This window comes from Kitasatospora sp. NPDC050543 (genome assembly GCF_044457565.1).
GTDB lineage: Bacteria > Actinomycetota > Actinomycetes > Streptomycetales > Streptomycetaceae > Kitasatospora.
In genome coordinates, this window is the sequence record NZ_JBITGZ010000016.1 from 64,590 (window position 1) to 122,260 (window position 57,671).

Genomic DNA, 57,671 nt, shown 5'->3' on the forward strand with positions numbered 1-57,671 from the left:
TCGGCGCCGACAGACCCGTCCGCAGCGCCAGTTCGGTCGTCGAAGCCGGCGACTCCAACTCCGCCAGCAGCAACGCCCGCCCCCGCCCCAGCACCCCCGCCAACGCCCGCGGCACCACCGCACCGCCCTCCCACAACGTCGCCACCCCACGCGGCGCGTACACCAGCCCAGGCTGCGCCACGCCGTCCGTCTGCAACACCGCCCCCGGCCACACGAACACCGACGGCACCAGCACCAGCCCCCGCCCGCCCACCAGCCGCTGCGCACTGTCGTAGCGCCGCTGCGCCAGCGTCATCCGCCCCTCGGACCAGCTCACCTTCGGATGCAGCCCCTCGAACAGCGCGGCCGGCCCGCCCACCGCCATCTTCCGCGCCCGGTACAGGATCTCGCCCTCCGCCAGCCGCTCGATCCGCGCCCAGAACGGCTCGACGGCCGCCTCCCAGTACGCGCCCACCTCAGCCGTCAGCCGGGCCAGCCCCGCCACCGGATCCGCCCGCAGCCGCTCCACCAGCGGCGGCAGCGGCCGCGCCAGCGGTTCGAGGTCCGCCACCACACTCCGCGGCGCGGTTGCGGCCAGCGCCGCCAGCTCCGCCGCCATCCCGTCGGCGGTGGCCGCCGGGACCGGCGTCAGGAAGTCCGGCAGGTGCCAGGCCGGCATCGGGACCAGCTGCGACAGCAGCTCGTAGCGCACCCCGCCGGCCGCCAGCCGCTCCCTGGCCTGCCGGACCCACGGCAGATGCACCGCCCGCGACCCCGGGTCCTTGAGCACCTGAACGCTCGTCACCACCTCCAGCAGCCGCGAGCGGGCGAACCGCGTCGCCGCCACGTCCTGCGCCGAGAAGTCCAGCGTGAGCACTACGTCCTCCCTCAAGAGCCGACGGTGAAACCCGGCGCCGCGGCCCGCCGGCGAACCACCGACCCCCGACCGCCAGGGCGCCGACGATTCCAGCAGGACGAAATCCCTGGGCGAGGACGATCATCGCCGGAAGGCTCGTCCCATGACCAGCGCGACGCTCACCCCCGTCCGGGACCGCCTCGGCCTGCCGGACACCACCGGCCGCCGCAACCTCGTCGGCGCCCACCTGATCGACAGCCTCGGCACCGGCCTGCTGCTCGCCTTCACCGTCGTCTACTTCGCCCGCACCACCACCCTCACCATCGCCGCCATCGGCGCCGCCATCACCCTGGCCCGGCTGCTCGCCCTGCCGACCGCGATCGTCACCGGCCCGCTGATCGACCGCTACGGCCCGCGCGCCGTCTCCGCCGTCGGCAACGGCCTCTCCGTCCTCGCGTACGGCGGCTTCCTGCTCGCCCAACAGGCCTGGCAGATCGTCCTGGTGGCCTGGCTCGCCCAGGTCGGCGCCGTCGCCTACTGGACCTCCAGCACCGGGCTGGTCGTGCTCGCCGCCGAGGGCGGCGAACGCACCCGCTGGTTCGCCCTCGTCCAGACCCTGCGCAACGCCGGACTCGGCATCGGCGGCGCACTCGGCTCCCTGCTCGTCGCCACCGCAGGCACCACCGGACTGCGCGCCCTGGTCGCGCTCAACGCCCTCAGCTACCTCGCCGCCACCGCCCTGCTCACCACCTGGCGGCCACGGCCGGCACAGCGGGCCGAGCCCGCACGGGCCGCACGGCCGGCCGAGGCGGCACCGGACGAGGCGCCGGGCGGCGGCAGCTACGGCACCGTCCTGCGCGACGGCCGATACCTGCTGCTGGTCGCCATCAACCTCTGCTCGGTCTTCGGCTCGATGATCCTCAGCATGCTGCTGGCCGTCTACCTCACCGAGGGCCTGCACCAGCAGGCCTGGGTGGCCGGCTCACTCCTGGTGCTCAACGGCGTGCAGGTGGTGCTGACCCAGAGCGTGGTCGCCCGCCGCCTGGAGCGCCACCGGACCACCCGGATCCTGGCCGCCGCCTCGCTCGTCAACGCCCTGGCCTTCGGCCTCTTCGCCGCACTCGCCGCCGCCCCCGGCTGGGCCGTCCTGGCCGGCCTCTACGCCGCGATGTTCCTGTTCAACGTCGCCGAGACGATGGCGACCCCGTACGCCGAGGACCTCAGCGTCGCCCTCGCCCGCCCCGGGATGCGCGGCCGCTACCTGGCCGTCTACCAGCTCTCCTGGAACACCGGGCAGGCCCTCGCACCCGCCCTGCTCACCCTGCTGCTCGCCCGCGGCGCGGCCCTGCCCTGGGCCTTCCTCGCCCTGCTGGCGGTGGCCGCCGTCCCCGCGCTGCTCCTGCTCGAACGCCTCGCCGGCACCGCCGCCGACCGCCCGGCCGCCGCGCGTACCGGCGCCCCCGCCGACGCCCCGGCCGGCACCCTGGCGCCGGCCGGGGCACCCTGACCTCCGCACACCGCGCGGGGTCCGGGCGGAGCACTCCCCGCCCGGACCCCGCACCGGCCCGGTCAGTCCTGGAACACCGGCACCCCGGCCCGCACCAGACGCCAGGAGCCACCCGCGAAGTCCGCCGGGTCGATGACACCCTTCGCCTTCACCCAGGCGATCATCGTGTTGCGGATCTCGTCCGAGTTCGCCCACACCTTGGTCGCCGCCGCGACATGCGGGAAGTTACCGCCGCCGTTCGCCCGGTAGTTGTTCACCGCCAGCACGAACTGCGCCGCCGGGTCGACCGGCTTGCCCTCGAAGGACAGGTTGACGATCCGCGAACCGACCGGCTGCGCGATGTCGATGTCGTACGACACCCCGTACACCGAGTCGAAGTTGTAGTCCGGCGTGCTCTGCTGGTTGGTCAGCGTCGCCCGGTCGACCGGCGCACCCGGGGCGAGCTGCGCGAAGTACTTCGCCGAGAACTCCAGATAGTCCTTGATCTGGGCACCCGTCAGGACCCGGGCCTCCAGGGTGTTCTCGTAGATGTACAGCCCCGCCGCGTCCCGCAGCTTCACCTGCCCCGCCGGAATCAGCGCCGTACGGTTGAACGGAGCCGCCTGCGCCAGCACCGGCAGGTTCGCGTACGTCGTCGACGCCAGCGCGGCCTTCACCGCGTCCGCCTGCACCCGCCCGATCAGGTCGATGATCGGCGTGTCCCGGAACCGGGACTCCGCGATCGACAGCTCCGCCTTACAGGTGCCGATCACCTGGTTGACGTACTCCACGACCTTCTTGTGCTGGTCCGCCAGCGCGTTCACGATCTCCCGGTCCTCCGGCACCGTGTTGGAGTTCAGCACCCGGGAGGAGAGCGAGACCAGCTTCCAGACACCCTGGTCGAACTCCACCTCGAAGTCGAAGCAGGTCAGCCGCTGGCCCCAGCACAGCGGCTCGGAGAGCACCACGTTCCGGCCGGTCTCCCGGTTCACGATCAGCCGCTGCGCGACCTCCTTGTGGGTGTGGCCCACCAGCACCGCGTCGATGCCCGGCACGCCGGCCGCCATCTCACCCGACGCGTCCTCCGGCCACGGCAGCTGGTCGCCGTACGTGGTCGGCTCGTCGATGCCCGAGTGCGCCGACACCACCACGATGTCCGCGCCGGCCGCCTTCATCCGCGGCACGTACTTCTTCGCCATCTCCACGATGCCGGGGAAGACCATCTTGCCGGCGACGTTCGCCTTGTCCCAGATCGCGATGCCCGGGTTGGTCAGCCCCAGGATGCCCACCTTCAGCGGACGGCCGCCGCCCAGGTGCAGCTCCTTGATCACGTACGGGGTGAACGCCGGCTTCTCGTTCTTGGCGTGCAGCGCGTTGGCGCCCAGCAGCGGGAAGTCCAGCTGCTCCTCGAACGCCCGCAGCGTCTCGATGCCGTAGTTGAACTCGTGGTTGCCGAGTGCCGCCGCGTCGTAGCCCATCAGGTTCATCGCGAGCGCCATCGGGTGCTCGGGGGCCTCGTCGGCGTCCGTCGCGATCGGGTCCACCCGCGCGTAGTAGTACGTCAGCTGGGTGCCCTGGATGATGTCGCCGGCGTCGATCAGCAGGGTACGGTCCCAGCCCTTCTCCTCGCGGACCTGGTTGGCCAGCGTCGAGATCTTGGCGAGGCCGACGTCGTTGTGCGCCTGGTCGGCGTAGACCTTGTCGGTGAAGTAGTCCCAGTTGAGCACCCGGCCGTGCAGGTCGGTGGTGCCCATCACGGTGAAGGCCTGCTTCTTGGGGCCCTTCCTGGCGGGCTTCGCCTCCTGGCCGGCGGCCGCCGCAGGGGTCGCGGCGAGGCCGCCGGCCAGGGCGGCACCGGCCGCCGTCGCGGCGGAGCGGCTGACGAAGTCACGGCGGTTCAGGGGCATGGGACGACTCCAGGTGGGGACTGCGGACGGACGCAGACGGACCGTCAACGGTATCGACGCGCGTAGCGGAACGCGCGTAGAAGTCTGCCCCGACAAGGCCCGGCCCCGATACCCCCCGAGCGTTTCCAACAGGTGAGATCTTGGCGACTCCCCGGTGCCGGCCCTGAGCCGCGATCAGTCCAGCGCCCCCGCCATCCGCGCCACCTCCCGGCCCAGCAGCACCGACGGATCCTCCCCGCCCGGCGCCCAGCGCTGCCAGGTACGGGCCCGCAGATAGCCCGCCACGGCCAGCGGCAGCTCCTCCCGCACCACCCGCCCGGCCACCCGCAGCGCCTCCCCGCACTCCTCGCCCTGCCTGCCCTGCTCGCCCGCCGCCTCCGGCGCGCGGCACGCCAGGCCCGCCACCCGCTCCAGCAACTCCGCCACCCCGGCCGCACCGGGCAGCGCCAAGCCCTCCAGATACCGCGTCAGCTCCTCCAGGCCCGCCCGCAGCTCCCCGCCGGCCGGCTCACCGCCCACAGGCCGCGCGGCGACGGGCGCGCCCGTAACAGGCTCAGCGCCTACGGGCTCAGCGGAGACCGGCGCACCCGCCACCGGCAGCCCCGCGCCCCCCGCCCCGCCGGCCCCCGGCCCCGGCACCAACAGCGCACCCACGCCGTACAGACCCGCCACCACCCCCGGCCACCAGGACCCCGCCACCCCCGTGAAATGCAGCACCAGCCCGACCGCGCCCCCCACACAGCCCGCCAGATTGCGCCCCGACTCCAAGTACCCCAACACCCGGCTACTGATAGCCACGGATCTCCTCGAACGCACCGTCCAGCGACCCCGTCCCGTCGAACAGCTTCCCGCCCGTCACCTCCGCGATCCCCTGCAACTGCCCCTTCGCCGCATCCCCGAACAAGATCGGGAACACCGGCACCGCCCGCTGCGAAGCCGGCAACCCCTGATAGAACGCCTTGAAGTCGGCATCCGACGCGCCCTCGTTGCTCTCCCCGTCCGTCATCAGCACGATCGAGGTGAACCGGTCATCCTTCGCCGCCGACTCCTGACGCTCCACCACCCGATACGCCTCCTCCAACGAGCTGTACACCGCCGTACCGCCATCCGCCGCCAACCCCCGCACATCCGCGTCGATCGCCGCCAACTCCGCCCGCGAACCCCCCGCCGGCACCACATGCGTCCGCGTCGACTTCACCACCGAAGCGAAGGAGATCAGCGTCACCTCCTCCCGATCCCGGAACCGGCGCACCCCCCGGGTGTCGTCCACCCCCGTCAACCGGCCCATCGCCCCCTTCAGCGACGCCAACCGGTCACCCCTCATCGAACCCGAGGTGTCCAGCACATACACCGTCCGCGACGGCCGCCGCAGCTCGTTCTGGTACGACGCGAGCAACCCGTCCGCCACCGCCCGACTCCCCGGGAACGGCAACTCCCGCCGCCGATCCGCCGGCAACCCCGCCGCCGCGGCCACCCCCGCCCCCACCGGCCGCCGCAGCGTCGACTCCGAGATCCGCCGCTGCACATCCTCCCGCAACAGATACGACGTCAACCGCTCGAACGAATCCCGCTCCCGCTGACCCGACGACGCCAACAACGCCAACGGATAGTCCGCCGACACCACCCCGTCCGCCGGCCGCACCACCGTCAACTGCGCATCCGCCGGCAACGTCCGGTTCAACGACAACAACACCGACTCGTAGTTCACCAGCGCTCCCACCCGCCCCGGCTCCGCCCGCGCATACGCCTGCGCCAACCACCCCGACGAACCCGAAGTGAGCTTCTGACCCGCGAAGAACCGCTTCAACGACGGCTGCGCCCTCTGCACATCCGCATCCGTCAACGCCGAATTCGCCCCCGAGAACGCCGACGCCACCGCCACCAACGTCGAGAAGCCCGAGTTCGACCGCGACGGATCCGCCATCCCGTACGCCAGCCGGCCCGTCGAAGCCGCATCCGCGACCTGCGCCCACGTCACCTTCGAACCATCGCCCCAGCCCAGATCCGCCAGCACCGAGGAACGCACCCCCACCGCCACCGGCGACACCATCACCGGAGTCTCCGAGAGCAGCTTCGCCTTCCCGCCCTCATCAAGGCGCAGATAGTGATCGGACGGGAACCACACCGCGTCGTACCGGCCGTCCGCCCGCCCCGCCGCCACCGCGTCCGCACCGTCCAGCGAACCCGTCCACTCGAACTGGACGGTGATCCCCGTCGCCTTCCTCGCCTCCTCCAACACCGGTGCCATGTCCTGAAGTTCACTACCGGCCAACACCCGCAGCACCCCCGGCTGCGCCGTCGTCGACACCACGCCCGTGGGCCTGGGCACCGGCGCGGGGGAGGAGGTGCACCCCGCCACCAGCAACGCCAGCCCCGCGACCAGCACCCGCCCACCCGTACCCGAGAGCCGTCCCATCACAGCCACCCCCTCACCGGCCCTTGGCCGCATCGATCAGCCTGGTCAGCACCGCGACCGCAGGCACCGGTGCCTGCTGCAGACCCGCCGCTGACAGGTCCGGCGCGAACCGCGGCCCCGGCTTCTCCGTCAGCCCCGCACCGAACGCCGCCGGGTCACCCTGCGGGCGGAAGCCGTACCGGACCTCCAGCGAACGCAGCCTCGGACTGTCACGCAGCAACTCCGCCAGCCGGCGGCCGCCGTCCGTCAGCCCGACCATCGTGTGATCACTCGACACGGTCGTGTCCGGGTACAGCACCACCAGATCACCCGTCGAACGCCCCTGCGCCGCCAGCGCCGCCACCTGCGACTCGTACACCAGCACCAGCGGATTGCCCACCCCCGACAGGAAGTCCTTGAACGGCCCGTCGCTGCTGGTCTTCTGGTCACCCTGGAGCGCCGTCAACTGCCGCAGCGCGTCCTTCACCCTCGCCACCCCGGCGTCGTCCGCCACCACCCTGCGGTCGTTCAGCAGGTAGGACACCGCCGCCAGATGCAGCGCCCCCGACGAAGACGTCTCCGGATCGGTGGTCGTCAGGTACAGCGAACCCGCCAACTCGGCATGGGCATCGGCCCCCTTCAGGCTCTGCCAGGTCCGATCCGCCCGCACGGCCGCCAGGTACTGCTCCATCCGCAGCGTCCACACCCCGGAGGACGACTTCTCCGCCAGGCCGTTGTCCTTCAGCACGCCCGCGATCCCCGCGTGGGCGACCACCACCAGCGGCGAGTAGAACGGGCGCACCGGCTCGCTCTTGATGCCGAGCTGCGAACGGATCTCCTCGGCCGGCGACAGGCTCGCCGGGAACGCGAAGTCGTAGCCGTCCAGCTTGGTACCGGCCATCAACCACGAACCGGTGGTCACCGCGTCCACCCTCAGGCCCTGCGCCCCGAGCTCGGCGACCACCTCCGGATCGGCGAAGAACTCCCGCTTCTCGGAGCCGATCACGCCCTTGACCACCGTGAGCTCCGGCGGATCACCGACCTGCCCGCGCACCACCGCGAACACCACCCCGCCCAGCAGCACCAGCGCGCCGAGCACCCCTAACAGCCGTCTCACCGACGCCCCCTTCCCCCACCACGCCCGGGGGATTCCCCCGGACCCAGAGCGTCCCGCCGACCCCGGAGCGGGGGCGTACGGGAGGGTGAACCGGGGGTGAACAGGCCTTCACGGAATGGCATCGAACACTCGTTGCAGCGCCACGCCTGCACCCGCCCGATGGGCGTGATCAGGCCAATCCGGACGTCGTGAAGATCTTGAGGTGGTCTTCCTGGGAATCAATCAAGCCAAGCTGTGAAGTTGCTGATTGACAGATCATCAGAAGTGAAGAAAGAGTGCACGTGATCATGGGTGGCGCCCTTCATGCCATCCGGGGGGAATGAGATGGGGGCTTCCACAGTCATGTCTGCGTCCGGTCGTGGCACCTCACCGGTATCCGGTACAACAGCCTCGGGCCGCCCGGCCCCGCCCGGCCCGCGCAACGCGCGACAGCGCCTGCCGCGAGTCGTCGGCACGCTCGGGATAGCACTGGCCCTGCTCCTGCCGGCAGCCCAGAGCAGCCAGCCCGCCCGGGCCGCCGCACCCAAGGCCGGCCACATCGACACGGCCCCTGACGCACTCACCGCCACCACGGCGGCCCGCTCCCAGCAGAGCCGCGTCGAGGTCGCAGACGCCCACACCGCGACCACACAGACCTTTGCCAACCCTGACGGCACCTTCACCGCCGAATCCTCCGGCCGGCCCCGGTGGACCAGGCGAGCCGGCGTGTGGACCCCGCTCGACGCCACCCTGCGCCGCACCTCCGACGGGACGTACGCGCCGGTGGCCACCTCCTCCGCCGTCGAGTTCTCCGGCGGTGGTTCGGGCCCTCTCGCGACACTGAACGTGGAGGGCGGCCAGCAGCTCCAGCTCCTCTGGCCGGACAAGCTCCCGACGCCGACCGCCACCGGCGCGAGCCTGACCTACCCCGACGTCCTCCCCAGCGGTGTCGACCTTAGGGTCACCGCCACGACGACCGGCGGAGTCGACGAGGTCCTCATCGTCAAGAACGCCCGGGCGGCAGCCGATCCAGGGCTCTCGGCCCTCAGGCTGGTCACCCGTACCAGTGCCGGGCTGACCCTCAAGGCGGAGGACGGCGACGGCCTCGCCGTCAAGGACTCCCAGGGCCGTGCCGTGTTCAGTTCGCCGCCTGCCCGGATGTGGGACTCCTCCGCTCCCGTGCCCGCAGTGGCGAAGAGCCCCAGGGCCGGCTCCGCCGAACAGCAGGGCGCGGACATCGAGGCGCGGCAGCCCCCCAGGTCGGGCCCCGACGGCCCGGGAATCGGGGCCCGCGAGGCCAAGGTCACCACCAGCGTGCAGGACGGTGCGATCGGCATAGGCCCCGACCAGGAGCTGCTGAAGTCGCCGGACATCACCTACCCGTTGTACATCGACCCGTCCTGGGCCTCCGGCAGCACCGGCGCGTTCACCGAGGTCAAGCAGGAGTACCCGAACGTGAGGTACTTCAACGCCGCCCCCGGCACCGGCCTGGGCGTCGGCTTCCAGGGCTGGAGCCAGCCGTCCGGAATCCACCGCTCGTTCTTCCGGATCACCGTCCCGCCCGGCCTGGTCGGCAAGCACGTCCTCGGTGCCGGACTGACCGCCACCGAGACCTTCGCGGCGGCATGCGGGCCCAACACCGTCCTGGCCCGCGAGTCCCAGTCGATCGCCGCGACGACCAGCTGGAACTCTCAGCCGGCCCTGGCTCAGGAAGGCGCCTCCGCAAGCTTCAACGGGCCCTGTAGCACGAGCGGCAGCGGCCCGTCGACCGCCGAGTTCGACGTAGCCAAGCCGATCGCCCGGGCCGTCGCCGACAACCGGCCGGACGTCACCTTCGCCCTGCTGGCGAACAACGAGTCCAACAGGCTCAACTTCGTCCGCTTCGCCTCCGACCCGGTGCTGTCGGTGTCCTACGAGGACGCCGCACAGGCACCGGCCACCCCCCTGGTGGCCTCCGCCGAGTACCCCGCCGACGACCAGCCGCACGGTGGCGTCGGCAAGGCCGGCACCTTCACCCTCAAGCCCGGTGGCACCGAGCAGATCGCCAAGTACAGCTACCAACTGGACACCGACGCAAAGCCGACCGAGGTGGCGGCGGCCGGCCAGACGAGCGTCACTCTCACGCCGACCTCGGCCGGCCGCCGCACCCTGACCGTCCGCGCCGTCGACACCGCCGGCAACGCCTCCACCCCGGCCGTGTACAGCTTCGTCGTCGACGCCTTCGCCTCCGGAGACCCGCACGACCTCTTCTACGACGCCGCCGGCCAGCTGATCGGCGTCTCACAGCCGAACGGCGAGAGCGCCCGCTACGAATACGACGCGGCCGGCAACACGCTGTCCACCAGGAACTACCCGTCCTCGGCGCTGTCCGTCCTCGCCACCGTGCCCAACCAGGCCCCGGCCGGAGCCAAGGTCGAAATCAGCGGCACGGCCTTCGCCACCGACCCCGCCGCGAACAAGGTGACCTTCACCGGCACCGCCACCCCCGCGCAGGTCGTCACCGCCGACCGCAACCGGCTGACCGTCGTCGTCCCGGACGGTGCCGCCGACGGCCCCGTCACCGTCACGGTCGGCAGCGACAGCGCCACCACCACCGAGAAGTTCAGGATCGGCGCCGCCCGCCCCGCACCCGTGCTGAGCGGCTTCAGCCCGGCCGTCGGCGCGTCCGACACCACCGTCACCATCACGGGCACCGGATTCGACCCCGACCCGGCGCGAAACTCCGTGTGGTTCCACCGCACCCTCGCCAGGGTCGTCACGGCGACGCCCACCAGCCTCACCGTCGTCGTCCCGGGCGCCGTCTCCTCCGGCCGGATCACCGTCCGCACCCCCGGCGGCACCGCCGCCGGGGCCACCGACTTCGTCGTCCCGCCGACCGGCATCACAGCGGCGGACCTCCTCGACGGCGGTGTGCTCCCCGTCGACGGCAACCCCGTCACCTCGACCGTCGCGCCCGGCAAGGCCCTGGTGCTGCGCTTCGAGGGCAAGGCCGGTGACAAGCTCGGCCTCGGCCTGTCCGCCAACACCATCAGCACCAAGTCCGCCCTGCGGATCCTCGACCCGTTCGGCCGGCCCTTCGCCGCCGAGATGTACGACGCCGCGTCGACCCTCGACGCCAGGGCCGGACTCAACCTCCCGCTGCCGGCGCTCACCACCAGCGGCGTCCACCAACTGCTCATCGACCCCGACGGCACCGGCAGCGGAGCGATCACCGCGGCCCTCTCCAAGAACGTCACCGGTAGCACCGGGACGACCGAACCCGGCTTCCAGTTCAACCTGGCCAAGCCCGGCCAGTTCATGGAGCTCACCTTCGAGGGCGAGAAGGAGAGCTGGTACAACCTGGGATTCACCGACCCGACCTCCGCAGTGCAGTACAAGTCGGTCTCGGTGACCCTGTACGAGCCCGGCGGCGCCAAGTTCGGCACCTGGCGCAGCTTCAGCCTGAACAGCTACGCCAGGGTCAAGACCTTCACCCCCGGCACCTACCGCCTGGTGGTGGGCTTCACCGACGCCAGCGTCGGCGGCGCCAAACTGTGGCTCTCCAAGGAACTCGACGCCGGGGCCGTCTCCCCTGACGGCGCGAGCGCCAAGGTCACCCTGACGCGGCCGGGCCAGCAGGCCCGGCTCGGCCTCGACGCCACCGAGGGCCAGCAGCTCGGACTCGGCTACACCGACCTCGACCTCAAGGCCGGCGGCCGGCTGTACCTTCCCGGCGTCTCCCTCATACGGCCCGACCGCACCCAGAACAACCTGTTCGGCACCGGCGAGGGCGCCGACCTGCCGAAGATCGCGGTCACCGGCCACCACGACCTGATCGTCGGCGGCGGCTCCGCCACCGGCTCGGTCACCCTCTGGCTCTCCACCGATGTCTCCGCTGGCGCTCTGGCGGTCGGCGAGGACAAGCCGGTCACCATCACCCGCGCGTCCCAGAACGCCCGCCTGACGTTCCAGGGCACCGCCGGTCAGCGGCTCAGCATCGGCCGCCAGGCCAAGAGCTACACCGGCGCCGTCTCCTTCACCGTCTACGGCCCCGACGGCAGGCAGCTCGCGAGCGGCTCCAGCGGCAATCTCGATCTGCCGGCCCTTGCGACCACCGGCGGCTACGAGATCGTCGCCAGCCCGAACAGCTCCGCCCTGGGGGACTACACCGTCCAGCTGTCCCAGGTGGTCGACGCCGGTACGGTGGCAGCCGACGGCCCGGCCGTCACCGTCACCGTCCCGCGGGCGGCGCAGAACGCGAGCGTGCGCTTCGCCGGGACTGCCGGACAGCGGCTCAGCCTCGGCTTCACCGGCGCCACCACCGGCTTCCGCTCGCACGTCGTACGCGTCTACAAGCCCGACGGCGGCCGGCTCGGTGAGGTCTTCTTCCCGAACGCCAACGACAGCATCGCCCTTCCGCCGCTCCCCGTCGACGGCACCTACGAGGTTGCGGTCGACCCGGACGCCGGGTCGACCGGCTCGGTCACCCTCACACTGTCCACGACGGCCGACGCCGGCACCGTCGCCATCGGCGGCCCCGGCGCCACCGTCGCGATCGGCCGGGCCGGCCAGGACGGCATGGTCTCCTTCACCGGAGCCGTCGGGGACGCCCTGCAGATCAATCTCACCGGTACCACCTTCGTCAGCACCGGCTTCAAGCTCAGCGTCATCAAGCCGGACGGCAGCGCCCTGGCGGACGGGGTCTCGCGCTTCGACGAGAGCCCTTACAAGCTCGCCACCACCCTGCCCGCGGCCGGTACCTACCGGGTGATCGTCGACCCCAGGGCCGCGGCCACCGGCTCCACCACCGTCGCCGTCAACCGGGTCGGCCCCCCGCCGGCCGCCAAGGCGGCTGCCGACCCGTCGGCCGTCGAGAACACGGCCGCCCCGGCCGCCGCACCGCGAACCACGGCCGACACCACCGCGGCCCAGTGCGGCCCCGAAACCAGCACAGCGGCCGAGCAGACCGCAACCGCCCGCCCCGTGATCGCGACCAGCCGCAAGAAGGCCCCCGCTCCCGGCGAGCCCGCGCCGGGCTGGGCCGCCTGCGGATTCCCACGCGAGGCCCCCGGCCAGGCGGCTAAGCCCGCCGAAACCGTCTGGAAGCCGAACGCCGACAACCTCGCCGGCAAGGGCTGGTACACCGACTACGGCACCGCACCCGACCCCTCCTACGGCCCTGACGCACCGAAGGGCACCACGGCCGTCTCCGGCCAGATCCTGACGGTGGCGGGCGCCCCGCTGGCCAACGTCACGGTGGCCGTCGGCAAGGCCACCGCCAGGACCGACGGCCAGGGCCGCTTCCTGGTCTCCGGCACCGACGCCGGCCACCGGGTCCTGCGCGTCGACGGCCGAACCGCCGGCACCGGCGACCGCACCTACGGGGTCTTCGACATCGGAGTGGACGTTCCGGCGGGCCGGACCCTCCGGGTGCCCAACACGGTGTTCCTGCCCCAGACCGACACCTCCACCACCGTCCACCTCGCCTCCCCGACCACCGAGCCGACCGTCCTGAGGACCCCGGCCATCCCGGGGCTCGAACTGCGCATCCCGGCCGGCGCGGTGGTCCGCGACAGCGACGGCAAGCTCGCCACCGACCTGTCCATCACCCCGATCCCGATCGACCGCACGCCGTTCCCGCTGCCGCCCACCCAGGTGCCGATCTACTTCACCGTCCAGCCCGGCAGCGGCTACCTCTTCCCCGACGGCGCGCAGATCGTCTACCCGAACTACACCCGCGAGGCCCCCGGCACGCGGATGATCTTCTGGAACTACGACCCCGACGGCCAGGGCTGGCACATCTACGGCAAGGGCACCGTCACACCCGACGGCTCCCAGGTCGTGCCCGACGCCGACGTCAAGGTCTACCGCTTCACCGGCGCCATGACCGCGGTCCCCGGCTACAACCCGCCGCCTGTCGCGCCCCGCCCGGGCCCGCGCGTCGGCGACCCGGTCGACCCGGCCACCGGCCTGCTCGTGGACGAGAACACCGACCTCGCCCTCGACGACGTCACGCCGCTGCAGTTGAAGCGCACCTACCAGCAGGGCGACCAGGACTCCCGCGCCTTCGGCGTCGGGATGAGCTTCAACTTCGGCCAGTTCCCGTGGTCCACCGGCAACATCGGCGGCTACCGCTACCTTGAGGTCGACGTCGTCCAGCCGGACGGCAGCCGGATCCACTTCCGGCGCATCACCCCCGGCGAGAAGACGTACGAGGACGCGTTGTTCCTCGCCGACCCGACGCCCACCGAGTTCTCCGGCGCCACCATGGGCTGGAACGGCAACGGCTGGGACGTCAAACTCCGCAACGGCACCACCTACGTGCTCGGCACCGAGGCCCCGCTGCAGGCGATCCGCGACAAGTTCGGCAACACCACCACCATCACCCGCGCCCCGGCCCCGCCCGACTCGGACGGCCACGTCCGCGCCCGCGGCCCGGTCACCCAGGTGACCTCGCCCAACGGCAAGTGGATCAAGTTCAGCTACGACAACGCCAAGCCGCCGCGGATCGTCAAGGCCGAGGACAACCTCGGACGGACCGTCGGCTACACCTACACCGCCGACGGCCACCTGGAGACGGTCACCAACCCGGCGGGCGGCGTCACCAAGTACACATACGAGTCCGGCCGGATGAAGACCATCACGGACCCGCGCGGCACCACCTACCTCACCAACGGCTACGACGGCCTCGGCCGGGTCGCCCAGCAGACCGCCGCGGACGGCGGAATCACCAAGTTCGACTACGTCACCGGCACCGACGGCAAGATCGTCGAAACCCGGATGACCGACCCGCGCGGCAACGTCCAGCGCTTCACCTTCAACGCCCAGGGCATGACCACCGCTCACACCAGCGCCCTCGGCACGGACGTCGAGCGGACCACCCGCACCGAGTACGACCAGAGCGGCGGCCGCCCCGCAGTCACCATCGACGCCCTGGGCCGCCGCACCGAGCTGGAGTACGACGACCGCGGCCAGGTCATCCGCACCACCGTGCTGGCCGGCACACCCGACGCCCGCACCGTGCGGGTCGAGCGGGGCGGCCCGTACGGCGAGGTCACCGCCCGCACCAACGCGTACGGCAAGGTCTCCAAGGCCGAGTACGACACCCGCGGCGCGATCCTGACCAGCACCGACGAGCTGGGCAAGAAGACCTCGTACACCACCGACGACACCGGCCAGGTCACCACCGTGACCGACCCGACCGGCCGCAAGACCACCTACGGCTACGAGTTCGGCGACCCGGTCACCGTCACCGACCCGCTCGGCCGGGTCCGGCGCAGCCTCTTCGACACCGCAGGGCGCCAGGTCGAATCCATCGACCCGCTCGGCAGCTCCAGCACCACCCGCTACGACGTCCTCGGCCAGGCCGGCGCCGTCACCGACCCGCTCGGCCGGACCAGCACCTTCGAGTACGACCCCAACGGCAACACCACCAAGGTCATCGACCCGCGCGGCGGCAACACCGTCTTCGGCTTCGACGCCATGGACCACGCCACCACCGTCACCGACCCGCTCGGCCGAATCGCCAAGCAGGACTACGACCGCAACGGCAACCCGATCCGGACCACCGCCCGCAGCGGCCAGGTCACCACCGTCGACTACGACGCCCTCGACCGCCCGGTCAAGACCCGCTACGGCGTCTCGGGCGCCGCCGACCAGGGCAGCGTCACCCTCACCTACGACGCCGGCGACCGGCTCGTACACACCGACGACTCCGTCAACGGCGGGACCACCGCCAAGTTCGACCCGTTGGACCGCCTCACCGAGGAGACCAGCGCCCAGGGCACCATCGGCTACGCCTACGGCACCGCCGTACGCTCGCGCCAGACCCTGGTCGGCGGACAGCCCGTCGTCGAGTACCTCGCCGACGACACCGGCACCCTCGTCTCCGTCAAGAAGAGCGGCACCGAGGCCGCCACCGTCGTCCACGACGACGCCGGACGGACCACCCGCGCCGGCGCACCCGGCGACGGCGTCCACCAGGACTACGACTACGACGCCGCAGGTCAACTCGCCTCCGTCAGCTACCGCAAGGGCGCCACCGACCTCGGCAACCTCACCTACAGCTACAACGCCGACGGCATGCCGATCCGGATCGGCGGCAGCTACGCCCGCACGGCGATCCCCGGCAGCTCGGCACCGTCCGGCTACGACGCCGCCAACCAGCTGAAGTCCGTCGGCGCCAACACCGTCAGCTACGACCCGGACGGCCACCTCACCAACGACGGCACCCAGAGCTACACCTGGAACGCCCGCGGCCAGCTCGCCTCGGTGAGCGGCCCGGGCACCTCGGCGACCTTCAGCTACGACGCCCAGGGCCGGCGCACCGCACGCACCGTCGGCGGTGTCACCACCAGCTACCTCAACGACGGCGCCAACCCGCTCCAGGAGAAGGTCAACGGCACCGTCACCACCACCGTGGACGCCGGCGTCGACAGCCTCCTGCTGCGCGAGAGCGGCGGCGTCACCACCCGCTACCTCACCGACCCGCAGGGCAGCACCGTCGCCCTCGCCGACGAGGCCGGCAACGTCACCGCCCGCTACCTGTACGACCCGTACGGGAAGACCGCCGTCAGCGGCGACGACAAGGGCAACACGCGCCGCTACGCCGGCCGCGAGGACGACGGCACCGGCCTCTACTACAACCGCGCCCGCTACTACAGCCCCGGCCTCCAACGCTTCATCAGCGAGGACCCGACCGGCTTCAACGGCGGCATCAACCTCCACGCCTACGCCCGTAACAGCCCCACCACCCTGACCGACCCGAGCGGCAACAAGCCCGCGTCGGCAGAGCACGCCGGCGAGGACGAAGGCAACGTCTGGACGGCGGACCTGTCCGTTCTGACGGGCAAGACCGCCGCGGCGCGCAACCGAGCCATCGACGCCGTGATCAGCGAGGATCTGGCGGATCTCAGGTTCACCCACCAGCCTCGATACAGCCCCTGGGTCAACACGGGAATGGCGATGCCCAACGAGGGGACCCAGATCGGGGTGAAGCGCTTCTCGAGCAGGAATGACCTTCGTAATACCCTGGTGCACGAAGAGCTCCACCACCGGTGGTTCGCGCGGAACGTCGAGGGCAAGCACCACCCGCGTGACGGCTCGGGCCACTCGGCCAAGTTCTACGGGACCGTGGACCGCTACATGCGAATGCGAGGCTGGTTGTGACCGCCCAGTCCGTGGAGTTCCCCCTGGTGTGCCAGGTCTGTGGCACACCAGGGGTGGCCTGGAAGGGCCAGACGCTGCGACGAGGGGAACTCCGATGGGAGGTTGACTTCCAGTGCGAGAACTGCGGTCTCACCAGCTGTGACTGGGACACCGGTGAGGCCCCGACGCACATCCGCGAGGCCCTGCTCTCGGCGTACGGTCCCGCCTGGCTCCGGGTGGAGGAGGCAAGGGACAGGGTCAAGGCCCTTCAGGTACTGCGCCGCACCTTCGGATGGTCCCTGGAACACGCCCGACAGGCGCTCGCAGGCCTGGCCTCGCCCGGATACGAGTGCACCGATGTCGAGGCGGAGTTCCTCCGGCTGGAGCTGAAGGAACTCGGCGTCCTCGCGGCCGTCGTGAAGTAACCCTGAGACCGGGTGCGCGGGAGGCTCTGCCGACCGCCACCCGGACCCGGCGGTACGAGGTGCGAAGCGTGCCCTCCCGCCGGAAGCTGCGACGGGGCGAGAATCGGTCGTCGGGGCCCGGGGACAGTCGCCGACATGCCGAGTAGGACGAGCCAACTGAGACGGGGCAGGTGCAGATGAACACGCGCAGGCTACGAGTTCCCCGGCGGCCGGTACTTGTAGGTCTTCTCGGCGCCGTAGCAGCGGCCTGCGGACCGGAGCAGGCACCCACGACGCCGACGCGTGATCCGCAGCCGGCACCGCCCGGTGCTGTGCCCGCCGTCGTCCACCAGCCCGGTGTTGTCACCGCGCCGCCGGCGGCGAGTGAGGTCACGGCCTACCGCGTCACCGCTGAGCACCGGGCGGGGCTGGCGGAGCTGCTGCGGCGGCTGGGCGCCGTGGCCGCTGCGGCGGAGGCGGCCGACAGCGTCACCGTGTCGGTCGGGGCGTCGCTGTTCGACGAGCGGTTCGGCCTGGCCGGACAGCGGCCACGCGGGCTCACAGCCATGCCCGCGTTCCCCAGCGACGTACTGGACCCGGCCTGGTGTCACGGCGACCTGACCGTACAGGTCTGCGCGGCCACCCCCGAGCGGACGGCCGACCTCAGCGGACGGGTGGCCCAGACGCCTGGGCTGGAGCCCCTCTGGCGCATGCCCGGATTCAGGGAGGGCAACGAGCTGGGCCGGGGCGGGCGGGCCTTCGCGACCAACCTGTTCGGCTTCCGCGAGGGCGCCGGCAACCTGGAGGCCGAGGACACCGCGCTGATGGACCGCCAGGTCTGGGTGCAGCCCGGCGCCGAAGAGCCCGCCTGGACGGCCGGGGGCAGCTACCAGGTGATCCGCCTGATCAGGTTCGCGATGCCGCTCTGGGACGCCGACGCCGTACCGAAGCAGGAGGCGGTGTTCGGCCGGCACAAGGACAGCTCCGCGCCGCTCGGCCACAGCCGGGAGACCGACACCCCCGACTACGCGGGCGACCCGACCGGGCAGATCATCTCCCTCGACTCTCACATCCGCCGGGCCAACCCCCGCACCGGCGAGTCGGATGCCAACCGCATCCTGCGGCGCAGCTACTCCTACCGGCTGGAGCGCGACGCCGGCGGCCGGGAGAACGCAGGACTGCTCTTCATGTGCTTCCAGCGCGACATCGAGCGCGGGTTCGACACCGTGCAGCGCAGGCTCCAGGGCGAGGCACTGGAGAAGTACGTCCTGCCGTTCGGCGGCGGCTACTACTTCACGCTCCCCGGCGTGGCCGCCGGTGGCGGGGACCACCTCGGACGCGGGCTGCTGGAGGCGTAGGGCGGCCCGCCGGCCGCCGGTTCACCTGAACGAAGGACACCGGTGGCCGTCTCGTCGAACTATCCGCAAGCCAGGGCCGGTTGCTCTACGGCCCGAGTGACCGGCTCGTTGGCGACCCGTGTGTCAGATTGTTCAACGAAGCTTCCGGCAACGGTCATACGGCTGTCTGATGGAACGTCGTTGTTACGCCCCGGTAATGCCTACGCTCGGAGATATGCGCCGAGCAAAAATCGTCTGTACTCTCGGGCCCGCCACCGACACGTACGACCAGATCAAGACCCTGGTCGACGCCGGCATGGACATCGCCCGACTCAACCTGAGCCACGGCTCCCACATCGAGCACGAAGAGCGCTACCGCCGGGTACGCAAGGCCGCCGACGAGACCGGCCGCAGCGTCGGCGTCCTGGTCGACCTTCAAGGCCCGAAGATCCGCCTGGACACCTTCGCCGAAGGCCCTGTATTCCTCGAACGCGGCGACGAGTTCACCATCACCGTCGAGGACGTCCCCGGCGACCGCGACATCTGCGGCACCACCTACAAGGGCCTCGCCGCCGACGTCTCACGCGGCGAACGGATCCTCGTCGACGACGGCCGGGTCTGCCTGGAGGTCACCCACGTCGACGGCCCCCGCGTCCACTGCATCGTCATCGAAGGCGGCCTGGTCTCCGACCACAAGGGCCTCAACCTCCCCGGCGTCGCCGTCTCCGTGCCCGCACTCAGCGACAAGGACGTCGCCGACCTGCGCTGGGCCCTGCAGACCGGCGCCGACCTCATCGCGCTCTCCTTCGTCCGCAGCGGCCGCGACATCGAGGACGTCCACCGGATCATGGCCGAGGAGGGCCGGGTCCTCCCCGTCATCGCCAAGATCGAGAAGCCGCAGGCCGTCGACAACCTCGAATCGATCGTCGACGCCTTCGACGGCATCATGGTCGCCCGCGGAGACCTGGGCGTGGAGATGCCCCTCGAACAGGTCCCGCTCGTCCAGAAGCGCGCCATCAAACTGGCCAAGCGCAACGCCAAGCCGGTCATCGTCGCCACCCAGATGCTCGACTCGATGATCAACGCCTCCCGCCCCACCCGCGCCGAGGCCTCCGACGTCGCCAACGCCGTCCTCGACGGCACCGACGCCGTCATGCTCTCCGGCGAAACCTCCGTCGGCAAATACCCCATCGAGACCGTCAAGACCATGGGACGGATCATCGAAGCCGCCGAAGAGGACATCCTCGCCACCGGACTCCCGCCGCTCACCCCGCGCAACAAGCCCCGCACCCAGGGCGGCGCCGTCGCCCGCGCGGCCGCCGAAATCGGCGACTTCCTGGGCGCCAAGTACCTCGTCGCCTTCACCCAGAGCGGCGACACCGCCCGCCGCCTCACCCGCTACCGCTCGCCCATCCCCGTGCTCGCCTTCACCTACGAGCCCGCCGTCCGCAGCCAACTCGCCCTCACCTGGGGCGTCGAGACCTTCCTCGGCCCCTTCGCCGGCACCACCGACGAGATGGTCGAACAGGTCGACGCCGCACTCGTCGGCCTCGGCCGCTGCAAGAAGGGCGACATCGTCGTCATCACCGCCGGCTCACCCCCGGGCCTCGCCGGCTCCACCAACCTCGTCCGGGTCCACCACGTCGGCGAACTCGACACCTGACCCGGCGCCACCACCGCGACGGCGCGCCCCCACGGGCCAGGGGACGCGCCGTCCTCCGGTCTCCCGCCCCGCGTTCCGCCCCGCCCTCATCACCGCCCCGCACCGATCACGGCCATTCCATTCGCGTTCCTCGTACGCCGCACCCGCACCCGGGCGGGCCGGAATGCCACGAGGTGGCACGATGCCCACCATCGCGGTCCTGGAGCGACCGGCGCTTGCCCTTCGCATGCGGCCCACGGTGGATCTGGAGCCGCTGGAAGAAGCCTGCTGAGCCGACCGCGCCGCCGGTCAGTACTTCGGGCCGATGTGGGCGTCCATGAGGGCCACCGAATCCTTGCGGGCGATCGAGACGTTCACGGCGCCGCTGGAGCGGGTGACGGCCTTCCACTGCACCCCGACGGCGTCGAGGGTGGCGGTGAAGATGCCGATGATGTCGGCCGAGGTGTTGGTGAAGAAGTACCGCGGGTACTCGCGCCGCTGTACGACACCGTCCACCGTCCGACTGGCCCAGTTGATGATCCGGCACCCGTCGGAGTGGATCAGCCCCCGCAGCAGCCCCCAGGGGTGCGCGTCGACGATCTCCTGTTGCCATTCGATGAGGGAGATCGCGCGCTCGTGCTTTCTCCCGGGTCCGTGTTGGGGGAAGATACACGGAAGGTGCTTTGAGTAGACCTTGACGTAGTGGCAGCCGGCGCTCTGGACCCGACACACGGAGTTCTCCGGCAGTACCGTTCGCATGGCTTGTGCGGCCGCATCCATGAGACCGGGCCACGCGTCTCCGCACGCAATGGACAGACTGGGAACGCTCTTCCGGGCCGACTGGACGATGTGTCCGTCACCCAGGTACAGGCCCAGAAGGTACGCGTATGTGCTCCCGTCGACAGGGGCTGCGTCGCACCGAAAGCATGAAGATCGATGAGGCCGGGACTGCTCGCCGCGGCGTATGCGGTCGTGGTGCTTCCAACTGCTGATGGTGCCGACGGGGATCCCGCAAAGCCGAGCGACCTCGGCGTTGGGCTTGCCGTCGCGAAGGAGCGAGATCGCGCGCTGACGGACAACGAGGCTGTGCATGCGACAAGGCTGGTCGAGCACGTAGTCTCGATGGGTGAGATTTCGGGGATCTTCACCCGACGTGATGAAGATCCCAGGAAAGCAATGCGACCTTCGAATCGAAGGTATTGTGCCCCGAGTGGGACTCGAACCCACACTGTATGGTGTTTGAGACCATTGCCTGCTGCCAATTGGGCTATCGGGGCCTATGTTTCGAAGGCGGATAGCCGCCCTCTGTGAGACCAACATACCGTGTCTGGGTAGGCTCGTGCATGCAGTACCCCGCCGGAACGAGGAGCCCCGTGAGCACCGCCGACGAGCAGCCTGAGCCGCTTGAGACCGAGTTGCCCCAGATCACCCGAATTGTCATTGCCGAGGACGAGGCGCTGATCCGTCTCGACCTGAAGGAGATGCTCGAAGAGGAGGGTTACACCGTCGTCGGCGAGGCCGGGGATGGTGAGACGGCGGTGAAGCTCGTCCAGGAGCTGCGCCCCGACCTGGCGATCCTGGATGTGAAGATGCCCGTGCTGGACGGGCTCTCCGCCGCCGAGCAGATCCACGAGGCGCACCTGGCCCCGGTGCTGATGCTGACGGCGTTCTCGCAGCGCGAGCTGGTGGACCGGGCGCGGGACGCGGGTGCGATGGCGTACATCGTGAAGCCGTTCAGCAAGAGTGACCTGGTGCCGGCGATCGAGATGGCCGTCTCGCGGTACACCGAGATGCGCACGCTGGAGGAGGAGATCGCCGATCTCACCCAGCGGCTGGAGACCCGCAAGCTGGTGGACCGCGCGAAGAGCGTGCTGCAGACGAAGTTCGGGTTGAACGAGCCGGCTGCGTTCCGCTGGATCCAGAAGACGTCGATGGACCGTCGGATGACCATGGCCGCCGTGGCGGAGGCCGTGATCGAGGAGGGCGTCGCCCAGGACAAGAAGAAGGCCGACGAGGCCCCGTCCGAGGGCTGATCGGGAGCATCCGAGGGAAGTCCCGAAGGACCACCCGAGGGAAGTCCCGGACGAGGACACGAAGAGGGGCCCGGCAGCCGAAGCTGCCGGGCCCCTCTCGGTGTGTGGCTCAGTCCTCGCCGAGGTACGCCTTTCGGACGGACTCGTCGTGGAGCAGGTCGGCGCCGGTGCCGGTGAGCACGATCCGGCCGGTCTCCATCACGTAGCCCTGGTCGGAGAGCGAGAGCGCCGCCTGGGCGTTCTGCTCGACGAGCAGGATGGTGGTGCCGGAGGCGCGCAGTTCGACGATGGTCGCCATGATCTTCTGCATCATCAGCGGGGACAGGCCCATCGAGGGCTCGTCGAGCATGAGCAGCTTGGGCTGGGACATCAGCGCGCGGCCCATGGCGAGCATCTGCTGCTCGCCGCCGGAGAGCGTGCCGGCGGCCTGCTTGCGGCGCTCGCCGAGGATCGGGAAGAGCGTGTAGGCGCGTTCGACGTCGGCGGTGATGCCGGCGGTGTCCTTGCGCAGGAAGGCGCCGAGGAGGAGGTTCTCCTCGATGGTCATCCGGGGGAAGATGTGCCGGCCTTCGGGGGAGTGGGCCAGGCCCAGCGCGACGATCTTGTGCGCGGGGACGGAGGTGAGCGGGGCCCCCTCGAAGGTGATCTTTCCGGAGGTCGGTCGGAGCAGGCCGGACAGGGTGCGCAGGGTGGTGGTCTTGCCGGCGCCGTTGGTGCCGATGAGGGTGGTGACCTCGCCCTGGTTGACGCTGAAGCTGATGCCCTTGACGGCTTCGATCTTGCCGTAGGAGACGCGGAGGTCCTCGACCTCGAGAAGCGCGGTCACTGGTCTGCCTCCGTGCTGGCGGTGCTGCCGGTGGTGCTGCCGCCGCCGGCGTTGCTGTCGGTTCCTTCGAGCGGGGCGCCGAGGTAGGCGGTGATGACGCGCTCGTCGTTCTGGACGGTTTCGCGGTCGCCCTCGACGATCTTCTGGCCCTGGACGAGGACGGCGGTGCGGTCGCAGAGGTTGAAGATGAACCGCATGTCGTGCTCGATGACCAGGATCGCGATGCCCTTGTCGCGGATGGCGAAGACGAGCTCCTCTGCGGCGCGGGTCTCCTGGGGGTTCATGCCGGCGGTGGGCTCGTCGAGCAGGAGCAGGCCGGGGTCGCTGGCGAGGGCGCGGGCGATTTCGAGCTTGCGCTGTTCGCCGTAGGGGAGGTTGCGCGAGAGGTGCTCGGCCTTGTGGTCGAGGCCGATGAAGGCGAGCAGGTCCATGGCGCGCTCGCGGCTCTCGGCCTCGGCCTTGCGGTAGCCGGGGCCGCGCAGGATGGCGGAGAAGAGGCCTTCCTTGGTGCGGGTGTGGCGGCCGACGAGGACGTTCTCCAGGACGGTCATGTTGGCGAAGAGCCGGATGTTCTGGAAGGTGCGGGCGATGCCGGCCTGGGTGACGAGGTGGGGCTTGGGCGGCAGGACGGTGCCCTTGTAGCTGACGGTGCCCTCGGTGGGCACGTACAGGCCGGTGAGGCAGTTGAAGAAGGTCGTCTTGCCGGCGCCGTTGGGGCCGATGAGGCCGACGATCTCGCCGCTGTTGACGGTGAGGTCGACGTTGTTGACGGCGGTGAGGCCGCCGAAGCGCATCACCACGCCGCGGGCGTCGAGGACGGGGGTGGCCGCGTCGCCGATGGCGTCGCGCGGGGCGGGGACGGTACTGGTGGTCATGGTGCTGGTCACGCCCCTGCCTTGGTGAGTTCGGGCTCGCCGCCCGCGAGGGGTGCGGCGGTGGTGGCGAGGTCGGCGTCCTCGTGGAATTCGAGCTGGGCCCGGCGGTTGGCGATCATGCCTTCCGGGCGGACGCGCATGAGCAGCACGAGGGCGACGCCGAAGAAGAGCAGCTGGTAGTTCTTGAGGAAGATCAGCTTCTCGGGGATGAGGTAGAGCAGGGTGGCGCCGAGCAGGGGTCCGCTGATGGTGCCCATGCCGCCGAGGACGACGGCTGCGACCAGGAAGGCGCTGTTGGGGGGTACGGAGGCGGCGAACTGGTAGGGGTCGGGCACGACGCTGTAGCTGACGTGGGCCATGACGGTGCCGGCGAGGCCGGCGAGGGAGGCGCCGAGGGCGAAGGCGAGCAGCTTGAGCTTGAAGCCGTTGATGCCCATGGCCTGTGCGGCGGTCTCGTCCTCGCGGATGGCGACCCAGGCACGGCCGATCCGGGAGTCGTTGGCCCGGCTGAAGATGATCACCACGAAGGCGGTGACGAGCAGCATCAGCAGGAAGTAGTTGGCGAACCGGCCGAGGACGAAGGATCCGAAGACGTGTTCCGCGCCGAAGTTGAATCCGAGGATGTCGAGGTCGGGGATGTTGCGGATGCCGTTGGGGCCGTTGGTGACCTTGGGGCCGGAGATGCCGTCGAGGCTGTTGACGGCGATGCGGAAGATCTCTCCGAAGCCGAGGGTGACGATGGCGAGGTAGTCGCCGCGCAGTCGCAGGGTCGGTGCGCCGATGACGACGCCGAAGACCAGGGCGGCTGCCATGCCGGTGAGGGCGGCGGCCCAGAACGGGAAGTGCAGGCCGGTGGGGGAGGAGCTGGAGCCGGAGACCAGGGCGGCGGCGTAGGCGCCGACGCCGAGGAAGGCGACGTAGCCGAGGTCGAGGAGGCCGGCGAGGCCGACGACGACGTTGAGGCCGAGGGCGACGGTGGCGAAGATCAGGATGTTGACGCCGACGGACGCGAAGTGGTCGTCGCTCTGGGTGAAGGGGAAGGCTGCTGCGGCGGCGAAGGCCGCGGCGGTGGCGGTGCCGCGGTGGCGGGCGGTGAGGGCGGTGAGGCGCCCGAGCAGGCCGCCGCGGGCCAGGGCCCAGGCGCTGAAGCCGGTGAGGAGGGCGAAGCCGCAGAACTGCTCGCCGCCCTCGGTGGTGATGCCGTAGGTGAAGGCGGTGAGGCCGATGGCCGCTGCGGCGATGATCAGCAGGACTTCGGTCCAGCGGTTCAGGGCCTTGGCGGGGGCGATGTCGGGGCGGGGGCCGACCAGGCGGACGAAGCCGCCGAGGTGGTGGCGCAGGAGGGCGCCGGCGCCGTTGGGCTTGCTGGCCTGGGCGGAGCGCTGGGGCAGTCCGAGGGCGCCGAGCAGGGGCAGCAGCGAGGCGAGGGCCGCGATGTAGCCGCCGGGTTCGAGGTTGGCGACGCCGCCGAGTTCGACGCTGATGGCGATGACGGTGTACCAGGTGACGGCGAAGCCGGCGGTGGCGATCAGCAGGGCGGCGGCTTCGCGGCCGGCGGGGGAGAGCCAGCGGGTGCCCTTGACGTCGTACAGGGGCAGGGCGAAGAGGGTGGTGAGGACTCCGGCGACGAGGGTGAGGACCTGGAGGCCGCCGGGGTAGCCGTCGACGGTGAGGTCACCGGGGAACTCGCTGGTCCAGGTCCAGTGGATGAAGGTGCTGGCCGCGGTGGCGAGGCCGCCGGCCGCGACGAGGGCCTTGGCGGCTGCGGGGGGCATCGGGATCGCGCGGCGGGTGGTGCCGGGCATGGCGTGTCGGCTCATGGTGTGTGGTCTCCCGCTTCCTCAGGCCCGGTCCGCGACGCGTTCTCCGAGTAGGCCTTGTGGCCTGACCAGGAGGACGACGATCAGCAGCACGAAGGCCCAGACGTTGGCCCAGGAGCCGCCGCCGAGCTGGTTCATGCCGGGGATGTCCTGGATGTAGGCGGTGGCCATGGCCTCCGCGACGCCGAGGACGAGTCCGCCGAGCATGGCGCCGTAGATGTTGCCGATGCCGCCGAGGACGGCCGCGGTGAAGGCCTTGAGGCCGGCGAGGAAGCCCATGGTGGGGCTGACCTGGCCGTAGCGCAGGCCCCAGCCGATGGCGGCGACGGCGGCGAAGGCGGCACCGAGGGCGAACGCGATCACGATGATGCGGTCGGTGTTGATGCCCATGAGCTTGGCGGTGTCGGGGTCCTGCGCGGTGGCCTGCATGCCGCGGCCGGTGCGGGTCTTGCCGACGAAGGCGGCGAGTGCGCCCATGCAGAGCGGGGCGGCGAAGAAGAGGAAGAAGTCGGCGGACTGGAAGGTGACGGAGCCGACGTGGTACGGGCCGCCGGGCAGCTGGGGGAAGCTGCGGCCGGACTTGGCGCCGGGGTAGAGCTGCTCGACGAGCTGCTGGAGCGCGATCGAGAGGCCGATCGCGGTGATCAGCGGGGCCAGCTTGGGGGCTCCGCGCAGCGGCCGGTAGGCGAAGCGCTCGGCGGCTACGGCGATCAGCACGGAGGTGAGCACGCCACCGACGAGCATGAGCGGAAGCGCCAGCCACAGACTGGTCCCGGAGGGGAGGACGAGGTAGGTGGTGAGTGCACCGAACCCGCCTGTCATGAAGATCTCGCCGTGGGCGAAGTTGATGAGCTGGACAATGCCGTAGACCATTGTGTAGCCGATCGCGATCAGCCCGTAAAGGCTGCCGAGGATCAGGCCGTTGGCCAGCTGCTGCGGCAGATCGTGCACCGCTGGGCCTCCGAGGGGGTTCGGTGGGTGGGGTTCGCTGCGTGGGGCTGCTCGAACCGGTGGTGTGCGGCGGGGGCGCTGGTCGCAGCGCCCCCGCCGGGTGGTGCGGTGTTGTGCTGCTGGTGCCGGGCGGGGCCGTGGTGGGGCCCTGGTGGCGGGGGCTGGGTCAGCCCTTGTAGGTGCCCGACTTGGCGACGGTCCAGGCGCCGTCCTTGACGACGTAGACGGTCAGCTGCTTGTTGATGGCGTCGCCGTACTCGTCGAAGCCGACGGTGCCGGTGACGCCGCTGAACTCGACCTTGCCGACGGCCTCGACGACCTTGGCGCGGGCGTCGGTGGGCAGCTTGCCGGCGTTGGCGCTGGTGACGGCCTTGACGCCCTGGATGATGGCCCAGGCGGCGTCGTAGGAGTAGCCGCCGTACGCGGCGTACGGGTCGGCGAACTTGGCGGCGGTGTAGTCGGCGACGAACTTCTTGGCGGAGTCGAGGGACTCGACCGGGGCGCCGACGGAGGTGGCGAGGTCGCCGTTGGCGTTCTTGTTGGCCTTGTTGATGTACTCGGGGTCGTACATGCCGTCGCCGCCGAAGACCGGGATGGTGACGCCGGCCTTCTTGAGCTGGTCGGTCAGCGGGCCGGACTGCGGGTACTCACCGCCGTAGTAGATGATGTCGGCGCCGGCCGACTTGGCCTTGGTGACCACGGCGGAGAAGTCGAGGTTGTTCTCGTCGATGTGGTCGGAGCCGGCGATGGCGCCGCCGAGCTTGGTGAACTCCTTCTGGAACGCTCCGACGAGGCCGACGCCGTAGGTCTTCTTGTCGTCGATCAGGTAGGCCTTCTTCTTGCCGAGGTCGGTGAAGGCGTACTGGGCGGCGAACGGGCCCTGGATGGCGTCGGTGGTGGCGGTGCGGAAGTAGGTCTTGAACGGGCGCTTCTTCTCGGTGTCGAACTTCTCGCCCTGGGTCAGCGTGGGGCTGGTGTTGGCGGGGGAGATCTCGACCAGGTTGGCGGCCTCGAAGACCTGCTGCATGGACTGGGCGACGCCCGAGTTCAGCGGGCCGACCACGCCGAGGACGCTCTTGTCGGCGACCAGGGCGGTGGCGTTCTGCTGGCCTTCCTGGGGCGACTTCTTGTCGTCGAGGGCCTTGACCTTGAAGGTGACGCCCGGAACTTCCTTGTTGTCGTTGGCGACCTTGGCCGCGAGCTCGACGGAGTGCTGGATGCCCAGGCCCAGGGCGGAGAGCGGGCCGGTGAGCGGCGCGTCGACGCCGATGGTGACGGTGGTGCCGGCGGCGTCGTCCCCGGCCTTCTTCTCGCCGCGGGAGCCACAGGCGGAGAGGCTGAGAGCTCCGACGACGGCGATGCTCACGACAAGCGCTGAACGAGAACGCACGATGGTCCCCTTCTGGTTAGGAAGGCGCCGCGCCTGATTTGGCGGGTGCCGGGTCGCGCGCTTGGGGCCAGGCCCAATCCGTTGGCGCGGTGACTGGCCGTGACTCTAGATGGCCTCGGGCGGCTCGTGGAGGGGTGCGGGCAGGCTGTGATTCTCTTGTTATGAGCACACGTAGGACTTGTCTCAGCATGTGGGCGTTCGGACTTGATACATCCGGTGGTGCTACGGGGCGTCCTGGACCCTGGCATGCTGTAAGACCCAGAAATGCAGGTGGCTACTGGTGTGTCCGGTTACCGGACGGTGCTGTTCGGTGCGCTGGAATCGGGCGTACGCGTCCGAATATCGGACGATGAGCAGGTTGCATGCAGGTTCCTGGAGAGTTCGAGGGTGTAATCGGGGCCCAGGATCTGACTAAGTGTCTGGATTGCGCGTGTATTACGTAGCGTTACATCCAGGAAGGGCAGCCCGGCGTCCGCCGGTGCCCTGGTGCAGTCGGTCACCAGATAGCGGACGTCGATGACCACCTGCTGACCGGGCGTCACCGTCCTCGGCAGCGTGCCGATGACCTCGGTGGTGATCCCCGGGTACCCCTGGTGGACGCCGAGGATGTCGTACGGATGTCCGGCGGTGGCCCGCGCCACCAGCCGCAGGATGAAGCCGTCCCCGGGCGCGAGGGCCGCGCCGACGGACCCCGTGTACCGGATATCGGACTCCTGTGCCGGGTACTGCGGTGGGGAGTTGGGGGCGGGTGGGCGCTGGGCGCCGGTCGGCCCGCGGGCCGTCGTGAGGGTCGCCGCGGCGAGCAGCAGGGCGGCCGAGGCGTAGAGCTGACGTCGCGTCAACTGCCGTCTGTGGCGCGGCATACGGGGGGCCGGCGGCCGGTGTTCGGCGCCGGGGCCCGCCTCGACGGGCCCGAGGCTCCCGTGCGGCCGCTCGCCGCCTTCGCGCGCTGTGCCGGACATGCCGCGCCCCCTATGCCTGGACCAAGGGCCTGCCCAGGTCGGGCGGTGGTCAAACAAGGGATTCGAACAAGGGGGCGGGCCCGGGCGGGCGGGTGGCCGGGCGGGTGGCGCGGCGGGCTGCCGGGGTGCTGCGCGACCCGGGCCGGGGACCGGGTCCGGGCCGGGTCGCGCAGCGGTCGCGCCGGTGCGGTCGGGTCGGCGCGGTTGTGCGGGCGCGGTTGCGCCGGGTGGGGCTAGAGGTCGCGCAGCATGCAGGTGAGGCGGCAGCTGGTGATCCGCCGGCCGGTGTCGTCGGTGATCGCGATCTCGTACGTGGCGGCGGTGCGGCCCTTGAAGACGGCCGTGGCCACGCCGGTGACCAGCCCGGAGGTGGCCGAGCGGTGGTGGGTGGCGTTGAGGTCCACGCCGACGGCGTAGCGGCCGGGACCGGCGTGCAGCATCGCGCCGATCGAGCCGAGCGTCTCGGCCAGCGCCGCCGACGCGCCGCCGTGCAGCAGTCCGTACGGCTGCTGGTTGCCCTCGACCGGCATGGTGCCCACCACGCGGTCGCCGGAGGCCTCCACGATCCGGATGCCCAGCCGGTCGCCGAGGTGGCCGCCGGAGAAGGTGGAGGGGTCCACCCCGAGCTTGGCGAAGTGGTCGAGCACGTCCTGCGGGACGTCCAGGAAGGGGGCCGCGCCTGTGGGGGCCGGGTCGGTCATGGTGGCTCCTGCCGCTCAGTGTCACGTCATCGTGCTGCCTGTGATCGTACGACCGGCCCTACCCGGCGGTAGCGTCCGTGGCCCCCTGCGTCGTCCGCGCCCGGGTTGTCGGTGGCGGGCCATAGGATCGGTCACCGGTAGTGGAATCGGCAGGAACGGGACGTTGACGTGGCTACGCAGAGTACGGGTAAGGGTGCGACGGGCGGCACCGGGGCCGGTCCGCGGCCCCGGCTGATGCTGCTCGACGGGCATTCGATGGCCTACCGGGCGTTCTACGCGCTGCCGGTGGAGAACTTCAACACCTCGACCGGGCAGCCCACCAACGCGGTGTACGGCTTCGCCTCGATGCTCGCCAACACCGTGCGGGACGAGCGGCCCACCCACCTCGCGGTGGCCTTCGACCTGTCCCGGCAGACGTTCCGCTCGGCCGAGTTCCCCGACTACAAGGCGAACCGCGCCAAGACGCCGGACGAGTTCCGCAGCCAGATCGGCCTGATCGGCGAGCTGCTGGACGCGATGCGGATCCCCCGGATGACGGTCGAGAACTTCGAGGCCGACGACATCATCGCCACCCTCGCCACCGCCGCCACCGCCGAGGGCTTCGACGTCGACATCGTCACCGGTGACCGCGACTCGCTCCAGCTGGTCAGCGAGCGTGTCACCGTGCTCTACCCCACCAAGGGCGTCTCCGAGCTCACCCGCTACACCCCGGAGAAGGTCACCGAGAAGTACGGCGTCACCCCCAGCCAGTACCCGGATCTCGCGGCCCTGCGGGGGGACCCGTCGGACAACTTGCCCGGCATCCCCGGCGTCGGCGAGAAGACGGCCGCGAAGTGGGTCAACCAGTTCGGTTCCTTCGACGAGCTGATGGCCCGCGCGGACGAGGTCAAGGGCAAGATCGGTGAGAAGCTGCGCGAGCACCTCGACTCGGTCAAGCGCAACCGCGTCCTCACCGAGCTGGTCCGTGACGTCCAACTCCCGCTCGGCGTGGCCGACCTGGGCCGCACCGCGTTCGACCGCGAGGCCGTCGGCCAGCTGATGGAGTCGCTGGAGTTCCGCAACACCAACTTCCGGGAGCGGATCTTCGGCATCGACCCGGGCGCCGAGCAGGGCCCGGCCGAGGCCGAGGTCGCCCCCGGCATCGAGGTCGAGGGGGACTTGCTGACCGAGCCGGGCGGGCTCGCCGCCTGGCTGGCCGAGCACGCCGCCACCGACGCGCCGGTGGCGCTCGCCGCCGTCTACGAGTGGGCGCTGGGCACCGGCCGGGTCCAGGAGATCGCCCTCGCCGCGGGCGAGGCCGCCGCCTGGTTCGACCCGGCCCAGCTCGCCGAGGCCGACGAGCGCGCCTTCGCCGGCTGGCTCGCCGACCCGGCCCGGCCCAAGGCCCTGCACATCGCCAAGCAGGTGATGCGCGCCTTCGCCGAGCAGGGCTGGACGATCGAGGGCGTCACCGCCGACACGGCGCTCGCCGCCTACCTGGAGAAGCCCGGCCGGCGCACCTTCACGTTGGAGGTCCTGGCCGAGGAGTACCTCTCCCGTTCGCTCACCCCGGCCGCCGCCGCCGAGAGCGGCCAGCTCTCCTTCGACGCGCCGGAGGAGGACGCCACCGCCGGCGCCCGCGCCCTGATGGTCCAGGCCCGTACGGTGCTGGATCTCGCCGCCCTGTTCGAGCCCCGGCTCGCGGCCGCCGGCGCCACCGAGCTGCTGCGCGACATGGAGCTGCCGATCGCCGCCCTGCTCGCCCGGATGGAGCGCACCGGCATCGCCGCCGACCGCCCGTGGCTGACGGGCCTGGAGTCCCAGTTCGCCGCCGAGATCCAGCGCGTGGTGGAGGAGGCGCACGCCGCCGCCGGGCACGAGTTCAACCTCGGCTCGCCCAAGCAGCTCCAGGAGATCCTCTTCGGCGAGCTCGCCCTGCCCAAGACCAAGAAGATCAAGACCGGCTACACCACCGACGCCGACGCGCTGACCTGGCTGGCCGCGCAGACCGACAACGAGCTGCCGGTCATCCTGCTGCGCCACCGGGACCAGGCCAAGCTGCGCACCACGGTGGAGGGCCTGCTCAAGACGGTCTCCGAGCAGGGGCGGATCCACACCACCTTCAACCAGATGGTCGCCGCGACCGGCCGGCTCTCCTCGCAGGACCCGAACCTGCAGAACATCCCCGTCCGCACCGCGGAGGGCCGGGCCATCCGCCGCGCCTTCGTCGTCGGCGAGGGCTACGAGTCGCTGCTGACGGCCGACTACTCGCAGATCGAGCTGCGCATCATGGCGCACCTGTCCGAGGACGAGGCGCTGCTGGAGGCCTTCGCCAGCGGCGAGGACCTGCACACCACCGTCGCCTCGCAGGTCTTCTCGGTGGAGCCGGGCGCGGTCGACGCCGAGATGCGGCGCAAGATCAAGGCGATGTCGTACGGCCTGGCGTACGGCCTCTCCGCGTACGGGCTCTCCCAGCAGCTGGGCATCAAGCCCGCCGAGGCGCAGGGCCTGATGGACACCTACTTCGAGCGGTTCGGCGGTGTGCGGGACTACCTGCGCCGGGTCGTCGACGAGGCTCGCGCCACCGGGTACACGCAGACCCTGCTCGGCCGCCGCCGCCACCTGCCGGACCTCAACAGCGACAACCGCCAGCGTCGTGAGATGGCCGAGCGGATGGCGCTGAACGCGCCGATCCAGGGTTCGGCCGCCGACATCGTCAAGATCGCGATGCTGCGGGTGGACGACGCGCTGCGCGCGGCCGGGCTCTCCTCCCGGATGCTGCTCCAGGTGCACGACGAAATCGTGCTGGAGCTGGCGCCGGGTGAGCGCGAGCGGGTGGAGGAGATCGTCCGCGAGCAGATGGCCGGTGCCTACCCGCTGCGCGCGCCGCTGGACGTCTCGGTCGGCGTGGGCCCCAACTGGGAGAGTGCCGCGCACTGACGCGTCGCGGGGCGGCGGGCCGCTCGCCGCCCCGCAGACCGGTTCGGGCGTTCGCCGGCCCGGGGCGGGTCCGGCCGTCGGCCGTCCCCGGGGGGATGCACTCCTCCGCGGGCGCTGGCCGCTCTCCTCGCAATGCAAGAGCTTGCAGCAAGTTTCTGAATCTCCTTGCCATCACCATTGACCCGCCGGTCACCGGCGCGGCAGAGTCTCGGTCACCACCCCTCGTACGGAAGGTGCCACCCCATGCCCGGACTCGCCCCGCCGGTCGCCGACGAGCGCACCGCTCTGCTCGCCTTTCTCGCCCAGCAGCGGCAGTTGCTGCGCGTCCCCGCGTACGGCCTGACCGAGGAGCAGGCGTGGGCGACCCCGTCCGCCAGTGAACTGAGCATCGCCGGCCTGCTCAAGCACGCCGCGCGCTGCGAGCGCGGGTGGATGGACCTCGTCCTGCGGCGCTCCACAGCGCCGCAACGCAAGGCGGACGAGTCGGACGCCCCCGAGTTCCTGCCCGAGCCGGGCGAGACTCTGGCCGGCCTGCTCGACGACTACGAGCGGGCCTGCGCGGAGACCGATGCGGCCATCGCCGGGATCGCCGACCTGGGCCAGGGTGTCCCCGTCCCCCGGGGGGTGCCGTGGTTCTCCGCCGAGATCGAGGAGTGGTCGGTGCGCTGGGTGCTGCTGCACCTGATCGAGGAGACCGCGCGGCACGGCGGCCACGCCGACATCATCCGCGAGACGCTGGACGGCGCCACGCTGTTCCCGCTGCTGGCCGCGGCCGAGCAGTGGCCCGACCCCTGGTTCCAGCCCTGGGAGCCGGCCGCGCCGCCGGCCGTGTAATGACGTTTGGTCAGACCCGTTGTGGTGCAGGACCGGTGACGCTTGTGCAGCGCCGCCCTACGCTGGGTGTATGCCTGTCAACATGCTGGTGAGCCGGCGCCCCGACTCGACGGACCTGGTGCTCCGTGAGGGCGGTGGCTCGCGGGCGTGGGCGGTGGGCGTGGCACTCACGGGTGTCGGGTACGCCTTGCTCGTCCCGTTGGTGCTGGTGGTGCCGACGCTGCTGGTGGCGCTCTGGTTGGCGCTCGCCGGGGCGGACGGGGAGTCGACGCTCGCGGTGGCCGGAGGGATCGCCGGGGCGGAGTACCTGATCGGGCTGCCGTTCGTCGCGGCGTACCAGGTCCGGCGGATCAGGCGGGTGGAGTTCGCGCCGGCCGAGGCGCCGCACTCGCTGCGGCTGGTCCGGGCCGGCCGGCCCGAGAGGTGGCTGCCGATCGCCGAGCTGGAGCAGGTCCGGCTGGAGCACACGGTGGTGGAGCCCTACCCGGGGGATCCGCGCCCGGGCCGGGCCACGCTCGCCCTCGTCCTGGTGCTGCGCGGCGGCGAGGAGCGGCTCACCCCCGTGGCGCCGGGCACCGACCCGCAGCGGCTGGCCGCCGCCCTGGAGGCGCTGCTGGGCGTGGCGGAACCCGCCCCGGGCCAACGGGGTGCGCCGGTGCCGGCGACCCCGGACAGCAGCGCTCCGGAGGCGGGCGGGCACCCGCAGGGGCCGCGGGTGGAGCTGGTCACCGAGCGTGTCGTGCGGGCGAAGCCGCAGCGCGGCTCGGGGTGGACGTCGGGCGGCTCGGCCTCGGCGGGCTCCGGCGGCGGCTGACCTGCGGCTGCTGCTCGGCGCGTGCCTGCCGGCTCTCGGTGGGCGCGGCCATGCCGTCCGGGGGCGCCGGTCGGGGCGCCGTCCTCGCTACTTCCGGGCGTTCAGCCGCCGGGTGGGTTCGGCCGTGCCCGGGTCCTCCGGCCAGGGGTGGCGCGGGTAGCGGCCGCGCAGTTCGGCGCGGACGGCGCGGTAGCCCTCCCGCCAGAAGGAGGCGAGGTCCCCGGTGACGGCGGCGGGCCGGCCGGCGGGGGAGAGCAGGTGGACCGTCAGCGGCACCCGGCCGCCCGCGAGTGCCGGGGCGGCCGCCCAGCCGAACAGCTCCTGGAGCTTGACGGCGAGCACCGGCCGCTCCTGGGAGTAGTCGACGCGGACGCGCGACCCGGAGGGCACGGTGATCCGCTCGGGCGCCAGCTCGTCCAGCCGCCCGGCCTCCCCGGTGGCCCAGGGCAGCAGCCGCCGCAGGGCGGCGGCGGTGTCGATCCGCTCCAGGTCGGCGCGCCGCCGGGCCCGGGAGAGCTCGGGCTCCAGCCAGTCGTCGGCCGCCGCGAGCAGCGCCGGTTCGCTGACGTCCGGCCAGGGGGCGCCGATGGCGCGGTGCAGGAAGTCCAGGCGCAGCCGCAGGCCCTCGGCCTCCGGCGGCCAGCGCAGCAGCCCGCCCGCGCCCTCCCTGGCCAGCCCCTCCAGCAGGGCGGCCCGGACCAGCGCGGGATCGGGCCGGCTGATCGCGGTGGAGGACAGTTCGAGGGCGCCCAGTGACTCGATCCTGCGCGCGGCCAGGTCTCCGCGCCGCCCGCCGGCGGGCACGCTCCAGCCGACCTCCGTCCGGCCGGTGAGCAGCGGCGCCCCGGCCAGCCGGGCGGTCGGCTCGTCCAGGGCGGCGGCGCGCAGCACCCGGGCGGAGGGTGATCCGGCGGGGCGGTCGGCGACCGCGACGGCGAGCCAGGGCAGGCCGGTGAGCGAGGTGCCGGGGGTGGTCTCGGCGGCGGTGCCCGAGGCCATCAGGTACGGGGTGCGGGTGCCAGGTTCGGGGCTTTCGTCGCGGGCCCTGGCGATCCGTTCGGGGAAGGCCAGGGCGACGACCAGGCCGGCCGCGAGGCCGTCCGCGGGGCCGGCGCCGGGGGTCTCCTCGATGCTGCGGCGCAGCCGGCGGGTTTCCTCGCGCCAGCGTCCGGCATAGGGGTCGTTGCCGTCGCGGACGGTGCGCCAGATGGCGCCGAGGTCGTCGCCGAGGGCGCGCGGCGGTTCTTCGGAGAGCAGGGCGACGAGTTCGGCGGCGCGGCGGGAGCCGACCTGCGGGGCGCCGTCCAGCAGGGCACGGGCGAGGCGGGGGTGGAGTCCGGTGCGGGCGATCCTGGTGCCGCGGGCGGTGGCGCGGCCGTCGGCGTCGAGGGCGCCGAGGGCCTGGAGGGTCTGCCGGGCGGCGGCCATCGCGCCGGCGGGCGGCGGGTCGGGCAGGGCGAGGCCGCGGGCGTCGGGGTCTCCCCAGCAGGCGGCCTGGAGGGCGAAGGAGGTGAGGTCGGCGAGGGCGATCTCGGGGGTGGGGAAGCGTGCGGCGCGGGCGTCCTCGGCCTGGTCCCAGCAGCGGTAGACGGCGCCGGGTGCCTCGCGTCCGGCGCGTCCGGCGCGCTGGCGGGCGGCGGCGAGCGAGGCTCGGACGGTGACCAGGGTGGACAGGCCGCGGGCGTGGTCGGTGCGTGGTTCGCGGGCCAGGCCGCAGTCGACGACGACGCGTACGCCGGGGACGGTCAGTGAGGATTCGGCGACCGAGGTGGCGAGGATGATCCGGCGGCCGTGGCCGGTGGTGAGCGCGGCGTCCTGGACGGACTGCGGTGCCCGGCCGTGCAGTTGCAGCACCTCCGTGCCGGTGTCGGTGAGCAGGCCGGCGACCCGGGCGATCTCGCCGACGCCGGGCAGGAAGCAGAGCAGGTCGCCGTGCCGTTCGGCCAGTGCGCGGCGGACGGTGGCGGCGACGTGCTCCAGCAGCAGGGGGTCGGTGCGGGTCCCTTGCGGGGGGCGCACGGCGCGTGGCGGGGGCGCCCAGTGCACGTCGACGGGGTGCGAGGTGCCGTGCGCCTCGATCACCGGCGCGGGCCGGCTGCCCGCGCCCTCCGCGCCCGCACCCGCGCCCTCCGCGCCCGCCCCTTCGCCCGCGCCGAGCAGGGCGGCCCAGGCGTCGGTGTCGGAGGTGGCCGAGGCGCAGACCAGCCGAAGGTCGGGGCGCAGGGTGGCGCGTACGTCGAGCAGGAAGGCGAGCGCGGTGTCGGCGTCCAGGTGCCGTTCGTGGCACTCGTCCAGGATCACGGCGTCGACGCCGGCGAGCTCGGGGTCGCGTTGCAGCCGCTGGAGCAGGACGCCGGTGGTCAGCACCTCGACGGTGGTCTGCGGGCCGGCCCGCCGCTCGCCGCGCATCGCGTACCCGACCCGTCCGCCCGGCTGTTCGCCGAGCAGCCAGGCCATCCGCCGGGCCGCCGCCCGGACGGCCAGCCGGCGCGGTTCGGCGACCAGGACCTTCCGGGCGGGCGAGGGGAGTTCGGGGACGAGCCCGGCGAGGGCGAGCGGGACGAGGGTGGTCTTGCCGGTGCCGGGCGGCGCCGCCAGCACGGCCGCGCCCCGCTCGTCGAGTGCGCGCAGCAGCGCGGGGACGGCGGTGCGGACGGGCAGTTCGAGCCAGGCGGGGTTCACCCCCGTAGTCTCCCCGACCGCCCGCCCCGCCGTGGAGCGAGGGGCCGGGCGGTGGGGGAGCGTGCGCGGGCGTCAGTCCCGCTGCGAGACGAAGATCGCGGTGCCGGGGATGAGCCGGCCGCGCAGCGGGCTCCAGCCGCCCCACTCCTGGTCCAGGTCCTGCGGCCACTGCGGCTCGACCAGGTCCAGCAGGCGGAAGCCGGCCGCGGTCAGCTCCCGGACCCGGTCGCCCAGGGTGCGGTGGTGCTCGACGTAGGTGGCCTGCCCGTGCTCGTCCTGCTCGACGTAGGGGGTGCGGTCGAAGTAGGAGGCGGTGGCGGTCAGGCCCTCCACGCCGGGCTCGTCCGGGAAGGCCCAGCGGATCGGGTGGGTCACCGAGAACACCCAGCGGCCGCCGGGGCGCAGCACCCGGTGCACCTCGCGCATCAGCTCCTCGGTGTCGGCGCTGAAGGGCACCGCGCCGTAGGCGGAGCAGGCGAGGTCGAAGGAGGCGTCGGCGAAGGGCAGGACGGCGGCGTCGGCCTGGACGACGGGGACGAGGGCGCCGCCGCGGGCGAGGTCGATCCGGCGGGAGTGCTGGAGCTGGCGGAAGGAGATGTCCAGGGCGACGGGCCGGGCTCCCTGGGCGGCGAGCCAGCGGGAGCACTGCGCGGCGCCGGCGCCGATCTCCAGGACGCTGCGGCCGCGCAGGGTGCCGGGGGCGCCCAGCAGGTGGGCGTCGGCCTCGTCGAGGCCCTCGGGGCACCAGGTGAAGCGGTCGTCGCCGAGGAACTCGCCGTGTTCGTCCTGGTACTCGTCGGCGTTGCGGTCCCACCAGTGCCGGCTGGCGCGGCTGCTCTCGGTGGCCTCGGCCTCGCGGCGTACGGCGTCGTTGTCGTCGTCTTCGGCGAGCAGATCAGGGGTGGTGGCCAAGGTGCTAATGCCCGTCGCGTAGGGTGGTGGCTGCGGAAAGCGCCGCTGTCCGACTTTGTCCCGTACGGGTCATGATCGGGCGGTGGCATCCGGGGAGCGGGCCCCTGCGGCTGCCACCCGGCACATCTGGTTTCGATCTGGTGTGCGGGGCGCAATTGGAGGATATGGCCTGATCCATACCGGCCTCCACCGTCTCGCCGCTGTTGGCGTTGACCGTGCCTGGCTGTCCCCGTATGCTACAAGTTGCGCTGCGGGCCTGCGCGCCTCGGACGGAGCAGGTCGCGCTCGCATCTGTCGAAGACCCCACGGTCGCAAGACGGACACCACTTTCCCGGTACTTCGGTACCCATGGGCGGTCGGTGCGCCGTGCTCTTGACTGTCCGGCTTTCGGTGGGAGCGATACGGGCCCTCCGCGTGGCATTACCTACGACTTCATGTCCGTACCGGAGCCCTTTTCCTAATGACGAGCCCCACCGACTCCTCCCTCAGCACCACCCCGCAGGTTGCGGTCAACGACATCGGCGACGCTGAGGCCTTCCTCGCGGCGATCGACGAGACCATCAAGTACTTCAACGATGGCGACATCGTCGAGGGCATCATCGTGAAGGTCGACCGTGACGAGGTCCTCCTCGACATCGGTTACAAGACCGAGGGTGTCATCCCCTCCCGCGAGCTCTCGATCAAGCACGACGTTGACCCGCACGAGGTCGTCAAGGTCGGCGACGAGATCGAGGCCCTGGTTCTCCAGAAGGAGGACAAGGAGGGTCGTCTGATCCTGTCCAAGAAGCGTGCGCAGTACGAGCGCGCCTGGGGCACGATCGAGAAGATCAAGGAAGAGGACGGCATCGTCACCGGTACCGTCATCGAGGTCGTCAAGGGTGGTCTCATCCTCGACATCGGCCTCCGTGGCTTCCTGCCGGCCTCGCTCGTCGAGATGCGCCGCGTCCGCGACCTCCAGCCCTACGTGGGCAAGGAGCTCGAGGCCAAGATCATCGAGCTGGACAAGAACCGCAACAACGTGGTCCTGTCCCGCCGTGCCTGGCTGGAGCAGACCCAGAGCGAGGTCCGCCAGACCTTCCTCACCACCCTGCAGAAGGGCCAGGTGCGCTCCGGCGTCGTCTCCTCGATCGTCAACTTCGGTGCCTTCGTGGACCTGGGTGGCGTCGACGGTCTCGTGCACGTCTCCGAGCTGTCCTGGAAGCACATCGACCACCCGTCCGAGGTTGTCGAGGTCGGCCAGGAGGTCACCGTCGAGGTTCTCGACGTTGACATGGACCGCGAGCGCGTCTCCCTGTCGCTGAAGGCGACCCAGGAGGACCCGTGGCAGCAGTTCGCCCGTACGCACCAGATCGGCCAGGTCGTCCCGGGTAAGGTCACCAAGCTGGTTCCGTTCGGTGCGTTCGTCCGCGTGGACGAGGGCATCGAGGGTCTGGTCCACATCTCCGAGCTGGCCGAGCGCCACGTGGAGATCCCGGAGCAGGTCGTCCAGGTCGGCGACGAGATCTTCGTCAAGGTCATCGACATCGACCTCGAGCGTCGTCGCATCAGCCTCTCGCTGAAGCAGGCCAACGAGTCGCTCGGTGCCGACCCGGCGTCGGTCGAGTTCGACCCGACCCTGTACGGCATGGCTGCCTCGTACGACGACCAGGGCAACTACATCTACCCGGAGGGCTTCGACCCCGAGGCGAACGACTGGCTGCCCGGCTTCGAGAAGCAGCGTGAGGAGTGGGAGCGCCAGTACGCCGAGGCGCAGTCCCGCTTCGAGCAGCACCAGGCCCAGGTCATCAAGAGCCGTGAGGCCGACGCCGAGGCCGCTGCCGAGGGTGGCGACGCCGTCGCCGCCGCCGCCGGTGGCTCGTACTCCTCCAGCAGCGACGAGGGCTCCGGCGCTCTCGCTTCGGACGAGGCGCTCGCCGCGCTGCGCGAGAAGCTGGCCGGTGGCCAGAGCTGAACCCAGCGGTGAGGCTGCCCTGCGGCAGCTGATCGGTTGACAGGCATGACAGCAGGCCCCCGCCCGGGGAACCGGGCGGGGGCCTGCTGCTGTTCGCGCGGGTTCCGCACGGCGCTCCGCCGGCCGCCGGCCGGTGTTCACCAGGTGAAGGAATGGTGTGATATGGCGCTCATCCCACACCCCTGGGCCTTTCAGGGCTTAGCGCCTACCTTGGGATGAGTTGCCCGATTGGGCCCCATCCGGCCCCAAGAGCAAGGCGCCCGCGTACATGCGACGAAGCACCGCTGTGACCGCCGAATCCAAGCCGCCCGTCGGCCGTCAGGTCGACGGGCGGCTCGCTGCCCTCGGCCGGTTCTGCTTCCGCCACCGGCGGTGGGTGCTCGGCGTATGGGCCGTGGTCCTGGTGGTCGGCGTCCTGATCGGCGGGCGGGTGTTCGAGGGCACCGTCGCCGGTGGCTCCACCGGCTCCTCCGAGTCGGCCAGGGGTGCCTCGGTGGTCGCCGCGGCCGACCCGGCCGAGGGCGTGGTCACCGCGGTGGTGGACGGCGCACCCGTCGACCGCCAGGACGTCAAGGCCGCCGTCACCAGCGCCACCGCCGACATCGCCCGCCTGCCCGGGGTCGGCTCCGCCGCCGACACCTACTCCGCGGGCCCCGCGCTGCGCTCCACCGACGGCAACGCCGGCCTGGTCACCGTCCGGATGGACGACGGCAGCGGCAAGGCCCAGCTGGACGCCGTCACCCAGCGCCTGGCGGCGATCGACGCCCCCGGTACGCATGTCACCGTCGGCGGTGACCTGGTCCTCCAGCAGGAGGTCAAGCACCAGACCGAGAAGGACACCCGGTTCGGTGAGATCGTCACGCTGCCGTTGACGCTGATCGTGATGGTCCTGGTCTTCGGGGGCCTGGCCGCCGCGAGCCTGCCGGTGATCGGTGCCATCGCCTCGGTCGGCGGGGCACTGCTCGCCATGTTCGGATTCAGCCAGATCATGGACATCGACACCAGCGTGCTGCCGATCGCCACCGTGCTGGGCCTGGGCCTGTCGATCGACTACGCGCTGCTGATGGTCAACCGCTTCCGGGAGGAACGCGGCCACGGCGCCGTCATCGCCGCGGCCGTCGAGCGGACCACCGCCACCGCCGGGCGCACCGTCGCCTTCTCGGGGCTCACCGTCGCCGTCGCGCTCTCCGGCCTGTTCATCTTCACCAACCCCGTGCTCGGTGCCGTCGCGGCGGCCGGTGTGAGCGTGGTGGTGATCGCCGTCGCCGCCGCGCTCACCCTGATCCCCGCCCTGCTCGGCTTCGCCGGCCACCGGATCAGGACACCGGCCGCGCCCGTACCCGACGAGGGCTTCTTCAGCCGGACGGTACGCCGGGTGCGCAAGCGCGCCGTCCCGGTGGCGCTGCTCTGCACCGCGCTGCTGGTGGCGGCCGGGGCGCCGTTCGCGAGCGCCGAGATGCGCAACTCCGGTGCGTCGGTGCTGCCCGCGAGCTCGGCCGGCCGGCAGGTGTCCGAGACCATCGACCAGCGCTTCCCGCAGGCCGCGGCGGCCCCCGTCACCGTGGTCGTCAAGGCCGCGCCCGCCGTCGCCCAGGCGTACGCCGACGAGGTGGTGGCCAAGCTGCCGGGCGTCAGTGGTGTACGGGCCGTCACGCCGGTGGGTGAGCAGCTGAGCACCGTTGACGTCCTGGTGCACGGCGACCCGCAGGGCGACCGGGCCAAGCAGGTGGTGAAGGAGCTGCGCGCCGACCGGGGCGGCCTGAAGACCTATGTGACCGGCGGCGCCGCCTCGGTGGTGGACTTCCAGCACGAGCTGCTGACCCGCGGCCCGTGGGCGCTGGGCATGGTGGCGCTCGGCACGCTGATCCTGCTGTTCCTGATGACGGGCTCGCTGGTGATGCCGGTCAAGGCGCTGCTGATGAACCTGCTCTCGCTCGGCGCCTCGCTGGGCGCGCTGACGCTGGTCTTCCAGGACGGCTGGTTCAGCGGCCTGCTCGGCTTCAGCCCGGCCGACGGCCTGGAGACGTTCATACCGGTGCTGGTCTTCGCTTTCGCCTTCGGGCTCTCGATGGACTACGAGGTGTTCCTGCTCGCCCGGATCAAGGAGCTGCGCGACCGCGGGCACAGCTGCACCCGGGCCGTGGAGCTGGGGCTCCAGCGCAGCGGAAAGATCATCACCTCGGCGGCGCTGCTGATGGTGATCGTGTTCGCCGGGTTCGCCGCCGGGGACATGCTGATGGTCAAGCAGATGGGCATCGCCCTCGCCGTCGCCGTCGCGGTGGACGCCACCCTGGTGCGCTGCCTGCTGGTACCGGCCGCGATGACGCTCTTCGGCGAGTTCAACTGGTGGGCGCCCGCCCCGCTGCGCCGCCTGCACCGGCGGTTCGGGCTGAGCGAGCACCTGGAGCTGCCGCCGATCGAGGCCGCCGTCAGCCTGCCCGGTCAGCGCACCGCTGCCCCGCTGGTCGCCGCCGCGCAGCAGTGAGCGCCCGGGCCGGCCGTCAGCTGCGGGCCCGGTAGGCGCGCATCGACAGCGGGACGAACACCGCCGCGATGCCGGCCGCCCAGACCAGCGACCAGAACACCGGAGCCGCGACCGGGCCGCCGGTCAGCAGGCCCCGGAAGGCGTCCGAGATCTGTGTGACCGGATTGACCTTCACCCAGCCCTGGAGCCAGCCCGGCATGGTGTCCACCTGCACGAACGCGCTGCTGGTGAAGGTGATCGGGAACAGCAGGGTGAACGCGAAGACCTGGACCTTCTCCGGGTCGCCCGCCAGCATCCCGACCAGCACCGCGGTCCACGAGAACGCGGCCGTGAAGAGCAGCAGCAGTGCGATCGCCGCGACGAAGCCGCCGAGGCCCGTGGTGATCCGGAAGCCGAGCAGCGTACCCAGGCCGACCATCAGCAGCATCGCCCAGAGCTGTTTGCACAGGTCGGCGGCGATCCGCCCGAGCAGCGGAGCCGAGCGGGCGATCGGCAGGCTGCGCAGCCGGTCGAACACACCCTTGGTGAGGTCGGTGTTGAGCGCCATCGCGGTGTACATGGTGGTGAAGAGCGCGTTCTGGACGATGATCCCGGCGAGCGCGTACTGTAGGTAGGCCTGCGGGGAGCCGGCCATCTGCCCGCCGAAGACGTAGGTGAACAGCACCACGAACATGATCGGCGTGATCGAGAAGTCGATCAGCTCCAGCGGGTTGTGCTTGACCGAGACCAGGCTGCGCCAGGCCATGGTGGCCGTCTGCCGCACGGCGGGCAGCGGCCGGACCTTGCCCCCGGCGGTGAGCTGCGGGGTGCCCGCGACGCTGGTCATGGCAGCCTCGCCGTGCTGCGGTCGTCATCCGGTTCGCTCTCGTCCTCGCCGTCGCCGGGTGCGGCCCGGTGGCCGGTGAGGGCAAGGAACACCTCGTCCAGGCTGGAGCGGCGCAGGGCCAGCTCGCCGACCGGGATGCCCGCCTGGTCGAGCCGGCGGACGACGGCGGGCATCAGCTCGGGGTCGTTGACGGGGGCGGTGATCAGCTCGCCCTCGATCTGGGTCTGCGGCCCGGCCGCGGCGCTGACCAGGGCGTGTGCCCGGGCGAGATCGCCGGGGCGGACCGGGCGCAGTTGCAGCACCTGGCCGCCCACCTGGGACTTGAGCTCGTCGGGTGTGCCGCCGGCGATCACCCGGCCGTGGTCGATCACCACGATCTCGTCGGCGAGCCGGTCGGCCTCGTCGAGGTACTGGGTGGTGAGCAGGGCGGTGACGCCCTCGGCCACCAGGGCGCGCAGCAGCTCCCAGAGTTCGCCGCGGCTGTGCGGGTCCAGGCCGGTGGTGGGCTCGTCGAGGAAGAGGATCTGCGGGCGGCCGACCAGGCTGGCGGCGAGGTCCAGGCGCCGGCGCATGCCGCCGGAGTAGGTCTTCGTCGCGCGGCCGGCCGCCTCGCTGAGCTGGAACCGGGCCAGCAGGTCGGCGGCGCGGGCGCGGGCTTCGCCCCGGGGCAGGCCGAGCAGTCTGCCGATCATCAGCAGGTTCTCGGTGCCGGTGAGGTTCTCGTCGACGGCGGCGTACTGGCCGGTCAGGCCGACCAGGGCGCGGACCCGCCCGGCCTCGCGCACCACGTCGTGGCCGGCGACCAGGGCCCGGCCGCCGTCGGGACGCAGCAGCGTGGCGAAGATCCGGACGGCGGTGGTCTTGCCGGCGCCGTTGGGGCCGAGCAGGCCGAGGACGGTGCCGGAGCGGGCGACCAGGTCGACCCCGGCCAGGGCCTCGGTCTCTTTGAATCGTTTGACCAGGCCTTCCGCCTGGATCGCGTAGGTCACGGCCGGCCTCCGCTGGGCAGCTGGGGTGGGTGCAGGCTCGGGCGAGTGCATCCACTCCACTGTGCCGCAGGGCTGTGACGCGTGCCCGTGACGGGTCAGTGGCAGGATTTCCCGAAGCCCGGGGCGGGCCCGGCGATCGCGCCGATGCTGCCGCACGTGGCGGCGGCCGGGCCGGCGGTGCCGAGCAGCAGGCCGAGCATGGCGGCGGTGACGAGCAGGGTCTTGCGGGCGGTGGTCACGGCGGGTCTCCGCGCCGAGCGGGTGGTGTGCGGTGTTCAGCGGGCGGGCCGCGGTGCGGGGAACCTCGGTTCACCCGTACGCCGGTCTGCGCCCCGCCGGGAACTCGGGCGCGGGAACCCCGGTGCGGGGCTCAGCCGAGGCGGTGCAGCAGGTCGACGCTGCGGCGCAGGAGCTGCTGCTCCTGCGGGGTGAGCCGCTCGGTGATCGCGGCCGCGATCCGGCTCTCGCGCCGTGCGCGCTGGGCGTGCAGGGCCTCGATGCCCGCCGGCGTGGCGGTGACCAGCAGTTTGCGCCGGTCGGTGGGGTGCGCCTGCTGGCCGACCAGGCCGGCCTCGGTCAGCAGGCTGACGGTGCGGGCCATCGACTGGTGCCGTACCCGCAGGTGCCCGGCGAGTTCGCTGGTGGTGTGCGGCCCCTCGCGGACCAGGCGTCCCAGTACGGCCGCCTGGTTCTGCGGCAGGACATCGTCCACCCGTAGGCCGCGGACCAGGGCGCCGATGGCGGTGCGCAGGTCCGCGGCGAGTTCGAGCGGGTCGAGGGGCGGTGGCGTGGACGTCATGGGTCAAGCCTAGCGGCAGGATGTACAGCAGAACTGCACAGCATTGCTGTATGGTCGCTGATATGCGACTGACCAAGCTGGGCCATGCCTGTGTACGCCTGGAGCGCGGCGGCACCACCGTCGTGATCGACCCGGGGATGTTCACCGAACCGGACGCCTTCGCGGGCGCCGACGCCGTACTGATCACCCATGAGCACTTCGACCACTTCGCCGAGGAGCGCCTGCGCGCCGCCCTGGCCGCCGACCCGGCACTGCGGGTGTGGACCAACGGCGCGGTGGCCGCCAAGCTGGACGGCGTCGCGCAGCGGGTGAGCGTCGTCGGTGAGGGGGACGCCTTCGAGGTGGGCGGCATCGGTGTCACCGTGCACGGCGAGTGGCACGCGGTGATCCATCCGGAGATCCCCCGGGTCGGCAACATCGGCTTCGTGCTGGACGGCCGGGTCTTCCACCCGGGCGACGCGCTGACCGTGCCGCCGCACCCGGTGGACACCCTGCTGCTGCCGATCGCCGGCCCCTGGAACAAGCTCGGCGAGCTGATCGACTACGTCCGCGAGGTCGGGCCCCGGCGGGCGCTCGCCATCCACGAGGCCGTGCTCAGCGAGGTGGGGCAGGCGATCAGCGCCCGGCTGCTCGGTGAGGGCGGCCCCGGCACCGGCGCCGAGTTCGCCCGGCTCGCCGCCGGCGAGCAGCTAGACCTGGGCTGACGCCCGATCCCCTCCGGCGGTTCGGCCCCGGCCGGCGGGGCTCGACCGGGGCCGAGCCCCGCCGGTAGCCTGGCGCCATGCTGAAGATCGGACTCACGGGCGGGATCGGCGCGGGCAAGAGCGAGGTGTCGCGGCTGCTCGCCGGGCACGGAGCGGTGATCGTCGACTCCGACCTGATCGCGCGTGAGGTCGTGGCGCCGGGCACCGAGGGGCTGAGGTCCGTGGTCGCCGAGTTCGGCCCCGGGGTGCTCCAGGGCGACGGCTCGCTCGACCGGCCCGCGCTCGGGGCCGTGGTCTTCGCCGACGCGCAGAAGCTGAGCGCACTGAACGCGATCGTCCACCCGCTGGTCCGGGCCCGCTCGGCCGAGCTGGAGGCGGCCGCCGCCCCCGACGCCGTCGTCGTGCACGACGTCCCGCTGCTGGCCGAGAACGGCCTCGCGCCGCTGTACGACCTGGTCGTGGTGGTGGACGCGGCCGACGAGGTCCGCCTGGAGCGCCTGACGCGGCTGCGCGGCATGGCCGAGGCGGAGGCGAAGGCCCGGATGGCCGCCCAGGCGACCCGGGAGGACCGGCTCGCCGTCGCCGATCTGGTGATCGACAACAGCGGGCCGCTGGAGCTGCTGGCCCCGCGGGTCCAGGAGGTCTGGGCGCAGCTGAAGGCCCGCCAGGCCTGAGGCGTCCCGGGCGGTCCCGGGCCGCGGGTGGCCCTGGGCCGCAGCCCGCCCGGGGGCTCCCGGCGCTCCAGGGCCCCCCGGGGCGGCTCAGCGCGGCTGGATCAGGTCCCAGCGGTTGCCGTAGAGGTCCTCGAAGACGGCGACCGAGCCGTACTCCTCGTGCCGGGGCTCCTCCAGGAAGGTCACACCGGCCGCGCTCATCCGCCGGTGGTCGCCCTCGAAGTCCTCGGTGTTCAGGAACAGCCCGACCCGCCCGCCGGTCTGGTCGCCGATCCGGGCCAGCTGCTCGGGCTTGGAGGGCCGGGCCAGCAGCAGTGCGCTCTCGCGTGCCCCGCGCGGGGCGACCACCACCCAGCGGCCGCCGTCCCCGCGCGGGGAGTCCTCACGCAGCTCGAAGCCGACCGCGTCGACGTAGAAGGCGATCGCCTCGTCGTAGTCGCGCACGAGCAGGGTGGTCAGTCCGATGTGGGCCATGCGGCGATCGTGCCACACCGGCCCACGCCGACCGCGTCCCCGCCGGGCGCGGGCGACCTGGCCCCGCCCCCCGGCGCGGACGGCCGGGCCCACCGCTCCACCGCTACGGCTTGCGCCCGACGCCCGCCCAGATCGCGACCCGCTCGTCGGTGGGCTGCGCGGGCTGGTCGGGGCGCCACAACGGAGCGGTGACCAGCCCCGGCTCGGCCAGCTCCAGCCCGTCGAAGAACCGCAGCACCTGCTCGTGGCTGCGCATGGTCAGCTGGGCGGAGGCGTTGCGGTAGAGCGCCGATCCCTTGGCCGCCTCGGCGGGGGTGGCGAAGTCGCCGGTGGCGTGCGAGAGGGCGAGCATGCTGCCCGGCGGCAGCGCGTCCACCAGCCGCCGGACGATCGCGTACGGGTCGTCCTGCTCGTCGATGAAGTGCAGGACGGCCAGCAGCAGCAGGCCTACCGGCTGCCCGGAGTCGAGCAGCTTGCGGACCTCGGGGGTGTCGAGGATGCCCTGCGGGTCGCGCAGGTCCGCCCGGGCGACGACGGCGCTGCCGTGGCTCGCCCCGGCCAGCAGGGCGCGGCTGTGCACCAGCACGATCGGGTCGTTGTCGAGGTAGACCACCCGGGTGTCCGGCTCTATCGCCCGGGCGGCCTCGTGGGTGTTGCCCGCGGTGGGGATGCCGGTACCGATGTCGAGGAACTGCTTGATGCCCTGCTCCGCGAGGTGGCGCACGGCGCGGCCGAGGAACGCCCGGTTGGCCAGCGCGCTGATGCGCACCAGCGGGCCGAGCGCGAGGACCTTCTCGGCGGCCTCGCGGTCGGCCGGGAAGTTGTCCTTCCCGCCGAGGTAGTAGTCGTACATCCGGGCCGGGTGGGGGATCTCGGGATGCAGGTCGGTGGGCGTGCGCCGCTCGTCGCCCTCGCCGGACAACCAGTCCTGTGTGATGTCCTGATGATCGGTCATCCGTGCCTCCCCGTAGGCTGATCCACCCCGTTTCCGGCAGCATAGGTGCGAGTCGGGGCCGGGAACGACCGCTTTCGGTAACTCGCACGGCGGCTCCACCGGCCCCCCGCACCACCGGTACCCCATCCGCACCGGCTACCCCACCGGGTCGGCCGCCGCCCCGGGCTCCGGCCCCGACGCGGGATCGCGGGTGAGCAGGTACCGGGCGCCCGGGCCGGCCGTGCCCGCGCGGTCGTCGGCGTTGTAGAGCGCGCATTTCGACAGCGACAGGCAGCCGCAGCCGATGCAGCCGGTCAGCTTGACCTTGAGCTGCTCCAGCTCGGCGATCTGCTCGTCGATCCTGGACTGCCAGGACTGCGCGACGCCGTTCCACTCGGCCGGGCTGGGTGCGCGGTTCTCGGGCAGGCGGTCCAGGGCGGTGCGGGCCTCCTCCAGCGAGAGTCCGACCCGCTGGGCGGCCCGCACGAAGGCGACCCTGCGCAGCGCGGCCCGGGCGAAGCGCCGCTGGCCGCCGGTGGTGCGCTCGGAGTGGATCAGCCCGAGGCTCTCGTAGTAGCGCAGTGCGGAGGTGGCGAGCCCGCTGCGCCGGGAGAGCTGACCGATGGTCAGCAGGTCATGTCGGTTCGGTCCCATGGCAGTAGAGGATAGCGCTTGACCTCAAGCTGACTTGAAGTTGCAAGCTCTTCCCATGACCACCGCAGAGACCACCGCAGAGATCACCGCAGGCCGCGCCGCAGCGGCCATCGCGCCGCCGCCGCACGAGTTCCAGGACCTGTCCCGCCTGCTGGCCCTGATGACGGGCGCCGAGAAGCACGGGCCCGCCGCCACCTCCACCCTCGACGTCCTCTGGGTCCTCTACGACCGGGTGCTGCGCGTGGGCCCCGACACCGCCGGCAGCCGCGACCGCGACCGCTTCCTGCTCTCCAAGGGCCACGGCCCGATGGCCTACTACGCGGTGCTCGCCGCCAAGGGATTCCTGTCGCCCGACGTGCTGCCGAGCTTCGGCGGGTACGACTCGCCGCTCGGCCACCACCCGGACCGGCTGCTCGTCCCCGGGGCGGAGATCTCCTCCGGTTCGCTCGGGCACGGCCTGCCGCTGGCGGTGGGCACCGCGCTCGGGCTCCGGGCCCAGAGCCTGACCGACCCCGCGGTGTGGGTGCTGGTCGGGGACGCCGAGTTCGACGAGGGCTCCAACCACGAGGCGGTGGCCTTCGCCGGGGCGGCCGCGCTGGATCGGCTGCACACCGTCGTCATCGACAACTCCTCGGCCACGCACGGCTGGCGCGGTGGCATCGCGGCCCGCTTCGAGGCCGAGGGCTGGTCGACGGCGACCGTCGACGGCCGCGACCACCAGGCCCTCTACGAGGCCTTCACCACCCCGCACCCGGGCCGGCCGCACGCCGTGGTCGCCCGCGTCGAGCCCAAGAACCTGTGAGCCCCTGACCTCTGACCCCCTGCTCTCCTCCCCTCCTCCCTCCTTCGCCCCGAACCACCGCCACCGCAAGGGACTTCACCGATGGACACCATGCGCGAACGCTTCCTGGACGTCACCACCCGCCTGCTCGACGAGGACCCGCGGCTGGCCGTCGTGCTCGCCGACATCAGCGCCGCCGGCTTCAGCACGGCCGCCGAGCGCCACCCCGAGCGGGTGATCAACGTCGGCATCCGCGAGCAACTGCTGATCGGCGCGGCCGGCGGCCTGGCACTGGCGGGCCTGCGCCCGATCGCCCACACGTTCGCCAGCTTCCTGGTCGAGCGCCCCTTCGAGCAGGTCAAGCTGGACCTCGTCCACCAGGGCGTCGGCGCGGTCCTGGTCAGCGCCGCCGGCTCCTACGACTGGCCCGCCGGGGGCCGCACCCACATGTCCCCGGGCGACGTCGCGCTGCTGGACACCCTCCCCGACTGGACGGTCCACGTGCCCGGCCACCCCGACGAGGCCGAGACCCTGCTGCGCCACGCCGTCGCGGACGGCGACCGCAACGTCTACGTCCGCCTCTCCGAGCACCGCAACGCGGCGGCCCGGCCGGTGACACCGGGCCGGTTCAGCACGATCCGCACCGGCCGGGGCGGCGTGGTGCTGGCCGTCGGCCCGATGCTGGACGCCGTCCTGGAGGCCACCGAGGGCCTGGACGTCACCGTCCTGTACGCCGCGACCGTGCGGCCCTTCGACGCGGAGGGTCTGCGCGCGGCCGTCGGCGGGCCGGCGCAGGCGGTCATCGTCGAGCCGTACCTGGCGGGCACCTCGCAGCGTGAGGCGCACCTGGCCCTGGACGCCCTGCCGCACCGGGTCCTGGCCCTGGGCGTGCCCAAGGCCGAGCACCGCCACTACGGCTCCATCGACGAGCACCTCGCCGCGTACGGCCTGGACGCCCGCTCACTGCGCGAGCGGATCGCCGGCTTCCTGCGCTAGCGGCTTGCGGGCACCCCGTCCGTCAGGCCGTGCGCACCACGGCGCAGGCCTGCGGCGCCAGTACCAGAGCGTCGCCCGGCGCGCCGGGCTCCTCGGCGCTCGGCTCGTACCCGCCGAACGCCGCGAGCACCCCGTCGTACCGGCCGCCGAGCGGCACGGCGCGGGCCTCGGTCGGGTCGAGGTTGACCGCGACCCGGTACGGGCCCCGGTGCACCACCAGCCAGCGCTCCCGCTCGTCGTGGCGGACCCGGACGGCCCCGAGATCCCCGTCGCCGAGCTCCGGGTGGGCGCGCCGCAGCCGGATCAGCGTCCGGTACCAGTCGAGCAGGGCGGCGTGCGGCTGCCGCGCCGGCTCGCTCCAGTCCAGCGTCGAGGCCAGCACGGTGGCCGGCGCCTGTGGGTCGGGGATGTTCTCGGCCTGCCAGCCGTGTTCGGCGAACTCCCGCCGCCGGCCCTGGCGGACGGCCTCCGCGAGGCCCGGGTCGGTGTGGTCGGTGAAGTACTGCCAGGGCGTGCCGGCGCCCCACTCCTCGCCCATGAACAGCATCGGTGTGAACGGCGAGGTGAGCACCAGCGCCGCACCGGCGGCGAGCGGCCCGGGGCCGAGGGCGGCGGAGAGCCGGTCGCCCAGGGCCCGGTTGCCGACCTGGTCGTGGGTCTGCAGGTAGCCCAGCAGCCGGTGCCCGTACCCGGTGGGGAACGGCCGGCCGTGGCTGCGGCCCCGGGAGGAGGACCAGCTGCCGTCGTGGAACCAGCCGCCGGTGAGCACCTTGGCGAGCGCGGCCAGCGGCTCGCGGGCGAAGTCGCCGTAGTAGCCGCGGGATTCGCCGGTCAGGGCGGCGTGCAGGGCGTGGTGGAGGTCGTCGCTCCACTGGGCGGTGATGCCCTGGCCGCCGCACTGGCGGGGGGTGGTGGTGCGCGGGTCGTTGAGGTCGGACTCCGCGATCAGGAACAGCGGGCGGCTGGTGGCGGCCGCCAGCCGGTCGACCTCGGTGGCGAGCTGCTCCAGGAAGTGCACCGCCCGGGTGTCCACCAGGGCGTGCACGGCGTCCAGTCGCAGGCCGTCGATCCGGTAGTCGCGCAGCCAGGCCAGCGCGCTGCCGATCAGGTACTCCCGCACCTCGTCGGAGCCGGGGGCGTCCAGGTTGACGGCCGAACCCCAAGGGGTGTGGTGGCGGTCGGTGAAGTACGGGCCGAAGGCGGGCAGGTGGTTGCCGGACGGGCCGAGGTGGTTGTGCACAACGTCCAGGACGACGCCCAGGCCCTTGCGGTGAGCGGTGTCGACAAATCGCTTCAATCCGTCGGGGCCGCCGTACGGCTCGTGCACGGCCCAGAGCGAGACCCCGTCGTAGCCCCAGCCGTGCCGCCCCGGGAACGGGCTCACGGGCATCAGCTCGACGAAGTCCACGCCGAGATCGACCAGGTGGTCGAGCCTGGCGGCGGCCGCGTCGAAGGTCCCCGCCGGGGTGAAGGTGCCCACGTGCAGCTCGTACAGCACCGCGCCGGGCAGCGGACGCCCGCGCCACCGGCTCTCGGACCAGCGGAAGGCGTCGTGGTCCACCGGCCGGCTCGGCCCGTCCGGTCCGAACGGCTGGCGGGCGGAGCGGGGGTCGGGCAGCGCCGGGCCGGCGCCGTCCAGGCGGAAGGCGTAGTCGCCGGCGGGCGCGGTGCCGTGCCACCAGCCCGCCCGTCCGGGCACCGGCTCCAGGTGGAAGCGGCTGCCCTCGATCTCGACCTCCACCCGGGAGGCCTGCGGAGCCCACACCTCGTACCTGCTCACGCCCGCCCCCCGCGCGAAGTGTCCCCGGCCCCGCGCTGCCCGGCCCCGGGGTGCCCGCCCCCACGTTCCGCGGGCGCGCCCGGCGGCCGTGGCGCCCCGCGGGTGAGCAGCGCGACCGGGTAGCGGGCGAACAGCTCGGCGGCCGGTACCGGGCCCGGCGGATGGCGGCGCAGGCTCAGCAGGTCCGTCCACTCGTCGCCGCCACCGCCGGGCAGCTCCAGTACGGTGTCCTGCCAGCCGCCGGCCCGCTCCAGCCCGAACGGGAGCCGGGTGACGGCGGTGACCACGTCCTCGCCGCGGGCGAAGGCCAGCAGGTGGTCCGAGGCCATGTCCCGGGTGGCCAGGCGGCGGTAGCGGCCGAGCGGGCGCTCGCGGCGCAGGTGCAGCGCGGTCGCGGTGAGGTGGAGCTTCTCCCGGGCCAGATCGGCGCCGACGGCGCTCAGCCGGGCGGTCGCCGCGTCGGTCAGCCGCACGGCGAGCGCGCCCAGGTCCACCGGCCCGCGGTTGTCCGGGTCGACCAGTGTGTACAGCGGCTCCTCGCTGCCCTGGTACACGTCCGGCACCCCCGGCACGGTCAGGTGCAGCAGCGCGGCGGACAGGCTGTTGACGCGGGCGTAGGGCGCGATGGCCTCGACGAAGCCCTCGATCCGCGGCAGCAGCCCCGGGTGGCCGTACACCGCGCGGGCGTAGTCGGTCAGGGCCCGCTCGAAGCGGGTGTCCGGGGCCGTCCAGGAGGTCTGGAGCTTGGCCTCCCGGGCGGCCTTGAGCAGCGCCGTCACCAGGCGCTCGGGGCTCAGCGGCCAGGCGGCGACCAGGGTCTGCCAGAGCAGCCAGGCACCGTTGCGGTCGGGGCCGGGGCCGGCGGCGCGGGTCCAGGCCTCGGCCTCGTCGGCCCACAGCTGCGGCTGCTCGGCGAGCACGGCGAGCCGGGCGCGGGCGTCCGCGCTGCGCTTGGTGTCGTGGGTGGAGAGCACCGTCATGGTGTGCGGCCAGTGCTGCTCGATGTACTCGCACCAGCTGTGGAAGGCGTCCCGGCTCAGGCCCGGCCTGGCCGGCTCGCCACCCACCTCGTTCAGGCTGAGCAGGGCGTTCCAGCGGTAGAAGGCGGTGTCCTCGACGCCCTTGGCGGCGACGGCGGAGGCGGTCTGCGCGAAGCGGACGCAGAACTCGTCCTTGGCGGGGCCGCTGCCGAGCCGGCCCAGCGTCAGCGCGGCCACCAGCCGGTCCGTCCCGGACGGCTGCCCGTCCTCCTCGCCCAGCGCGGCCCGCACCTGCTCGACCGCGGCCTCGGGTGCGTTCTCGCCGGGGCGTACGTAGGGGCGGTAGACGGGGTAGCGGGTGAGCAGCCGGTGCAGGGACTCGCGCAGCTGCCAGGGGGAGTGGTCGGCGAGAGCCGGGTCCTCGGCGCAGATCCGCCCGGCGAGCCGCACCAGCCGCTCCACCTCGGCGGCCAGTTCCCCGTGCGGGGAGGTCAGTTGGGCCCGCCCCCGGTGGGCGGCGGCCAGCGCGGGGTGCGGGTCGGTGCACAGCGGCCGGTCTGCCCGCGGGTGCCCGTCCGCGCCGGCGGTGAAGTGCTCGTAGGCGCCGGCCAGCCGGGCGGCGCCGGAGTGGTCGGTGAGGACGCCGTCGATGCGCCGCAGGGCGTCGTAGCCGGTGGTGCCGGCGCACGGCCAGTCGGCGGGCAGCAGCTCCTCGCCGGTGAGGATCTTCTCGACCACGGTGTACGCGCCGCCGGTGGCCTCGGCCAGCCGCTCCAGGTAGCCGCGCGGGTCGGCCAGGCCGTCGGGGTGGTCGATCCGGAAGCCGTCCAGGACACCGTCGGCGTGCAGCCGCAGCAGTGTCGCGTGGGTGGCCTCGAACACCTCGGGGACCTCGACCCGGACCGCGATCAGGTCGTTCACGGTGAAGAAGCGGCGGTAGTTGAGCTCGGTGCGGGCCAGCTGCCACCAGGCGAGGCGGTACCACTGGCGTTCCAGCAGTTCGGCCAGCGGCAGCCGCTCCGTGCCGGGCCGCAGCGGGAAGGTGTGCTCGTGGTGGCGCAGCACGTCGCCGTCGACGGTCAGTTCGCCGAGCACCGCGCCCAGCCGGTCGCCGAGCAGCGGCAGCAGCAGCCGGCCGCGCTCGGGTGCGTCCACCGGGCCGGGCTGGGCGCTCCAGTCGATGTCGAACCAGCGGGCGTACGGGGAGTCGGGGCCGTCCCGCAGGACGTGCCATAGCGGCTGGTTGAGCCGCTCGGGGACGGGCACGGCCATGTGGTTGGGCACCACGTCGGCGATCAGCCGCAGGCCGTGCCGGTGTGCCTCGGCGGCGAGTGCGCGCAGCGCCTGCTCGCCGCCGAGCTGCTCGCTGATCCGGCCGTGGTCGACGGTGTCGTACCCGTGGGTCGAGCCGGCCACCGCCTCCAGCAGCGGGGAGAGGTGTAGGTGTGAGACGCCGAGCGCGGCCAGGTACGGCACGCCGGCGGTGGCGTCGTGGAGGGTGAAGCCGGGCTGGAGCTGGAGGCGGTAGCTGGCGCTGGGGGCCTGCCCGGCGGGGGTGGCGGCGGGGGTCTGCGGTCCGGTGGAGGTCTGCGCGGTGGCGGGGCCGTGCGCGGCGGTGCGGGCCGGGGTGTCACCGGCCGGGCGTGGCTGCGCGGGCTCGGCGGCGTAGGTCATGGGGTGATGCCTACCCGCCGGAGCGCGCGGCTATGGCCGCTGTCGAGCGAACGGGTGAACCCGGTGCCGCTCGGGCGTGGCGCCGGCCGGGACCCGCCGCGCCCGGGGCGGTGAGCACCCGGGCGGTGGCTGCCCGGGGCGGTGCGTGCCCGGCCCGCGCCGCGGGGACGCGGCGTAAGCGCGGCGGCCCTCAGGCCGGCCGCTTGAGCACCATCAACGAGCGGTCGGGCAGCCAGAGGGTGTCCCCGGCCTTCACCCGCGCGCCCGACCCCGGGGCGGGCAGCACGGGCTGGGCGGTGTCGACCACCACCTGCCACTCCTTGCCGTGGCCGGCGGGGACGGTGAACTCCAGCGGCTCGAAGTGCGCGTTGAACATCAGGAGGAACGAGTCGTCGGTGATCTTCCCGCCGCGGCGGTCCGGTTCGGAGATCGCGTCGCCGTTCAGGAAGACCGTCAGCGATCTGGCGTAGCTGGCGCCCCAGTCCCGCTTGGTCATCTCGTCCCCGCCCGGGGTGAACCAGGCGATGTCGGTGAGGTCGTCGTGGGTGCCGGAGACCGGGCGGCCGTGGAAGAACCGGCGGCGGCGGAAGACCGGGTGGTCGCGGCGCAGCCAGATCATGCCCTGGGTGAACTCCAGCAGCCGGGCGGCCGGGCCGTCGCCCTCCGGCCAGTGCACCCAGGAGAGCGCGTTGTCCTGGCAGTAGGCGTTGTTGTTGCCGCGCTGGGTCCGGCCGAGCTCGTCCCCGTGCGAGAGCATCGGCACGCCCTGGGAGAGCATCAGGGTGGCGATCAGGTTGCGCTGCTGGCGCGCCCGCAGCTCCTCCACCGCCGGGTCGGTGCTGGGGCCCTCGGCGCCGCAGTTCCAGGAGCGGTTGAAGGACTCGCCGTCCCGGTTGTCCTCGCCGTTGGCCTCGTTGTGCTTCTCGTTGTACGAGACCAGGTCGCGCAGGGTGAAGCCGTCGTGGCAGGTGACGAAGTTGATGGAGGCGATCGGGCGGCGGCCGTCGTCCTGGTAGAGGTCGGAGGAGCCGGTCAGCCGGGAGCCGAACTCCGCGAGCGCGGCGTTCTCCCCGCGCCACAGGTCGCGCACGGTGTCCCGGTACATGCCGTTCCACTCCGTCCACAGCGGCGGGAAGTTGCCGACCTGGTAGCCGCCCTCGCCGAGGTCCCACGGCTCGGCGATCAGCTTGGCCTGGGAGACCACCGGGTCCTGCTGGACCAGGTCGAAGAACGAGGAGAGCCGGTCGACCTCGTGGAACTGCCGTGCCAGGGTGGCCGCGAGGTCGAAGCGGAACCCGTCCACGTGCATCTCGGTGACCCAGTAGCGCAGCGAGTCCATGATCATCTGAAGCACGTGCGGGCTGCGCATCAGCAGGCTGTTGCCGGTGCCGGTGGTGTCCTCGTAGAAGCGCTGGTCCTGCGCCAGGCGGTAGTACGAGACGTTGTCCAGGCCGCGCAGCGACAGCGTCGGGCCGAGGTGGTTGCCCTCCGCGGTGTGGTTGTAGACGACGTCCAGGATCACCTCGATGCCGGCCGCGTGCAGTGCCTTCACCATCGACTTGAACTCCTGCACCTGCTGCCCGCGGTCCCCGCCGGAGGAGTAGGAGGAGTGCGGGGCGAAGAAGCCGACGGTGTTGTAGCCCCAGTAGTTGGCCAGGCCCAGGTCCCGCAGCCGGTGGTCGCGGACGAACTGGTGCACCGGCATCAGCTCGATCGCGGTGACGCCCAGCTTCGCCAGGTGCTCGATCACCGCGGGGTGGGCCAGGCCCGCGTAGGTGCCCCGGATCTCCTCGGGGATGCCCGGGTGGAGCTTGGTCAGGCCCTTCACATGGGCCTCGTAGAGCACCGTGCGGTGGTAGTCGGTGCGCGGGGGCCGGTCGGTGCCCCAGTCGAAGTACGGGTTGATCACCACCGAGTGCATGGTGTGCGGGGCCGAGTCCAGGTCGTTGCGGCGCTCGGGCGCGCCGAAGTGGTAGCCGTAGACCGACTCGTCCCAGTCGATGTGCCCGCTCATCGCCTTGGCGTACGGGTCCAGCAGCAGCTTGGAGCTGTTGTGGCGCTGGCCGAGCCCCGGGTTGTACGGGCCGTGGACCCGGAACCCGTAGCGCTGGCCCGGCTGGATTCCGGGAAGGTAGGCGTGCCGGACGAAGGCGTCCGTCTCGCGCAGTTCGACGGCCGTCTCCGAGCCGTCCTCGCCGAGCAGGCAGAGCTCGATCCGGTCGGCGCTCTCGGAGAACACCGCGAAGTTGGTGCCCGCCCCGTCGTAGGTGGCGCCGAGCGGGTAGGGCTGCCCTGGCCAGACCTGCATGAGTCCTCAACTTCCGTATGATTAACGGGAACTGACGCTGTTTCCGGCCCTCGCCCGCCGCTGGTCGCTGTCTTCCCGGCCGGGCGGCCGGGCATGTGCGGTTGTCGCATACCGTGACGCACGGCACATCTCGCATACTCCCCGACGCTCCGCCCGACAGTGGGGCCATTCGCGTGTTGTTCGCCCGAACGGGTGTCCCATGTGGCAGGTGAGGCGGGTGCGAGGGCACACCCGTCCGGGTCGCGGTCCGCCATCCGGCTGCGGGCGCCGCACGGCGGGCAGTACCCTTGATCGTCGGGCGGGCCTCCGGCGGGCGGCGGAGACCGGCACCCACCGGGATCCGGTCCCACGGCCCGGGTGGAGACTCACTCCCCCCGGCGCGAGGGTGCGTGCGGGTGGCAGAACCTCTGTCAGGCCACGGCCCACCAGTGAACAACCCGTCACTCCAGCCGGAGCGGGCGGCCGAGAGGTGAGGTACGCATGGTGTTCCCCGCCGGCGGCCGGGGCGGCGGACCCGGCGGCGCCGACCGCGGCCCCGGGCGCAGCGAGGCGCCGACGGTCGTGATGCGCCCCTCCCTGGCCGGACGCTCCGCCCTCCCCGCGCAGGGCGGCCCCGTGGAGGTTCCGGCGCTGGCCTGGTCGCCCGCCGAGTGGGACGCCTCCTACCAGCGGGTCCGGCTGGCCGGGCGTGCCTACGTCTGGCTCAACCTGGTCG

General features: G+C 72.2%; 41 protein-coding genes, 1 tRNA gene and 1 pseudogene (2 of these 43 cut by a window edge). 16 read left to right on the forward strand and 27 right to left on the reverse strand.

The features are described 5' to 3' along the window. Positions 1 to 871 carry the 5' portion of an ArsR/SmtB family transcription factor gene (locus ACIBH3_RS20685; protein ID WP_396313476.1) on the reverse strand. It extends 125 nt beyond the left edge of the window, so the window shows 871 of its 996 coding nt (coding positions 1-871); the start codon lies at positions 869 to 871; its stop codon lies off the left edge, out of view. Between the two features lie 127 nt (positions 872 to 998). Here ACIBH3_RS20685 and ACIBH3_RS20690 point away from each other — a divergent pair, with 127 nt between their 5' ends. Then, positions 999 to 2,342: an MFS transporter gene (locus tag ACIBH3_RS20690; RefSeq protein WP_396313477.1), complete on the forward strand. Its 1,344-nt coding sequence runs from the start codon at positions 999 to 1,001 to the stop codon at positions 2,340 to 2,342. Between the two features lie 62 nt (positions 2,343 to 2,404). Here ACIBH3_RS20690 and ACIBH3_RS20695 read toward each other — a convergent pair whose 3' ends face one another. From ACIBH3_RS20695 to ACIBH3_RS20710, 4 genes are all read right to left on the reverse strand, one after another. Then, positions 2,405 to 4,228, reverse strand: a complete 1,824-nt coding sequence (locus tag ACIBH3_RS20695; protein WP_396313478.1) for a bifunctional metallophosphatase/5'-nucleotidase — start codon at positions 4,226 to 4,228, stop codon at positions 2,405 to 2,407. 174 nt (positions 4,229 to 4,402) lie between these two features. Further along, positions 4,403 to 5,026, reverse strand: coding sequence for a hypothetical protein (locus tag ACIBH3_RS20700; protein ID WP_396313479.1), 624 nt, complete (start codon positions 5,024 to 5,026; stop codon positions 4,403 to 4,405). Beyond that, complete coding sequence (locus ACIBH3_RS20705) at positions 5,013 to 6,644, reverse strand: VWA domain-containing protein (protein WP_396313480.1); 1,632 nt, start codon at positions 6,642 to 6,644, stop codon at positions 5,013 to 5,015. The genes ACIBH3_RS20700 and ACIBH3_RS20705 overlap by 14 nt, the downstream gene beginning before the upstream one ends. Positions 6,645 to 6,657: 13 nt before the next feature. Continuing rightward, complete coding sequence (locus ACIBH3_RS20710; RefSeq protein WP_396313481.1) at positions 6,658 to 7,740, reverse strand: hypothetical protein; 1,083 nt, start codon at positions 7,738 to 7,740, stop codon at positions 6,658 to 6,660. A gap of 342 nt (positions 7,741 to 8,082) precedes the next feature. Here ACIBH3_RS20710 and ACIBH3_RS20715 point away from each other — a divergent pair, with 342 nt between their 5' ends. From ACIBH3_RS20715 to pyk, 4 genes are all read left to right on the forward strand, one after another. Continuing rightward, complete coding sequence (locus ACIBH3_RS20715; protein WP_396313482.1) at positions 8,083 to 16,866, forward strand: RHS repeat-associated core domain-containing protein; 8,784 nt, start codon at positions 8,083 to 8,085, stop codon at positions 16,864 to 16,866. Further along, complete coding sequence (locus ACIBH3_RS20720) at positions 16,863 to 17,270, forward strand: hypothetical protein (RefSeq protein WP_396313483.1); 408 nt, start codon at positions 16,863 to 16,865, stop codon at positions 17,268 to 17,270. Before ACIBH3_RS20715 ends, ACIBH3_RS20720 begins: the two co-directional genes overlap by 4 nt. 311 nt (positions 17,271 to 17,581) lie before the next feature. Further along, positions 17,582 to 18,607 carry a Dyp-type peroxidase gene (locus ACIBH3_RS20725; RefSeq protein ID WP_396313484.1) on the forward strand — a complete coding sequence of 342 codons (1,026 nt, stop codon included), beginning with the start codon at positions 17,582 to 17,584 and terminating at the stop codon, positions 18,605 to 18,607. 214 nt (positions 18,608 to 18,821) lie between these two features. After that, complete coding sequence (gene pyk, locus ACIBH3_RS20730; RefSeq protein ID WP_396313485.1) at positions 18,822 to 20,249, forward strand: pyruvate kinase; 1,428 nt, start codon at positions 18,822 to 18,824, stop codon at positions 20,247 to 20,249. A 288-nt stretch (positions 20,250 to 20,537) separates the two neighbouring features. Here pyk and ACIBH3_RS20735 read toward each other — a convergent pair whose 3' ends face one another. The 3 genes and pseudogenes from ACIBH3_RS20735 to ACIBH3_RS20745 all read right to left on the reverse strand — a co-directional run bounded on the left by ACIBH3_RS20735 (position 20,538) and on the right by ACIBH3_RS20745 (position 21,505). Further along, positions 20,538 to 20,960, reverse strand: coding sequence for a hypothetical protein (locus ACIBH3_RS20735; protein WP_396313572.1), 423 nt, complete (start codon positions 20,958 to 20,960; stop codon positions 20,538 to 20,540). Positions 20,961 to 21,212: 252 nt separating this feature from the next. Further along, positions 21,213 to 21,320: pseudogene (locus tag ACIBH3_RS20740) on the reverse strand (helix-turn-helix domain-containing protein); the annotation flags it as partial. Between the two features lie 110 nt (positions 21,321 to 21,430). Continuing rightward, positions 21,431 to 21,505: transfer RNA gene (locus ACIBH3_RS20745), tRNA-Leu, on the reverse strand. A 96-nt stretch (positions 21,506 to 21,601) separates the two neighbouring features. Here ACIBH3_RS20745 and ACIBH3_RS20750 point away from each other — a divergent pair. Continuing rightward, entirely contained in the window at positions 21,602 to 22,261 is a 660-nt protein-coding gene (locus ACIBH3_RS20750) for an ANTAR domain-containing response regulator (protein ID WP_396313486.1), read from the forward strand. Positions 22,262 to 22,370: 109 nt separating this feature from the next. Here the strand turns inward: ACIBH3_RS20750 and ACIBH3_RS20755 are convergent, their stop codons facing one another. The 7 genes from ACIBH3_RS20755 to ACIBH3_RS20785 form a co-directional block, all read right to left on the reverse strand. Beyond that, positions 22,371 to 23,087 (reverse strand): ABC transporter ATP-binding protein, encoded by a 717-nt coding sequence (locus tag ACIBH3_RS20755; RefSeq protein ID WP_396313487.1) that lies wholly within the window; start codon positions 23,085 to 23,087, stop codon positions 22,371 to 22,373. Continuing rightward, positions 23,084 to 23,962: an ABC transporter ATP-binding protein gene (locus ACIBH3_RS20760; RefSeq protein WP_396313568.1), complete on the reverse strand. Its 879-nt coding sequence runs from the start codon at positions 23,960 to 23,962 to the stop codon at positions 23,084 to 23,086. The genes ACIBH3_RS20755 and ACIBH3_RS20760 overlap by 4 nt, the downstream gene beginning before the upstream one ends. An 8-nt stretch (positions 23,963 to 23,970) precedes the next feature. Further along, on the reverse strand, positions 23,971 to 25,782 hold the full coding sequence (locus ACIBH3_RS20765) for a branched-chain amino acid ABC transporter permease (RefSeq protein ID WP_396313488.1): 1,812 nt from the start codon (positions 25,780 to 25,782) through the stop codon (positions 23,971 to 23,973). A 21-nt stretch (positions 25,783 to 25,803) separates the two neighbouring features. Then, positions 25,804 to 26,733 carry a branched-chain amino acid ABC transporter permease gene (locus ACIBH3_RS20770; RefSeq protein WP_396313489.1) on the reverse strand — a complete coding sequence of 310 codons (930 nt, stop codon included), beginning with the start codon at positions 26,731 to 26,733 and terminating at the stop codon, positions 25,804 to 25,806. A gap of 166 nt (positions 26,734 to 26,899) precedes the next feature. After that, a complete protein-coding gene (locus ACIBH3_RS20775; protein ID WP_396313490.1) occupies positions 26,900 to 28,123 on the reverse strand; it encodes an ABC transporter substrate-binding protein in 1,224 nt (407 codons plus the stop codon). Between the two features lie 290 nt (positions 28,124 to 28,413). Continuing rightward, positions 28,414 to 28,965 carry a hypothetical protein gene (locus ACIBH3_RS20780; protein ID WP_396313491.1) on the reverse strand — a complete coding sequence of 184 codons (552 nt, stop codon included), beginning with the start codon at positions 28,963 to 28,965 and terminating at the stop codon, positions 28,414 to 28,416. A gap of 353 nt (positions 28,966 to 29,318) precedes the next feature. Beyond that, positions 29,319 to 29,786: a PaaI family thioesterase gene (locus ACIBH3_RS20785; protein ID WP_396313492.1), complete on the reverse strand. Its 468-nt coding sequence runs from the start codon at positions 29,784 to 29,786 to the stop codon at positions 29,319 to 29,321. A 234-nt stretch (positions 29,787 to 30,020) separates the two neighbouring features. On the opposite strand from ACIBH3_RS20785, the gene polA reads away from it, so the two are divergent. The 3 genes from polA (at position 30,021) to ACIBH3_RS20800 (ending at position 34,353) form a co-directional block, all read left to right on the forward strand. Continuing rightward, the gene (gene polA / locus ACIBH3_RS20790; RefSeq protein WP_396313569.1) at positions 30,021 to 32,705 is read left to right on the forward strand and encodes a DNA polymerase I; all 2,685 of its coding nucleotides are present in this window, start codon (positions 30,021 to 30,023) and stop codon (positions 32,703 to 32,705) included. Positions 32,706 to 32,948: 243 nt separating this feature from the next. After that, the gene (locus ACIBH3_RS20795) at positions 32,949 to 33,539 is read left to right on the forward strand and encodes a DinB family protein (protein WP_396313493.1); all 591 of its coding nucleotides are present in this window, start codon (positions 32,949 to 32,951) and stop codon (positions 33,537 to 33,539) included. A 70-nt stretch (positions 33,540 to 33,609) separates the two neighbouring features. Beyond that, a complete protein-coding gene (locus tag ACIBH3_RS20800) occupies positions 33,610 to 34,353 on the forward strand; it encodes a hypothetical protein (protein WP_396313494.1) in 744 nt (247 codons plus the stop codon). Positions 34,354 to 34,440: 87 nt separating this feature from the next. Here the strand turns inward: ACIBH3_RS20800 and hrpB are convergent, their stop codons facing one another. Together hrpB and ACIBH3_RS20810 are read right to left on the reverse strand one after the other, a co-directional pair. Then, complete coding sequence (gene hrpB / locus ACIBH3_RS20805) at positions 34,441 to 37,035, reverse strand: ATP-dependent helicase HrpB (RefSeq protein WP_396313495.1); 2,595 nt, start codon at positions 37,033 to 37,035, stop codon at positions 34,441 to 34,443. A gap of 72 nt (positions 37,036 to 37,107) precedes the next feature. Next, positions 37,108 to 37,947 (reverse strand): class I SAM-dependent methyltransferase, encoded by an 840-nt coding sequence (locus ACIBH3_RS20810; RefSeq protein ID WP_396313496.1) that lies wholly within the window; start codon positions 37,945 to 37,947, stop codon positions 37,108 to 37,110. A 460-nt stretch (positions 37,948 to 38,407) separates the two neighbouring features. Between ACIBH3_RS20810 and rpsA the strand changes: the two genes are divergently transcribed. Then, positions 38,408 to 39,898: a 30S ribosomal protein S1 gene (gene rpsA, locus ACIBH3_RS20815; protein WP_396313497.1), complete on the forward strand. Its 1,491-nt coding sequence runs from the start codon at positions 38,408 to 38,410 to the stop codon at positions 39,896 to 39,898. Positions 39,899 to 40,184: 286 nt separating this feature from the next. Next, positions 40,185 to 42,383: an MMPL family transporter gene (locus tag ACIBH3_RS20820; RefSeq protein ID WP_396313498.1), complete on the forward strand. Its 2,199-nt coding sequence runs from the start codon at positions 40,185 to 40,187 to the stop codon at positions 42,381 to 42,383. Positions 42,384 to 42,399: 16 nt separating this feature from the next. Here ACIBH3_RS20820 and ACIBH3_RS20825 read toward each other — a convergent pair whose 3' ends face one another. From ACIBH3_RS20825 to ACIBH3_RS20840, 4 genes are all read right to left on the reverse strand, one after another. Beyond that, entirely contained in the window at positions 42,400 to 43,209 is an 810-nt protein-coding gene (locus ACIBH3_RS20825; RefSeq protein WP_396313499.1) for an ABC transporter permease, read from the reverse strand. Beyond that, positions 43,206 to 44,198 (reverse strand): ATP-binding cassette domain-containing protein, encoded by a 993-nt coding sequence (locus ACIBH3_RS20830; RefSeq protein ID WP_396313500.1) that lies wholly within the window; start codon positions 44,196 to 44,198, stop codon positions 43,206 to 43,208. The genes ACIBH3_RS20825 and ACIBH3_RS20830 overlap by 4 nt, the downstream gene beginning before the upstream one ends. Before the next feature lie 95 nt (positions 44,199 to 44,293). Further along, positions 44,294 to 44,437: a hypothetical protein gene (locus tag ACIBH3_RS20835; RefSeq protein ID WP_396313501.1), complete on the reverse strand. Its 144-nt coding sequence runs from the start codon at positions 44,435 to 44,437 to the stop codon at positions 44,294 to 44,296. Between the two features lie 131 nt (positions 44,438 to 44,568). Further along, positions 44,569 to 44,997, reverse strand: a complete 429-nt coding sequence (locus ACIBH3_RS20840) for a MarR family winged helix-turn-helix transcriptional regulator (protein WP_396313502.1) — start codon at positions 44,995 to 44,997, stop codon at positions 44,569 to 44,571. Between the two features lie 62 nt (positions 44,998 to 45,059). On the opposite strand from ACIBH3_RS20840, the gene ACIBH3_RS20845 reads away from it, so the two are divergent. Next, on the forward strand, positions 45,060 to 45,701 hold the full coding sequence (locus ACIBH3_RS20845; protein WP_396313503.1) for an MBL fold metallo-hydrolase: 642 nt from the start codon (positions 45,060 to 45,062) through the stop codon (positions 45,699 to 45,701). A 77-nt stretch (positions 45,702 to 45,778) separates the two neighbouring features. Then, positions 45,779 to 46,375 carry a dephospho-CoA kinase gene (coaE, locus tag ACIBH3_RS20850; RefSeq protein WP_396313504.1) on the forward strand — a complete coding sequence of 199 codons (597 nt, stop codon included), beginning with the start codon at positions 45,779 to 45,781 and terminating at the stop codon, positions 46,373 to 46,375. Between the two features lie 87 nt (positions 46,376 to 46,462). On the opposite strand, the gene ACIBH3_RS20855 is transcribed toward coaE, so the two are convergent. From ACIBH3_RS20855 to soxR, 3 genes are all read right to left on the reverse strand, one after another. Continuing rightward, positions 46,463 to 46,849, reverse strand: a complete 387-nt coding sequence (locus ACIBH3_RS20855) for a VOC family protein (protein WP_396313505.1) — start codon at positions 46,847 to 46,849, stop codon at positions 46,463 to 46,465. 103 nt (positions 46,850 to 46,952) lie between these two features. Continuing rightward, positions 46,953 to 47,804 carry an SAM-dependent methyltransferase gene (locus ACIBH3_RS20860; RefSeq protein WP_396313506.1) on the reverse strand — a complete coding sequence of 284 codons (852 nt, stop codon included), beginning with the start codon at positions 47,802 to 47,804 and terminating at the stop codon, positions 46,953 to 46,955. A gap of 135 nt (positions 47,805 to 47,939) precedes the next feature. Continuing rightward, positions 47,940 to 48,437, reverse strand: coding sequence for a redox-sensitive transcriptional activator SoxR (gene soxR / locus ACIBH3_RS20865; RefSeq protein ID WP_396313507.1), 498 nt, complete (start codon positions 48,435 to 48,437; stop codon positions 47,940 to 47,942). Between the two features lie 55 nt (positions 48,438 to 48,492). On the opposite strand from soxR, the gene ACIBH3_RS20870 reads away from it, so the two are divergent. Together ACIBH3_RS20870 and ACIBH3_RS20875 are read left to right on the forward strand one after the other, a co-directional pair. Further along, a complete protein-coding gene (locus ACIBH3_RS20870; protein WP_396313508.1) occupies positions 48,493 to 49,239 on the forward strand; it encodes a transketolase in 747 nt (248 codons plus the stop codon). An 81-nt stretch (positions 49,240 to 49,320) separates the two neighbouring features. Beyond that, on the forward strand, positions 49,321 to 50,214 hold the full coding sequence (locus ACIBH3_RS20875; protein ID WP_396313509.1) for a transketolase family protein: 894 nt from the start codon (positions 49,321 to 49,323) through the stop codon (positions 50,212 to 50,214). A gap of 22 nt (positions 50,215 to 50,236) precedes the next feature. Here the strand turns inward: ACIBH3_RS20875 and treZ are convergent, their stop codons facing one another. The 3 genes from treZ to glgX all read right to left on the reverse strand — a co-directional run bounded on the left by treZ (position 50,237) and on the right by glgX (position 56,956). Beyond that, complete coding sequence (gene treZ / locus ACIBH3_RS20880; RefSeq protein ID WP_396313510.1) at positions 50,237 to 51,994, reverse strand: malto-oligosyltrehalose trehalohydrolase; 1,758 nt, start codon at positions 51,992 to 51,994, stop codon at positions 50,237 to 50,239. Beyond that, complete coding sequence (treY, locus tag ACIBH3_RS20885) at positions 51,991 to 54,648, reverse strand: malto-oligosyltrehalose synthase (RefSeq protein WP_396313511.1); 2,658 nt, start codon at positions 54,646 to 54,648, stop codon at positions 51,991 to 51,993. The genes treZ and treY overlap by 4 nt, the downstream gene beginning before the upstream one ends. A 190-nt stretch (positions 54,649 to 54,838) precedes the next feature. After that, entirely contained in the window at positions 54,839 to 56,956 is a 2,118-nt protein-coding gene (gene glgX, locus ACIBH3_RS20890) for a glycogen debranching protein GlgX (protein ID WP_396313512.1), read from the reverse strand. A 480-nt stretch (positions 56,957 to 57,436) separates the two neighbouring features. Between glgX and ACIBH3_RS20895 the strand changes: the two genes are divergently transcribed. Beyond that, on the forward strand, positions 57,437 to 57,671 hold the start of the coding sequence (locus ACIBH3_RS20895; RefSeq protein WP_396313513.1) for an SAV2148 family HEPN domain-containing protein. The gene runs 1,040 nt beyond the window's last position; the window shows 235 of its 1,275 coding nt (coding positions 1-235); it begins with the start codon at positions 57,437 to 57,439; its stop codon lies beyond the right edge, outside the window.

Coding starts and splice junctions, on each gene's coding strand:
- ACIBH3_RS20690 (WP_396313477.1), top strand. CDS start 999: ATGACCAGCGCGACGCTCACCCCCGTCCGGGACCGCCTCGGCCTGCCG.
- ACIBH3_RS20695 (WP_396313478.1), bottom strand. CDS start 4,228: ATGCCCCTGAACCGCCGTGACTTCGTCAGCCGCTCCGCCGCGACGGCG.
- ACIBH3_RS20705 (WP_396313480.1), bottom strand. CDS start 6,644: ATGGGACGGCTCTCGGGTACGGGTGGGCGGGTGCTGGTCGCGGGGCTG.
- ACIBH3_RS20715 (WP_396313482.1), top strand. CDS start 8,083: ATGTCTGCGTCCGGTCGTGGCACCTCACCGGTATCCGGTACAACAGCC.
- pyk (WP_396313485.1), top strand. CDS start 18,822: ATGCGCCGAGCAAAAATCGTCTGTACTCTCGGGCCCGCCACCGACACG.
- ACIBH3_RS20760 (WP_396313568.1), bottom strand. CDS start 23,962: ATGACCACCAGTACCGTCCCCGCCCCGCGCGACGCCATCGGCGACGCG.
- ACIBH3_RS20765 (WP_396313488.1), bottom strand. CDS start 25,782: ATGAGCCGACACGCCATGCCCGGCACCACCCGCCGCGCGATCCCGATG.
- ACIBH3_RS20785 (WP_396313492.1), bottom strand. CDS start 29,786: ATGACCGACCCGGCCCCCACAGGCGCGGCCCCCTTCCTGGACGTCCCG.
- polA (WP_396313569.1), top strand. CDS start 30,021: ATGCTGCTCGACGGGCATTCGATGGCCTACCGGGCGTTCTACGCGCTG.
- ACIBH3_RS20795 (WP_396313493.1), top strand. CDS start 32,949: ATGCCCGGACTCGCCCCGCCGGTCGCCGACGAGCGCACCGCTCTGCTC.
- ACIBH3_RS20800 (WP_396313494.1), top strand. CDS start 33,610: ATGCCTGTCAACATGCTGGTGAGCCGGCGCCCCGACTCGACGGACCTG.
- rpsA (WP_396313497.1), top strand. CDS start 38,408: ATGACGAGCCCCACCGACTCCTCCCTCAGCACCACCCCGCAGGTTGCG.
- ACIBH3_RS20825 (WP_396313499.1), bottom strand. CDS start 43,209: ATGACCAGCGTCGCGGGCACCCCGCAGCTCACCGCCGGGGGCAAGGTC.
- ACIBH3_RS20840 (WP_396313502.1), bottom strand. CDS start 44,997: ATGACGTCCACGCCACCGCCCCTCGACCCGCTCGAACTCGCCGCGGAC.
- ACIBH3_RS20845 (WP_396313503.1), top strand. CDS start 45,060: ATGCGACTGACCAAGCTGGGCCATGCCTGTGTACGCCTGGAGCGCGGC.
- coaE (WP_396313504.1), top strand. CDS start 45,779: ATGCTGAAGATCGGACTCACGGGCGGGATCGGCGCGGGCAAGAGCGAG.
- ACIBH3_RS20855 (WP_396313505.1), bottom strand. CDS start 46,849: ATGGCCCACATCGGACTGACCACCCTGCTCGTGCGCGACTACGACGAG.
- ACIBH3_RS20860 (WP_396313506.1), bottom strand. CDS start 47,804: ATGACCGATCATCAGGACATCACACAGGACTGGTTGTCCGGCGAGGGC.
- soxR (WP_396313507.1), bottom strand. CDS start 48,437: ATGGGACCGAACCGACATGACCTGCTGACCATCGGTCAGCTCTCCCGG.
- ACIBH3_RS20870 (WP_396313508.1), top strand. CDS start 48,493: ATGACCACCGCAGAGACCACCGCAGAGATCACCGCAGGCCGCGCCGCA.
- ACIBH3_RS20875 (WP_396313509.1), top strand. CDS start 49,321: ATGGACACCATGCGCGAACGCTTCCTGGACGTCACCACCCGCCTGCTC.
- treY (WP_396313511.1), bottom strand. CDS start 54,648: ATGACCTACGCCGCCGAGCCCGCGCAGCCACGCCCGGCCGGTGACACC.
- glgX (WP_396313512.1), bottom strand. CDS start 56,956: ATGCAGGTCTGGCCAGGGCAGCCCTACCCGCTCGGCGCCACCTACGAC.